At 64.1% G+C, this 57,310-nt stretch carries 51 protein-coding genes and 2 pseudogenes (1 of these 53 cut by a window edge); 35 read left to right on the forward strand and 18 right to left on the reverse strand.

Annotation, left to right across the window (positions count from 1 at the left end):
- Positions 1-58: 58 nt before the first annotated feature.
- From QN397_RS03855 to QN397_RS03875, 5 genes and pseudogenes are all read right to left on the reverse strand, one after another.
- On the reverse strand, positions 59-1,258 hold the full coding sequence (locus QN397_RS03855) for an FAD-binding domain-containing protein (protein WP_323499598.1): 1,200 nt from the start codon (positions 1,256-1,258) through the stop codon (positions 59-61).
- Entirely contained in the window at positions 1,245-2,816 is a 1,572-nt protein-coding gene (locus QN397_RS03860) for a cryptochrome/photolyase family protein (RefSeq protein WP_323499597.1), read from the reverse strand. The genes QN397_RS03855 and QN397_RS03860 overlap by 14 nt, the downstream gene beginning before the upstream one ends.
- A 236-nt stretch (positions 2,817-3,052) precedes the next feature.
- Positions 3,053-3,576 (reverse strand): annotated as a pseudogene (locus QN397_RS03865) (phenylalanine 4-monooxygenase); the annotation flags it as partial.
- Positions 3,577-3,733: 157 nt separating this feature from the next.
- Complete coding sequence (locus QN397_RS03870) at positions 3,734-4,567, reverse strand: transporter substrate-binding domain-containing protein (protein WP_323499596.1); 834 nt, start codon at positions 4,565-4,567, stop codon at positions 3,734-3,736.
- Between the two features lie 29 nt (positions 4,568-4,596).
- A pseudogene (locus QN397_RS03875) lies at positions 4,597-4,983 on the reverse strand (4-hydroxyphenylpyruvate dioxygenase); the annotation flags it as partial.
- A 112-nt stretch (positions 4,984-5,095) separates the two neighbouring features.
- Here QN397_RS03875 and QN397_RS03880 point away from each other — a divergent pair.
- The 3 genes from QN397_RS03880 (at position 5,096) to lnt (ending at position 8,404) form a co-directional block, all read left to right on the forward strand.
- Complete coding sequence (locus tag QN397_RS03880) at positions 5,096-5,824, forward strand: GNAT family N-acetyltransferase (RefSeq protein WP_323495809.1); 729 nt, start codon at positions 5,096-5,098, stop codon at positions 5,822-5,824.
- 86 nt (positions 5,825-5,910) lie between these two features.
- Positions 5,911-6,789, forward strand: a complete 879-nt coding sequence (locus QN397_RS03885; protein WP_187053183.1) for an HlyC/CorC family transporter — start codon at positions 5,911-5,913, stop codon at positions 6,787-6,789.
- A 7-nt stretch (positions 6,790-6,796) separates the two neighbouring features.
- Complete coding sequence (lnt, locus tag QN397_RS03890; protein WP_323495808.1) at positions 6,797-8,404, forward strand: apolipoprotein N-acyltransferase; 1,608 nt, start codon at positions 6,797-6,799, stop codon at positions 8,402-8,404.
- On the opposite strand, the gene QN397_RS03895 is transcribed toward lnt, so the two are convergent.
- From QN397_RS03895 to QN397_RS03930, 8 genes are all read right to left on the reverse strand, one after another.
- Positions 8,383-8,865 carry a RidA family protein gene (locus QN397_RS03895; RefSeq protein WP_323495806.1) on the reverse strand — a complete coding sequence of 161 codons (483 nt, stop codon included), beginning with the start codon at positions 8,863-8,865 and terminating at the stop codon, positions 8,383-8,385. The two genes, lnt and QN397_RS03895, sit on opposite strands and share 22 nt — an antisense overlap.
- Before the next feature lie 5 nt (positions 8,866-8,870).
- On the reverse strand, positions 8,871-10,232 hold the full coding sequence (locus QN397_RS03900) for an FAD-binding oxidoreductase (RefSeq protein WP_323495805.1): 1,362 nt from the start codon (positions 10,230-10,232) through the stop codon (positions 8,871-8,873).
- A 10-nt stretch (positions 10,233-10,242) separates the two neighbouring features.
- Complete coding sequence (locus tag QN397_RS03905; RefSeq protein ID WP_323495823.1) at positions 10,243-11,046, reverse strand: ABC transporter permease; 804 nt, start codon at positions 11,044-11,046, stop codon at positions 10,243-10,245.
- A gap of 113 nt (positions 11,047-11,159) precedes the next feature.
- On the reverse strand, positions 11,160-11,993 hold the full coding sequence (locus QN397_RS03910; RefSeq protein ID WP_323495804.1) for an ABC transporter ATP-binding protein: 834 nt from the start codon (positions 11,991-11,993) through the stop codon (positions 11,160-11,162).
- A gap of 26 nt (positions 11,994-12,019) precedes the next feature.
- Positions 12,020-13,024: an ABC transporter substrate-binding protein gene (locus QN397_RS03915; RefSeq protein WP_323495802.1), complete on the reverse strand. Its 1,005-nt coding sequence runs from the start codon at positions 13,022-13,024 to the stop codon at positions 12,020-12,022.
- Between the two features lie 67 nt (positions 13,025-13,091).
- Positions 13,092-13,988, reverse strand: a complete 897-nt coding sequence (locus QN397_RS03920) for a creatininase family protein (RefSeq protein ID WP_323495801.1) — start codon at positions 13,986-13,988, stop codon at positions 13,092-13,094.
- Between the two features lie 61 nt (positions 13,989-14,049).
- Entirely contained in the window at positions 14,050-14,637 is a 588-nt protein-coding gene (locus QN397_RS03925; protein WP_187053177.1) for an NAD(P)H-dependent oxidoreductase, read from the reverse strand.
- Positions 14,638-14,753: 116 nt separating this feature from the next.
- Positions 14,754-15,392 carry a TetR/AcrR family transcriptional regulator gene (locus QN397_RS03930; protein ID WP_416352149.1) on the reverse strand — a complete coding sequence of 213 codons (639 nt, stop codon included), beginning with the start codon at positions 15,390-15,392 and terminating at the stop codon, positions 14,754-14,756.
- A 220-nt stretch (positions 15,393-15,612) separates the two neighbouring features.
- Here QN397_RS03930 and QN397_RS03935 point away from each other — a divergent pair, with 220 nt between their 5' ends.
- From QN397_RS03935 to QN397_RS03970, 8 genes are all read left to right on the forward strand, one after another.
- Entirely contained in the window at positions 15,613-16,680 is a 1,068-nt protein-coding gene (locus QN397_RS03935) for a type II asparaginase (protein ID WP_323500157.1), read from the forward strand.
- Between the two features lie 226 nt (positions 16,681-16,906).
- A complete protein-coding gene (gene glyQ, locus QN397_RS03940; RefSeq protein WP_323495798.1) occupies positions 16,907-17,818 on the forward strand; it encodes a glycine--tRNA ligase subunit alpha in 912 nt (303 codons plus the stop codon).
- Between the two features lie 3 nt (positions 17,819-17,821).
- The gene (glyS, locus tag QN397_RS03945; RefSeq protein ID WP_323495797.1) at positions 17,822-19,969 is read left to right on the forward strand and encodes a glycine--tRNA ligase subunit beta; all 2,148 of its coding nucleotides are present in this window, start codon (positions 17,822-17,824) and stop codon (positions 19,967-19,969) included.
- 25 nt (positions 19,970-19,994) lie between these two features.
- Positions 19,995-20,327 carry a hypothetical protein gene (locus QN397_RS03950; RefSeq protein ID WP_323495796.1) on the forward strand — a complete coding sequence of 111 codons (333 nt, stop codon included), beginning with the start codon at positions 19,995-19,997 and terminating at the stop codon, positions 20,325-20,327.
- The gene (locus tag QN397_RS03955) at positions 20,324-20,857 is read left to right on the forward strand and encodes a DUF6036 family nucleotidyltransferase (protein WP_323495795.1); all 534 of its coding nucleotides are present in this window, start codon (positions 20,324-20,326) and stop codon (positions 20,855-20,857) included. The genes QN397_RS03950 and QN397_RS03955 overlap by 4 nt, the downstream gene beginning before the upstream one ends.
- Entirely contained in the window at positions 20,854-21,435 is a 582-nt protein-coding gene (gene gmhB, locus QN397_RS03960; protein WP_323495794.1) for a D-glycero-beta-D-manno-heptose 1,7-bisphosphate 7-phosphatase, read from the forward strand. The genes QN397_RS03955 and gmhB overlap by 4 nt, the downstream gene beginning before the upstream one ends.
- The gene (locus QN397_RS03965) at positions 21,435-22,187 is read left to right on the forward strand and encodes a lysophospholipid acyltransferase family protein (RefSeq protein WP_323495793.1); all 753 of its coding nucleotides are present in this window, start codon (positions 21,435-21,437) and stop codon (positions 22,185-22,187) included. Before gmhB ends, QN397_RS03965 begins: the two co-directional genes overlap by 1 nt.
- Before the next feature lie 11 nt (positions 22,188-22,198).
- Positions 22,199-23,167 carry a SprT family zinc-dependent metalloprotease gene (locus tag QN397_RS03970; protein WP_323495792.1) on the forward strand — a complete coding sequence of 323 codons (969 nt, stop codon included), beginning with the start codon at positions 22,199-22,201 and terminating at the stop codon, positions 23,165-23,167.
- Positions 23,168-23,176: 9 nt separating this feature from the next.
- Here the strand turns inward: QN397_RS03970 and QN397_RS03975 are convergent, their stop codons facing one another.
- The 4 genes from QN397_RS03975 to QN397_RS03990 form a co-directional block, all read right to left on the reverse strand.
- Positions 23,177-23,947, reverse strand: coding sequence for an SDR family oxidoreductase (locus QN397_RS03975; RefSeq protein WP_323495791.1), 771 nt, complete (start codon positions 23,945-23,947; stop codon positions 23,177-23,179).
- A gap of 124 nt (positions 23,948-24,071) precedes the next feature.
- A complete protein-coding gene (locus QN397_RS03980) occupies positions 24,072-24,971 on the reverse strand; it encodes a pseudouridine synthase (RefSeq protein ID WP_323495790.1) in 900 nt (299 codons plus the stop codon).
- Positions 24,968-26,314 (reverse strand): leucine-rich repeat-containing protein kinase family protein, encoded by a 1,347-nt coding sequence (locus tag QN397_RS03985; protein WP_323495789.1) that lies wholly within the window; start codon positions 26,312-26,314, stop codon positions 24,968-24,970. The genes QN397_RS03980 and QN397_RS03985 overlap by 4 nt, the downstream gene beginning before the upstream one ends.
- 32 nt (positions 26,315-26,346) lie before the next feature.
- Positions 26,347-27,417 carry an MBL fold metallo-hydrolase gene (locus QN397_RS03990; RefSeq protein WP_323495788.1) on the reverse strand — a complete coding sequence of 357 codons (1,071 nt, stop codon included), beginning with the start codon at positions 27,415-27,417 and terminating at the stop codon, positions 26,347-26,349.
- A gap of 97 nt (positions 27,418-27,514) precedes the next feature.
- On the opposite strand from QN397_RS03990, the gene QN397_RS03995 reads away from it, so the two are divergent.
- The 8 genes from QN397_RS03995 to QN397_RS04030 all read left to right on the forward strand — a co-directional run bounded on the left by QN397_RS03995 (position 27,515) and on the right by QN397_RS04030 (position 33,960).
- Entirely contained in the window at positions 27,515-27,910 is a 396-nt protein-coding gene (locus QN397_RS03995; protein WP_323495787.1) for a MerR family DNA-binding transcriptional regulator, read from the forward strand.
- 39 nt (positions 27,911-27,949) lie between these two features.
- Complete coding sequence (can, locus tag QN397_RS04000; protein ID WP_323495786.1) at positions 27,950-28,660, forward strand: carbonate dehydratase; 711 nt, start codon at positions 27,950-27,952, stop codon at positions 28,658-28,660.
- 120 nt (positions 28,661-28,780) lie between these two features.
- On the forward strand, positions 28,781-29,965 hold the full coding sequence (locus tag QN397_RS04005; protein ID WP_323495785.1) for an acetyl-CoA C-acyltransferase: 1,185 nt from the start codon (positions 28,781-28,783) through the stop codon (positions 29,963-29,965).
- On the forward strand, positions 29,966-31,222 hold the full coding sequence (locus QN397_RS04010; RefSeq protein ID WP_323495784.1) for a glutamate carboxypeptidase: 1,257 nt from the start codon (positions 29,966-29,968) through the stop codon (positions 31,220-31,222). It abuts the gene before it with no gap.
- Between the two features lie 19 nt (positions 31,223-31,241).
- A complete protein-coding gene (locus QN397_RS04015; protein WP_323495783.1) occupies positions 31,242-32,372 on the forward strand; it encodes an acyl-CoA dehydrogenase family protein in 1,131 nt (376 codons plus the stop codon).
- A 67-nt stretch (positions 32,373-32,439) separates the two neighbouring features.
- On the forward strand, positions 32,440-32,859 hold the full coding sequence (locus QN397_RS04020) for a YchJ family protein (protein ID WP_323495782.1): 420 nt from the start codon (positions 32,440-32,442) through the stop codon (positions 32,857-32,859).
- A gap of 14 nt (positions 32,860-32,873) precedes the next feature.
- Positions 32,874-33,572 carry an HAD family phosphatase gene (locus QN397_RS04025; RefSeq protein WP_323495781.1) on the forward strand — a complete coding sequence of 233 codons (699 nt, stop codon included), beginning with the start codon at positions 32,874-32,876 and terminating at the stop codon, positions 33,570-33,572.
- Positions 33,573-33,627: 55 nt separating this feature from the next.
- A complete protein-coding gene (locus QN397_RS04030; RefSeq protein WP_323495780.1) occupies positions 33,628-33,960 on the forward strand; it encodes a thioredoxin family protein in 333 nt (110 codons plus the stop codon).
- Positions 33,961-33,984: 24 nt separating this feature from the next.
- Here the strand turns inward: QN397_RS04030 and QN397_RS04035 are convergent, their stop codons facing one another.
- Entirely contained in the window at positions 33,985-35,049 is a 1,065-nt protein-coding gene (locus QN397_RS04035) for an AraC family transcriptional regulator (RefSeq protein ID WP_323495779.1), read from the reverse strand.
- 96 nt (positions 35,050-35,145) lie between these two features.
- On the opposite strand from QN397_RS04035, the gene QN397_RS04040 reads away from it, so the two are divergent.
- From QN397_RS04040 to QN397_RS04115, 16 genes are all read left to right on the forward strand, one after another.
- Positions 35,146-36,318, forward strand: coding sequence for an isovaleryl-CoA dehydrogenase (locus QN397_RS04040; RefSeq protein WP_323495778.1), 1,173 nt, complete (start codon positions 35,146-35,148; stop codon positions 36,316-36,318).
- Between the two features lie 9 nt (positions 36,319-36,327).
- The gene (locus QN397_RS04045) at positions 36,328-37,992 is read left to right on the forward strand and encodes an AMP-binding protein (RefSeq protein WP_323495777.1); all 1,665 of its coding nucleotides are present in this window, start codon (positions 36,328-36,330) and stop codon (positions 37,990-37,992) included.
- Positions 37,989-39,617 carry a carboxyl transferase domain-containing protein gene (locus QN397_RS04050; RefSeq protein ID WP_323495776.1) on the forward strand — a complete coding sequence of 543 codons (1,629 nt, stop codon included), beginning with the start codon at positions 37,989-37,991 and terminating at the stop codon, positions 39,615-39,617. Before QN397_RS04045 ends, QN397_RS04050 begins: the two co-directional genes overlap by 4 nt.
- 7 nt (positions 39,618-39,624) lie before the next feature.
- Positions 39,625-40,140 carry a DinB family protein gene (locus QN397_RS04055; RefSeq protein WP_323495775.1) on the forward strand — a complete coding sequence of 172 codons (516 nt, stop codon included), beginning with the start codon at positions 39,625-39,627 and terminating at the stop codon, positions 40,138-40,140.
- Positions 40,137-40,934 (forward strand): enoyl-CoA hydratase/isomerase family protein, encoded by a 798-nt coding sequence (locus tag QN397_RS04060; RefSeq protein ID WP_323495774.1) that lies wholly within the window; start codon positions 40,137-40,139, stop codon positions 40,932-40,934. The genes QN397_RS04055 and QN397_RS04060 overlap by 4 nt, the downstream gene beginning before the upstream one ends.
- A 52-nt stretch (positions 40,935-40,986) precedes the next feature.
- Positions 40,987-42,489, forward strand: a complete 1,503-nt coding sequence (locus QN397_RS04065) for an MmgE/PrpD family protein (RefSeq protein ID WP_323495773.1) — start codon at positions 40,987-40,989, stop codon at positions 42,487-42,489.
- A gap of 54 nt (positions 42,490-42,543) precedes the next feature.
- On the forward strand, positions 42,544-43,215 hold the full coding sequence (locus tag QN397_RS04070) for a DUF4126 domain-containing protein (protein WP_323495772.1): 672 nt from the start codon (positions 42,544-42,546) through the stop codon (positions 43,213-43,215).
- Positions 43,208-45,235 carry an acetyl/propionyl/methylcrotonyl-CoA carboxylase subunit alpha gene (locus QN397_RS04075; protein ID WP_323495771.1) on the forward strand — a complete coding sequence of 676 codons (2,028 nt, stop codon included), beginning with the start codon at positions 43,208-43,210 and terminating at the stop codon, positions 45,233-45,235. The genes QN397_RS04070 and QN397_RS04075 overlap by 8 nt, the downstream gene beginning before the upstream one ends.
- Positions 45,236-45,237: 2 nt before the next feature.
- On the forward strand, positions 45,238-46,176 hold the full coding sequence (locus QN397_RS04080; protein WP_323495770.1) for a glyoxylate/hydroxypyruvate reductase A: 939 nt from the start codon (positions 45,238-45,240) through the stop codon (positions 46,174-46,176).
- 17 nt (positions 46,177-46,193) lie between these two features.
- Complete coding sequence (locus QN397_RS04085) at positions 46,194-47,114, forward strand: hydroxymethylglutaryl-CoA lyase (protein ID WP_323495769.1); 921 nt, start codon at positions 46,194-46,196, stop codon at positions 47,112-47,114.
- Positions 47,114-47,641: a YbaK/EbsC family protein gene (locus QN397_RS04090; RefSeq protein ID WP_323495768.1), complete on the forward strand. Its 528-nt coding sequence runs from the start codon at positions 47,114-47,116 to the stop codon at positions 47,639-47,641. Before QN397_RS04085 ends, QN397_RS04090 begins: the two co-directional genes overlap by 1 nt.
- On the forward strand, positions 47,638-47,892 hold the full coding sequence (locus QN397_RS04095) for a DUF1289 domain-containing protein (RefSeq protein ID WP_323495767.1): 255 nt from the start codon (positions 47,638-47,640) through the stop codon (positions 47,890-47,892). The genes QN397_RS04090 and QN397_RS04095 overlap by 4 nt, the downstream gene beginning before the upstream one ends.
- The gene (locus QN397_RS04100; protein ID WP_187053147.1) at positions 47,889-48,527 is read left to right on the forward strand and encodes a 2-hydroxychromene-2-carboxylate isomerase; all 639 of its coding nucleotides are present in this window, start codon (positions 47,889-47,891) and stop codon (positions 48,525-48,527) included. Before QN397_RS04095 ends, QN397_RS04100 begins: the two co-directional genes overlap by 4 nt.
- 180 nt (positions 48,528-48,707) lie before the next feature.
- On the forward strand, positions 48,708-50,384 hold the full coding sequence (locus QN397_RS04105) for an MFS transporter (protein WP_323495766.1): 1,677 nt from the start codon (positions 48,708-48,710) through the stop codon (positions 50,382-50,384).
- A gap of 146 nt (positions 50,385-50,530) precedes the next feature.
- Positions 50,531-56,374, forward strand: coding sequence for an excinuclease ABC subunit UvrA (gene uvrA, locus QN397_RS04110; protein WP_323495765.1), 5,844 nt, complete (start codon positions 50,531-50,533; stop codon positions 56,372-56,374).
- Between the two features lie 362 nt (positions 56,375-56,736).
- On the forward strand, positions 56,737-57,310 hold the 5' portion of the coding sequence (locus QN397_RS04115) for a Fic family protein (protein ID WP_323495764.1). Its footprint extends 500 nt past the window's final position; only the first 574 of its 1,074 coding nucleotides appear in the window; it begins with the start codon at positions 56,737-56,739; the stop codon falls past the right edge of the window.

Genomic DNA, 57,310 nt, shown 5'->3' on the forward strand with positions numbered 1-57,310 from the left:
CCAACCGAAAGGTTGGGCTTTTTTTTGTTCCGCGCTTTAGTCGATTTGAGAATGTCGGCTATCGAAGAGTCTTGAGACTGGTCCGTTTCCACCATTCAGAAAAGCTGCCGCAATAAACATCAACCGGGTCGAATAGGCACAGCGGCTGGTATGAAGAAGGTGGATTTGGCATTGATGCGCAAAGTCGCTCACGAAGACTTTCGAGCGCCGAGTCTGCGTGTGGGTCGCACTGCCAATGCACGGATTTGGCACTTTGCAGGGCGAGCGCCAAGTGTTCAACATCGCCCCACCAGAGATGCGCTGTTTGCTTCTTTAGTCCGCGTGTGACGAAGTCCCAACGCCGCTCGCTCCACGGTGACGCAGCATGAGAAACATAGAAGCCCACACCGATTCGCAGCGCACCCGCGGGCAGAGCGTGTGAGCTAACACCGAGCGACCAGGGATGCTGGAGCCAGACATCGCGTCCAGAGACTGTGGCGTTGTCGGGCGCTGACCAACCGGTGTGAGGTGGTGGTACCACCCGTCGAATTGGCTCAGCCATTCCTACCGTTGGGTTAGACAGCACATCCTCGGCGGAAATCGAGAGGGAGTCGCGGGCAATTTCGTTCAGTGCCTCGTAGCTGGTGTCCAGCACTGTGCCGGCGCTGTGCCAGTCCGCGGGAGCGTACTTCGCTACATTCTCGGCATTGAAAAGATAGGGTTTGCTGCTCCCGGTTCCCGCCACCCATTGCCAGCTGAGGTGGTTGCTGGCCAAGTCACCGTCCAGCAAGTGGCCCAACATCCATTGCGCACCAGTGTGCCAGTGCACTTTGCGGATGTGCACGAGGTAGCTGGACAGCCACATGCGGGCGTGATTGTGCAAGTAGCCCGTCCCGTACAGGGTGCGTACCGCTAGGTCGATCGCGGGGATACCGGTACGCGCCTGCGCCACATCAGCTGGAAAGTCGCGGCTGTAGACGTCATTGGGCAGCAGCCCGCCGTGCAGGGACAGGTGAATACCATCGCCCAGGTGAGCCCACACATGACGGTAATAGGCGCGCCAGCCGAGCTCGAAAACAAACTTGTGCCTGTTGTTCAAGGGGTGGTGCGCATTCACGGCCGCAAATACATCGGCCAAGTTCAGAAAGCCGTGGGTCAGGTAAGGCGAGAGTCGGGTGACCGCGCCCTCCAGTGCGTTGCGTGTGCGCGCGTAGTCGTCAGGCCTCACACCCGCGAGCCGCGTGTGCGCCGCATCCAACGTCGGTTCAAAGCTGGGCATTGCGATGTGCTGTAGCTTGGCTTTCTATGGCTACTCGAGCAGGTAGGTCCAGCCGTGCGAGATTCTTGAGCTGCATCGCCATACGCGGATTCTTTTTCAGTAAGACCTCGTGGCGGATTAGAAAATCCCAGTACAGCGTGGTGTACGGGCAAGCGTTATCGCCAGTCGACTGCGCGGGGTCGTACTTGCACCCCTTGCAGTGGTTGCTCATTCGCTGAATGTATTTGCCGGTGGCCACATAGGGCTTGCTGGCCATCAACCCACCATCAGCAAACTGGCTCATACCCAGCGTGTTCGGTAACTCGACCCATTCCACTGCATCGACATACACGCTCAGGTACCAAGCATGTACCGCCTGTGGCTTAACTCCAAAAAGCAGCGCGTACAGGCCCGTCACCATTAGGCGCTGAATGTGGTGCGAGTAACCGTGTTCCAACGTCTGACCTATGGCGTCTTTCAGGCACGCCATCTCTGTTTCGCCGGTCCAGTACCAGGCTGGCAAGTCGCCTTGGGCATTCAATGCGTTGCGCTCGACGTAGTCGGGCATCTGCGTCCAGTAAACACCACGCACAAACTCACGCCAGCCCAGAATTTGCCGAACGAAACCCTCCACCGCGGCCAACGGTGCGTGACCAGAACGCCAGGCATCTTCGGCCGCTTGCACCACCTCGCGCGCGTTTAAAAGCTTGAGGTTGAGTGCGCTGCTGAGGTGGGAGTGATAAAGCCAGGCCTCGCCGGCCCAGATGGCGTCTTCGTATTGGCCGAACAGCGGAAGCCGCTTCGAAATAAACGTCTGCAGTGCCTGCAGAGCTTGGATTCGCGTGACTGGCCAGCCAAAACTTATGAGCGTACCCGGGTGACTTGCGAACCGGGTGTTGACCAAATCGATCACTTCCTGCGTGGTGATGTCCGGCTCGAAGCGTGTGGGCGGTGGTACGTTTTGCGGCCCCGCCTTTCCGAAAGACTCACGATTGTCCGCATCGAAGTTCCACTGACCACCCACGGGTTTCGAGCCCTCCATCAAGATGCCGTTCTTGTGTCGCAGTTCGCGGTACCAGTACTCGAGTCGCAGCTGCTTTCGATCTTTAGCGTGAGCGGCAAAGTCCCGTACAGTGCTGAAAAAATGCGTGTCGTCACGCAACTCCAGAGGCAACTGGTGTTGGGCTGCAATGGCGCGAATGCTTTGCAGCACCCGCCAGTCCCCCGGGGCAGTCAAGACCAGTCCAGCGGGCCTGACTTGTTTGATCGCTCGATCGATCTCGAGTGTCAGCGTGCCCAAATTGTCAGCGTCGTCGAGGCGGGTGTAGTGCATGGGCAGTCCTTGCCCGCGAAGGTGATCGGCGAAGTGGCGCATCGCGCTCAAAAACACCGTAATACGCTGTTTGGCAGACCAGACATGGGTCGACTCCTCCGCTACCTCGGCCATCCAGATAAGGTCTTGCAATGGATCGAAGCCTTCCAAGGCAGAAGATTCTTGATCTAATTGGTCACCTAACATAATGACGAGATGGCGAATGCTGCCAGTCAGGGACGCCTGGCGCCGTTTGGTCTTAGCCATGGGTCTTTCTTTTCGCTTGTTGGACTTTGCAAGCATCCACGCGCCATGTGAGTCGGGCCGTCTTGCGCGACAAAGCGTAGCCCAAAGGTATCCATGTGAAAGCTGAGCAGGGAGCTTGCCCTTGGAAACCGCAGTCTTTCACCGAGTTTTTAAACAGACTCAGCGGAGTTGGTTTTTACTCGGAAGTAAAGGCATCTCGATGGTCGTAACCGCCCGCAGATCTTCTGGGAAGCCGCTTAGAAAGTCCGGGAGTCAGGGCCGATATTGCTCTTGGCAGGCAGCACACCCGCGTCGATGTCCGACCGGGCCATCAGCGCGGCGCACAGCGGCGTGAAGTCTGGTGCGGTAGGTTCAAACAGTTGCGCAAAGCTGTCGATGACAAAGTAGTTGGCCTGGTAGGTATCGATCTTGCAGCGCGTCCGCGGGGCGCGCACCAGATCGAGTGGTAACCGATAGGGCGCTTGACTGCGTACTTCATGCTTGCGTTCGCCAACGAACTCAGGACGCCCGCGCTGTACGGTCGCAATCCTTCCGGCTGCCCAATAAGCCCGCACTCCACCGTGTACCAATAAAGCCGCGCCAACATCTCGCACGCACCAAGCGAGTGAGCCTTTAGTCCGTCTTCGCCCTAACGCTGAACGTAGTCGGTAAAGGCCGGGTCGGACAGCATTGGCACGTGCCCGAACCAATCGTGGAACACATCGGGCTCGACGATGTAGTCGAGCTCTTCTGGCTTTCGAATCCAGTCGATCACCGGGAACAAGTGACAGCAGTACAGCGATAAAAGGCATCACAAGACTAGCCCGGGGACACGTGTAGCCGCGCACACAGCACCGGCGCGCGCGTAGTCACCCCCCGGGCGGCCGATCCGACGCGCCGTACACCGCGGGCGTCGCAACAAAGGTCGAAATCCCCGTTCATTTGAGCCAGCGGTCCATCACTCGCTGAAACTCGCCGCCGGCTTGCGACAAGTGCAGCCACTGATCGACATACGACTTGAACGCCACATCATCGCGCGGCAGCATCCAGCCCATCTCGCCGTACTGCAACGGCTTGTCTGCATTGACGGCACACAGTCCCGGCTTGAGCTTTTGCTGCGTCAGCGCTTCGGCTGATTCAGTAACGAACACGTCAGCACGATTCGACAGGAGCTCGTCAAAGATCGTGACGTTCTCGCCATGCAAGATCAACTTGGCCTGCTTGAAGTTGGCGCGAGCAAAGCGCTCGTTGCTGCCGCCCGGATTGAAGATCACACGCACCGAGGTTTTGTCAATGTCGGCAACCGTCTGGTACTTGGCGACATCCACGCAACGCGCGATCGGCACCTTGCCATTGACCATGTATGGCGCGCTAAAAAATGCGCGCTTTTGGCGCTCCGTGGTCACAGACACACCGCCGACAGCAATGTCGCACTTGCCCGCCGACAGGTCGGGCAGCAGATTGGCCCACGTCGTCTTGATCCATTCCGGCTTCGCGCCCAGGCTCGCACTGAAGCTCGCCATCAGGTCGACATCGATGCCCTCGTAACTGGCATCTGCCTTCTGGAAGCTGAAAGGCTTGTAGTCTCCCGGCGTGCAAATCCGCAGCGTGGCAGCCTTTTGCACGGCATCCAGATGTGACTGCAAAGAAAATGCAGACGGGGACTGCACCGCTGTGACCGGCACCGGCGTTGTCATACAACCGGCCAACAATACGGCCGCCGCAGTCGATCCCACGATCAATGCCAATCGATTCAAAAACACAGGACGCATGCCGAACCCCAAGAGAGTGAAGAGTGCGTTTATTGTGCTGCGCGCAACACGCCACGGCGCATCTGGACGAGCTCAATGCGCTCAAAAAACGCTTTGAAGTTGCCGTTGCCAAAGCCTTCATCACCCTTGCGCTGAATGAATTCGAAGAAGATCGGACCCAGCTGGTCCTCGCTGAAGATCCGCAGCAACAAAGCGTCTTTCTTGCCGTCGATCAGGATTTTTCGACACTTCAGCTCCACCACGCTTTCGCCATGCTCAGGAATCCGCTTGTCGACCAGCGTCACGCCCTTGCCGCGCAAGGCATCGACGATCTTGTAAAGATCGTCCAAACCCATCGCGATGTGCTGGACGCTTTCACCCCGGTACGTGTCCAGGTACGCCTGAATCTGGTCGGCTTGTTCCCTCCCCTCTTCGCTATGACAACGGTTGGTTGCGTCCGTGCCACGGGCGTTGGTCCTTATCCACTAAATAACGAAGCCGAAAGACCCGTGGGCTTGTCTGCTAAGGGAAAACCCTTAAATTCGGGAAATGATGAACGCCAAGGCCCTATTAAAAGCCTCGCTCGGCGTCGGCTCTTTCTTGAAGGCGCCGATGGTTGAAGCGCAGCCCCGCTCCGTTACGGCGCCCCAGCCTGTACTGGTGCCGATTCGTGCGATTGGTCCCGGCGAGCGCGTGCGCATCGCGACGCATCTGCTTGCCCTCGAGCAGCACGATCGTTACTTGCGCTTTGGTTATTCGGCCTCCGACGAGCAAGTGCAGCGCTACGTCGACGGATTGGACTTCGAGCGCGACGAATTGTTCGGCATCTACAACCGTCGACTCGAACTCATCGCCATGGCCCATGTGGCCTTCGCGCCAGCCGGACAACTGAGCGACTGCGCCGAATTCGGCGTGTCGGTCTCGCGCCATGCACGCAGCCGCGGCTACGGCGCGCGATTGTTCGAGCGCGCGATGGTCACGGCCCGCAACGAAGGCGTCGGCGCACTTTTCATCCATGCGCTCAGCGAAAACGCGGCCATGCTCAAGATCGCGCGCAATGCCGGCGCCACGGTGGTTCGCAGCGGCTCCGAGTCGGAGGCTCACCTGCAGCTGCCGGCTGCTACGTTCGATAGCCGAATGAGCGAGATCGCGCTCGACCACTTTGCCGAAGTCGACTTCCAACTCAAGACGCGCGCCAAGCAGTTTTGGGGATTTCTTGCAGGCGTGCAGGAAATCCGGCGTGGCGTTCGCGACGCGCGTGACCGCACGGCGCAGTGAATCTCTGGTGATCGCGCTGTCACGGCGATACCGGGCGCGCGCTACATCCGGTTATCCTTGTCCTTCCCTAACTCCGCCCCGCCGCAGTGGCCGACCCTCACTCTGAACGCGTCCCCGTCGAACGGGAAGACAAACGCAGTTTTCTGCAAAAGCTCGCCGAGTTCATCCATCCCGGACCGGACTCCCGCGACGAGCTGATCGAAACGCTCGCAGATGCCGAAGACAACGACGTCATAGGCGCAGAGTCGCGCGTGATGCTCGAAGGTGTCCTGCGCATGGCCGACATGACCGCTGGTGACGTGATGGTGGCCGCACCTCGCATGGACCTCGTCAACATCGACGCGCCCTACGACACGCTGTTGCACGTCGTCATCGACACAGCGCACTCGCGTTTTCCGGTGTACGAGGGCGAAAAAGAAAACATCATCGGCATCCTGCTCGCGAAAGATCTGCTCAAGCTGCAGCGTGCGCCGGGTCTCAACATTCGCGCCTTGCTGCGGCCCGCCACCTTCGTGCCCGAGAGCAAGGGCTTGAACGATTTGCTGCGCGAATTTCGCGGTAACCGCAATCATCTGGCGATCACCATCGACGAGTTCGGCCGTGTGGCCGGACTCATCACGATTGAAGACGTGTTGGAGCAAATCGTCGGCGAGATCGAAGACGAATTCGATATCGCCGAAGACGAAGGCGACATCTTCGGTCTGGCAGACCACACCTACCGTGTGAGCGGCGACACGCCCATCGAGCGCGTTGCCGAAGCCTTTGGCATCACCTTCGACGAAGAGCAGCTCAGCGAAGACTTCGACACCATCGGCGGCCTGGTCGCGCACGAGATGGGCCACGTGCCGAAGCGCGGCGAGCATCACGCACTCGGCGGGTTCGACTTCGTGGTGCTGCACACCAAGGGCGGCGCCGTGCGCTGGTTCAAGGTCTCACCGGCGCGTGGCAACGGCGCGTCGGATTGAACCTGCCTTGAAGACGCTCTTGCGAGGGCTGGGCTTCGCCGCCGCCGGGCTCGCTCAGTCGCTGTCGATTGCCGCGCCGTGGAGCGGTCAACCGCTGTGGTCTCTGCAGCTTGTTCCAATGGTTTTTCTGGTGTGGCAGCTCGATGCGATCCGCACCGGCAGCGCATCGAAGTCCGCACATCACGCTTTCGGGTTCGGCTGGCTCTTTGCCACGGCCTGGCTTTGCGGCACGTTCTGGTGGCTTTTCATTTCGCTGCACACCTACGGCGGTCTGGCTGCGCCGCTGGCCGTGAGCGCCGTGTTGGCGCTGGCAGCGGCGCTCGCGCTTTACTACGCGCTGGCATGCGGCCTGTTCGTCCGATTTGCGCCGGTCAATCGGTTCGCAGCGGCTGTGCTTTTCGCCTCGCTCTGGACCGCGGCCGAATTGCTTCGCGGCAGCTGGTTCACCGGGTTCCCGTGGGGAGCCATTGGCTATGCGCATGTCGACGGACCGTTGGCCGTGGCCGCTCCGTGGGTCGGCGTCTATGGCGTCGGGGCGATTGCCGCTGCGCTCGCAGCAGCGGTCGCCTCCGCCATGACCGTCATCACAACCGCTACCGTCGGCACGAAGCCGCTGGGTCGCTTGACCTTTCGACGATTTGCGCCGCTCGTGTCCGCCGTTGCTGTTCTGATCGCCGCCTGGGCGCTGGGCGCCTCACGAGACGCCGTCGACACGCCGGAACTGGCTCGCGGCAAGCTCGATGTCGCGCTGCTCCAGGGGAACATCCCGCAAGACGAGAAGTTCGTCCCGGGCGGTGGCGTCGCGACAGCGCTGCGCTGGTACGGCGAACAGCTCAATGACCCGAAAGCCTCGCTCACCATCACGCCCGAAACGGCAATCCCGTTGTTGCCCTCGCAGTTGCCACCGGGCTACCTCGAATCGATCGCCGCGCGGTACGCCACCGGCACACGGGCAGCCATCGTGGGCCTGCCGATCGGCAACGGCACCACCTACAGCAATGCAGTGCTCGGGTTTCAGCCGGGTGCGTCCGCCACGTATCGCTACGACAAGCATCACCTCGTGCCGTTCGGCGAATTCGTGCCATCGATATTCCGCTGGTTCACCGACCTGATGAACATCCCACTGGGCGATTTCAGGAGTGGCGGGCTCGCGCAGCCGCCGTTCGTCTGGCAAGGCCAGCGCATCGCGCCCAACATTTGCTACGAAGACTTGTTCGGCGACGAGATCGGCGCGAACTTTCGTGACGCCGGCAATGCGCCGACCATCCTGCTCAACGTCAGCAACATCGCGTGGTTCGGCGATTCGGTTGCTATCGACGAACACCTGTCGATTTCGCGGATGCGCGCGCTCGAGTTCCAGCGGCCGATGGTGCGTGCGACCAACACCGGCGCCACGGTGGTCATCGACCACCGTGGCCGCGTTGCGCAATCGCTGCCGCGCCTCACGCGCGGCGTGCTGCTCGCCGAGGTCGAAGGACGTGGCGGCATTACACCCTATGCGTGGTGGGTGTCCCGCTTCGGACTCTGGCCGCTCTGGGGACTGTCGCTGCTGATGGTCGCCTGCACGATCGTGCTGCACCGCCGTCGCGGCAGTCAGCGCGGCAACGGCAAATAGGCGGTCGCCTCGACCTCGATCACCAGCGCGTCTCCCGGCAAGAAGCGCGATACCTCCACAACGGTGCTCACCGGCGGCGCACCCGGATAGAACAGTCCGCGCACGCGGTTGTAGGCGGGGTAGTGGCGAATGTCGCGAAAGTACTGCACCAGCTTCACCACGTCGGCCATCGTGCCGCCATGTTCGATGGCCAGCTGGCGGATGCGCTCGAGCACGAACCAGCTCTGCGCGACGATAGGCGCTTCGTAGACGTCGACCGACATCTGGCCGGTCACATAGCCGAGCGGCCGCAGGGCGTCACGCGCGGCTTCGGGAATGTCGTCGTAAGAGGTGACGGCCTGACGCCGCGCAGGGTCGACCGCAACCACGCCGCTCATAAAGACGAAATCGCCCACGCGCCTGGCCGCGGCGTAATTGGCCATCGGCGCACCCATCGTCGCGCTCGCTGTCGTATCGATCATGACGCTCACCGGGGCACCACTGGCCAGTCGCGCAGTTTGCCCGGATTGAGCAGACCATGCGGGTCGAAGCGGTTTTTCATGGCGATGATCTCAGGCGGCAAAGCGCCCCCTGCCTTGCCGTCTTCGACGATGAAGGTGTGAGGGTTGTTGATGCGTACACCGCGTTCCCGATGTATGCGGATGATTTCGTCCAGCCGCTCTTCGTTGGTGAACCGAACCAGTTGCAGCGCGCTGCAGGCGATCAGCCCGTCCAGGTTGCGCAGAAATTCGACATGCATCAGTACCTCGCCGCCGAGCAGGTGCTCCATCTCTGTGATCTGCTCGACCTGCTTGCCGGGCACGAAACTGCTTTGAATATAGGTCAGCGTCTTGTCGACCTTGAGCGCATGCAGCGTGGTGTGGTTCCAGGTGAACTCCATCAGGGTGCGATTGCTTTTTTGCACTTCGGCCGCGCTCTTGCGATACGTGATCGAGCCGGCGTGCAGGGCGGCAAGTTCGTGCATCGCTTCTTCGCTTGATTCGGCGACGAGCGACAGCACCGCGTGGCAGCCCTTCGGCAAATACTCGGCCAACTGCGTCAGATAGTCGGGTATGGGGCTGGCAAAGAAGGCCACTTCGCGCTTGACGATGCCGGGCGCATGCGCCAGTGCATTGCCAAACGCCAACGCCTTGTCGAAGTCTGAAAAAGTGACCAGCGTTTCGAGCCAGGCGTGTACTGGCGCCAAGCCGACTTCGAGCTCGAGCACCAGGCCGTTGGTGCCCCACAGATGGTGCATTCGCATCGCCTCGGCGCCACGCAGCTCGATGATTTGCGGTTCGGCCTCGATCGTCATCGCCCGCACGCCGAGAACGTTGCCCGGCGCCCCGAAAGGGCCGTAATTGATCGAGCCGATGCCGCCGAAGCCACCGCCGAAGAGACCTCCGAGCGTGGCGCTGCGATAGGTCGACGGGATGCAGCGCAGTTCCTGTCCGGTCGGGCGAGTGTGTTTTTCGAGCTCGCCGAGCCGCATCCCGGCCTGCGCCCGAGCGACGCCCGGCCGCACCCACTGCAGCGCGTTGTAGCTCGTCATGTCGAGCACGACGCCGCCGGCCAGTGGCGTGGTCTGGCCGTAGTTGCCGGTACCGCTCCCGCGAATCGTGATCGGCACGTTGCGTTGCACGCAGGCGCTCACCACGGCGCGCAATTCGTCTTCGGTACGCGGCCGCACCACGGCATCGGCGCGCTTGTCCTTCAGCTGGCGGTTCAGCACCGGGCTGAACCAGGCGAAGTCTTGCGACAGGCGCGCGACGCGGCTCTCGTCGGTGATCCAGTCGAGTTCGGGCAGTGCGAGCAGCAGTTGTTCGACAGCGGAAACAGGAGCGTTCATGGTCGTCATTTCAATCTTGAGAAAGTTCGCTGGCGTGCCATGAGCCCAGCGCCAGCTTGCTGAGCCAGGCCATCAGGGCGAACAGCGCCACGCCAGTCAGCGAGATCAGCAGCAGCGCGGCGAACATGCGCGGAATGTTGAGCTGAAAGCCAGCCTGAAGAATTTGGTAAGCCAGCCCTGCACCCGAGCCGCCGGTGCCTGCGACGAACTCCGCCACCACGGCGCCGATGAGCGCGAGACCGCTGGAGATGCGCAAGCCGCCAAAAAAGTACGGCAGTGCGCTCGGAATGCGTAACCGCACCAGTTGCTGCCAGCGCGTCGCCCGATTCAGCTTGAAGTAGCTCTGCAGATCGGGGTCGATGCTGCGCAAGCCGAGCGTCGTGTTGGCGATGATGGGAAACAGCGCCACGAGGGCCGCGCATACCGTCATCGCCGCGGTCGGGTTCTTGACCCAGATGATGATGAGGGGCGCTACCGCCACGATCGGCGTCACCTGCAGCAACACCGCATACGGGAACAGCGCGGTCTCGATTCGCTTGCTCTGCACAAACAGAAACGAGATCAGAACGCCCGCAATGGTCGCCACGATAAAAGATAGCACCGTGATCTTCAACGTGACCAGCAGCGCCATGCCGAGCGGCACCCAGTCGTGCACCAGCGTCTGCATCATGAGGAACGGCGAGGGCACCAGATAGGCCGGCAGCTCCATCGCCGTCACGAGCCATTGCCAGAGCGCGACCAGCACCACGCCCACCAGCAACGGATAGAACACCCGCTGCACCCGCGGTTGCCGGAGCAGGGGCACGTGCCGCAGCGGCACCGCCTTGCGAGCGGGTGCTGCGGGGCCCGCCCGCAAGGTCGGCGACGCGGCGGCAGCCGGAGCCAGCGTGGTCTTGCCCGCAGTCGAAGACTCGCTGATGACCGCGCTCATGGCGCCAGCTCCTCGTGCGCCTGGCTGGCACGCAGCAAGCTGTCTTGCAGTCGCTTGGCGTGACGGCTGAACTGTGGCGACACCATGAAGTCGGCATTGCGCGGATAGGGCTCGTCGATCTCGAACTGTTCCACTACCCGTCCTGGCCGTGCCGCCATCATGATCACGCGGCTCGACAGAAACACCGCCTCGTGGATCGAGTGCGTGACGAAGATCACCGTGAGCTTTTTCTTGCGCCACAGCTCGAGCAGATCGGCATCGAGGCGGTGCCGCGTGATCTCGTCCAGCGCGCCGAAGGGCTCGTCCATCAGCAGGAGGTCGGGCTGCGTGACCAGGCCGCGCGCGATCGACACGCGCATCTGCATGCCGCCCGAAAGTGCCCTCGGCAACGCGCCGGCAAACTTGTCGAGGCCGACCAGCGCGAGCGCCTCGGTCACCCGGCCGTCTGCTTCCTTGCGCGACACGCCCGCCAGGTCGAGCGGCAGCCGCACATTGGTCTGCACGCTGGCCCAGGGCATGAGCGTCGGCGCCTGAAACACGAAAGCCATCTTGCGGCCGCTCGCATCGATTTGCGCCACCGGCTTACGCCAGACCAGCAAGCGACCGTCACTGGGCTCGAGCATGCCCGCCACCATCTTCAGCAGCGTGCTCTTGCCGCAACCCGACGGTCCGAGCAGGGTCACGAACTCGCCCTCGGCGATCGTCAGGTCGACCGGCAACAACGCTTGCGTGCCGTTCGGATACGTCTTTTCGGCGGACAGGATTTCCACCGCCGGTACCTCAGTCGGTACTGCAGTCGTTACCGCTGCCGCTTCAGCTGTAGAGGACATGTCTTTCATTGCCGCACGCGTCCCGTTCAGGGAAGCACCTTGGCATCCTTGACGAAACTGGTGGTGTACGTCTTCGACAGTTCGACCTTGGTCGGGTCGAGCAACTTGGTGCTGACCAGGAAGTCGTAGCTCGCCTTGGCGCGCACGTCGGTTATCACGCCGATGCCCATCGTGGCTGCATCACCACCGGTGACCATCCCCATTTCCTTGAGCTTGGCCACGCTGTAGGCGAGCTGGTCGTCGGTCATGTTGGGGTTGTCTTTCTTGATGAGCGCATTGGCAGGTGCCGGATCGGCGAGGTAGCTTTTCCACCCTTCGGCGGAGGCCTTGACGAAGGCGGCGACCTGCTTGCTGCGGTCCTTCACCGTCTTTTCCATGCACGACACGGTGGTCGCATAGGCGGGAAATCCGAAGTCGCTGAACATCAGAACGGTGCTCTTCACGCCTGCCTTCTGAATGGCGTACGGCTCGGAGGTCAGGTAACCCTGCTGGGCCGTGTTCTTGTCGGCCACGAAGGGCTGAATGTTGAATGTGTAAGGTCGGGTCTGCTCGTCGGTGAGGCCGAACTTGGTCTTGAGCCACGGCCAGTAGCCGCGGTTGGCCTGCGCGCCGATCAGGAGGGTCTTGCCCTTCAGGTCTTCGAACTTCTTGACGTCCTCGTGCGCGATCAGCACCTGCGGGTCCTTCTGAAAGAAGGCTGCGACATTGACCACCGGCACGCCGCCTTCGCGCGTCTGCATCATCTGGATGTCGCTGGAACCCATGATGCAGTCGGCCTGGCCGGCCGCCATCATCTGCGTGATGTTGACCTGCGGGCCGCCCATCTTGATGGTCACGTCCAGCCCGTACTTCTTGTAGGTGCCTTCCGCCACCGCCTGGTAGAAGCCGCCATGCTCGGCCTGTGCGAACCAGTTGGTCATATAGGTGAACGGTTCGGTGGCCTGCGCCTGCGCGGGATTGGCAAAGCCGCAGACAGCCAGCGCGATGGCGCCGGCGAGCGATGCGGAACGGAAAACAATTTGCTTACGCATGGTGTGAACCTCTCGAGCGTGGAAAAAAAGCGGACTTGAAGCGAATCTGCAATGCAAGGAATGCGCCTCAGAGCGCGTGAGCGAGCGGCGCAGCGGAAGGTGCCATCGACGGAGGCGTCGACTGAATGAAGCCCTGCTCGTGGCCGCGGCCCCAGGTCGCCTCTTCGCGCACCACCCAGCGCAATGCGTACAGCTCGGTGAGCGCCTGCACCCAACTTGCCGCCAGCGTGTCGAGAATCTCTTCACCTTGCTCCCGGGTGGCGCTGGTCGGGTCGCCGATCACGCCGCTCGGGCCGAAGTCGCGCGCGGTCCAGGCGCAGGCCGGACGGCCATCGGGCGACAGGAGCTTGATGGGGAAGGGCGGCGGGTAATTGGCCGCCGCATGTTCCATGTGCACGGTGTCGGGCGCCAACGCCAGCATCAACGCTGTTTCGGAATGACCGGCGTGCATCGACAGCCGCTTTTCCTGGTCGCTGATCTGCTTGCTCGACGCATTGGGCAGGCGTGACACGCCGTGCGGAACCACCACGAAGTCGCCATGGCGCAAGCGCAGTTCGCGCGCTGCCATTTCCAGCACTTGCGGCTGGCCGCCGTGGCCGTTGGCGAACAGCAGCTTGCGAAAACCGGAGCGGTACACCGACTCGCCGATCTCGGTCACCGTGGCGAGCAGCGTCGGGCCCGTCAGCGTCATGGTGCCGGGAAAGTGAAGGTGCTCTTCCGACTTGCCATAGGTGATGGTGGGCAGCGCGAAGGCGCGCACCTCGGCGGGCAGGCGCTCCAGCGCCTTGCCCATCACGCCCGACGAGATCACGCTGTCGACCGAGCAGGGCAGGTGCGGCCCGTGCTGCTCGATGGCGCCGCAAGGCAGCACGATGACCGTGTTCTCGCGGTCCGGCAGCGCATTGATCTGGGTCCAGCTCAGGTAGGGCAGGAAGCGATGGGGAGGGATGTAGCCGTGCAGCATGGTGACTGTCCTGGTGTCGAAAATTTGAAGAAGGGCGTGCGATCTCGGAACGTTGCAAGCCTCAGGCGAAGCGAGCCATAGCGCTGCCGACCCGCGCCATGAAGCGCTTGAGTTGAGGCTCGGTCGCCACGTTCATGTGGTAGTGGGCGTGGTAGTCGATGCGTGCCTGCTGGCCGGTCAGCCGCTTCATGTAGCGCGTGACGATCCTGCGTGGCGGATCGCCCATGTACCATGCGACCCAGCGAGGCCGTCCGTAAGTCACGACGGCCGAAATCCGCTTGATGTGGGTCAGCATCGGCTTCACGTTGGCCGGATCGCTGATGTCGAAGGCCACTCCCGGCATGAAGAGCCGGTCGAAGTAACCCTTCAGCATGGCCGGCAGACCAAAGCACCAGGTCGGGAAACAGAAAACGATGGCCTCGGCCCACTGCAGTCGCTCGACGTAGCGCTTGAGCGGCAATTGGTTGCTCGGCACCTCGTGATAGCCGAGTCGCTCTTCGCGCGACAACACCGGATCGAACCGCTCGGCATACAGATCGCAGTCATCGACTTCGTGCCCGCCTGCGCGCAGATTCTTCAGAACCTCCTGGTGCAGGGCCGCATGAAAGCTGGTTTCGACTGGGTGGCAATAGACGACAAGCACGCGCATGGTGAATTTGACCGATTAATCAGAGCAATCGGTCAGGTTTACGCAAACACCGTGCCAGGATGGGCGCACCGAAGCGGGGCAAGCGCCGGGCTGACGAGCCCCCAAGTCCCGGGGCTTTAAGTCTCGTTCAGGCCGCAACCGTGCAAGACGAACGCCACCAGCTCGCGCGCGATCGGCTCCCGATCGATCGGCGCATCTGGCGGCAGGCCCAGCATCACGCGCGTTTGCAGTGCGTAGTCGGCATAGCTTTGAGTCATCGCCCAGATGTGCATCAGCAGCAGCCGTGCATCGAGTGGGCGCATCTGGCCGCGTGCGATCCAGCCGTTGATGATGTCGACCTTTTTTTGCGTCCAGGCCCGGGCGTTGGGCCAGTAGCGATCGAGATTGCGCCCGCCATCGAGCACCTCGCGCGTGAAGATGCGCGAGATTTCCGGATTGTCGAAGGCGTGGTCGAGCTTCTTGCGGATGTAGTCGCCGAGCACCGGCCCCGGGTCCTTGGCATGGTCCTCGAAAGCGAACACCACCTTCCAGTCGTGCAGCACCTGCATCAACAGCTCTTCGTACAACTCTTCCTTGCCGGCGATGTAGTAATGCAACTGGGGCTTGGTCAGCCCGGCGCGCGCCGCGATGGCTTGCGTCGACGTGCCCTTGAGTCCGTGCAGGCTGAACTCGGCCACCGCCGCTCCGCGAATCGCCGACATGATCCGCTCGCGTCCCGGCCGCGCACGCGACAGCGGGCCTTCGGGCGCAGGCATCTGCTGCGTGCCGACGGCGGTTGAATTGGCAATTTCCGGGTTCATGGGGATGGTGGCTGCGGCCTGACCTCGGCGATGGTAAACCCTCGATCGATCGGTCGGTGCCACGCATGACGGCATGCGACGCCGGCATGGGCCGCGCGCGCCATCGGCACGCTTTCCCTATCGCTTTGGCCGTCAAATCTGCTTCGCAACCCTGCAACGTCCAAGGAGCCAACTCATGTACCTGTCTTCCCGAATTCGTGCCTTCGCGGCCGGCACTGCGCTGCTCGCCGCCAGCGCGCTTGTCCAGGCCCAGGCACTCCCCAACGTCGTGATACTCGCCACCGGCGGCACCATCGCCGGGGCGGGTGCATCGGCCGTCAACAGCGCGACCTACGCGGCGGCCAAGGTCGGCGTCGACAAGCTCATCGCCGGTTTGCCGGAACTGTCGAAGATCGCCAATGTTCGTGGCGAACAGGTCTTCCAGGTGGCTTCCGAAAGCCTCACCAACGAGAACCTGGTCACGCTCGCCAAGCGCGTGTCGGCGCTGTCCAAGCAAGCCGATGTCGATGGCATCGTCATCACGCACGGCACCGACACGGTGGAAGAAACGGCGTACTTCCTGACGCTGACCGTCCACACCAACAAGCCGATCGTGATGGTCGCCTCGATGCGTCCGTGCACCGCGCTGTCGGCCGATGGCGCGCTCAACCTGTACGACGCAGTCAGCGTGGCGGGCAGCAAGGACGCGATGGGCAAGGGCGTGTTGCTGACCATGAACGACAGCATCGAAAGCGGTCGTGACGTCAGCAAGAACTTCAACATCAAGCCGAGCGCTTTCGTCAGCCAATGGGGCTCGCTCGGCATGGTGGTCGAAGGCAAGAACTACTGGTTCCGCGCGCCGGTCAAGCGCCACACGATGAACTCCGAGTTCGACATCGACGCCATCACGACGATCCCCAATGTCGAGATCGCCATGGGTTACGAAGGCGTGTCGCCGACCGCCATCGAGGCGCTCGGGAAGAGCGGAATCAAGGCGCTGATCCACGGCGGTCCGGGCAACGGCTCGGTGGCCGATCGCATCGTGCCGTACCTGCAGAAGGTGCGCTCCGACGGCATCGTCGTGATCCGCTCTTCGCGCGTGCCCGATGGCTTCGTGATCCGCAATGCCGAGCAGCCGGACGACAAGTACGACTGGGTCGTCGCGCACGACCTGCGCCCGCAGAAGGCGCGCATCCTGGCGATGGTGGCAATGACCAAGACCACGGACACCAAGGAATTGCAGCGCATCTTCTGGGAGTATTAGCTCGCCCCCCAGGTTGCTGTGCACTTCGTGTCACAGCGCCCACTCCCCTGACCGGGGGCGACACCAGCAGTCCGGCGAAGCCGGTCCTGCGGTGTCTTTGACAAATGCGGGATGGACGAAGCCGTAGCGCAACTGCGCTGCGGCTTTTTGCTTGGCGGGCGCGGTTTGGCCCGGCCCGTAAAATCTGTGGCTGCTTGCGCAACCGCGCGGGGCGCCTCGGTTCTACATGCTGACCTTCCAACAAATCATTCTCAAACTGCAGTCGTACTGGGCCGACCAGGGCTGTGCGTTGCTTCAGCCGCTCGACATGGAAGTCGGTGCCGGTACCTCGCACACCGCCACGTTTTTGCGGGCGCTCGGGCCGGAGCCATGGAAGGCCGCGTACGTGCAGCCGAGCCGGCGGCCGAAGGACGGTCGATACGGCGAAAACCCGAATCGGCTGCAGCACTATTACCAGTACCAGGTCGTGCTGAAGCCGGCCCCGTCGAACATCCTCGAGCTGTACTTGGGCTCGCTGACCGCTCTCGGCTTCGACCTGAAAAAAAACGACATTCGCTTCGTCGAGGACGATTGGGAAAACCCGACGCTCGGTGCCTGGGGCCTGGGCTGGGAGGTCTGGCTCAACGGCATGGAGGTGACGCAGTTCACCTACTTCCAGCAGGTCGGCGGCATCGACTGCAAGCCGATCACCGGCGAGATCACCTATGGGCTGGAGCGGCTTGCGATGTACCTGCAAGGCGTCGACAACGTCTACAACCTGACATGGACCGATGGCTTGACCTACGGCGATGTTTACAAGCAGAACGAGGTCGAACAGTCGACCTATAACTTCGAGCACAGCGACGCGGACTTTTTGTTCACCGCATTCGACGCGCACGAAAAGCAGGCGAAACATCTGATGACCGAACAGCTCGCGCTGCCGGCTTACGAGCAAGTACTCAAAGCCGCACACAGCTTTAATTTGCTCGACGCGCGCGGCGCCATCAGCGTGACCGAACGCGCGGCCTACATCGGCCGCATTCGCAACCTCGCGCGCAGCGTGGCGCAGAGTTATTACGAGAGTCGCGAGCGTCTCGGTTTTCCGATGGCGCCGCGCGAATGGGTCGCGCAGATGCCCGTCCTGAAGAAGGCGGCCTGAGCAATGAGTGCTGACAACAAACGCAATCTGCTCGTCGAACTGTTCGTCGAGGAGCTGCCGCCGAAAGTATTGAAGAAGCTTGGCGATGCGTTCGCAGGCGTGCTGCGCGATCAACTGGTCTTGCAGGGCTTGGCGGAGGCAGCTTCGACCCTGACGGCTTACGCCTCGCCGCGCCGCCTTGCTGCGCATTTGACGCAGGTGGCCGCGGTGGCCGCCGACAAGGCTGTCTCGCAGAAGCTGATGCCGGTCGCGGTCGGCATCGATGCCGCGGGCAATGCCACACCGGCCCTGCTGAAGCGCCTCGCCGCGTTGGGCGCCGACGCGTCTGCCGTGGCGGGATTGAAGCGCGCGGTCGACGGCAAGGCCGAAGCGCTGTTCTACGAAAGCACCGCCAAAGGTGCGAGCCTGGCCGAAGGTCTGCAAAAGGCACTGGCCGAAGCGATCGCCAAGCTGCCGATCCCCAAGGTCATGAGCTACCAGCTAAAAGAAGGCAGCGCGATGCCCGGCTGGACCAGCGTCAGCTTCGTGCGCCCCGCGCATGGACTGGTGGCGTTGCACGGCGCGGATGTGGTCGCCATAGAAGCGCTCGGCCTCAAGTCCGGTCGCGACACGCATGGCCATCGCTTCGAAGCCTCGGCCGATCCGGTTGTCTTGCGTGATGCCGACAGCTATGCGCAACAGTTGGCCGAAGAAGGCGCGGTCATCGCCGGCTTCGACCAGCGCCGCGCCGAGATCGAGCGACAACTCGCCGCAGCGGCCGTCAAGGTCGGCAGCGACTCGGTGCCGATCGACGACGATGCGCTGCTCGATGAAGTGACGGCCCTGGTCGAGCGGCCGAACGTGCTGGTCTGCAGCTTCGAGCCGGAGTTTCTCGACGTACCGCAAGAGTGCCTCATCCTCACGATGAAGGCCAACCAGAAGTACTTTCCGCTGCTCGATGGCGCCGGCAAGTTGACGAACAAGTTTCTCGTCGTCAGCAACATCAGCCCGGACGACACGAGCGCGGTGGTGCAAGGCAACGAGCGCGTGATTCGCCCGCGCCTGGCCGACGCCAAGTTCTTCTTCGACCAGGATCGCAAGAAATCACTGGCGTCGCGCGTCGAGTCGCTGGGCAAGGTGATCTATCACAACAAGCTCGGGACGCAGGGCGAGCGAGTCGTGCGCGTAATGCAGATCGCGGAGGGCATCGCCCAGCTGCTCGCTGCATCGACCGGCGACGCCACGCTGCCGGCGCGCGCGGTGCAGGCCGCCCAATTGGCCAAGGCCGATCTGGTCACCGACATGGTCGGCGAGTTCCCCGAGTTGCAAGGCACGATGGGGCGCTATTACGCGCTGCACGACGGACTCGACGCATCGGTGGCAGACGCCATCGAAGACCACTACAAGCCGCGCTTCGCCGGCGACACTTTGCCGCGTGGCGATGTGGGCGTGGTGGTCGCGTTGGCGGACAAGCTGGAGACGTTGGTCGGCATGTTCGGGATCGGTAATTTGCCAACGGGTGATCGCGATCCGTTCGCGCTGCGGCGGCATGCGTTGGGTGTCGGACGCATGTTGGTCGAGCGCGCATTGCCGTTGCACTTCTACGAATTGACGCGGCTCGCATTCGCTGCATTCAAGCCCGGCTTGCTCGAGGACCGATCGGTCGAGTTGGACCAATTCATCATCGAACGGCTCAAGGGCTACTTCAGGGATGAAGGCTATACGGCGGTCGAAGTCGACGCCGCGCTGCACGCGCACAAGCTCGGCGAGTGGTCGACCATTCCCGCTCGACTCGCCGCCGTCCGCTCCTTCGCCGCGCTGCCTGAGGCCCCCGCACTTGCCGCCGCCAACAAGCGCATCGGCAACATCCTGAAGAAGGCGCCCGACGCAGACGCGCACGTCAGCGAGTTGTTGCTGCAGGAGCCCGCAGAAAAGGCGCTCTACGCCGCCATGGCAAACGTTGTCCCGGCAGCCAACGCCCAGTTCGATGCAGGCGACTACACCGCGTCATTGCAGACGCTGGCCGCGCTGCGCGCGCCGGTCGATGCCTTCTTCGACGGCGTGATGGTCAACGCCGAGCAAGCCGACCTGCGCCTCAACCGGCTCGGCCTGTTGAAGTCGTTGCACGAGGCAATGAACCGGGTGGCGCAACTGGAACGGCTGGCGGCGTAAGGCCGAGCGCTCGATAATCGTCTCGATGAACCGCCAACTGCAACTCGACCACTTTTCGCTCGCTTTGCACAGGCGGGCCATCGATGCGTTGCGCGCCGATCCGACGTTGAACGCCCGTGTCCGGCAAACTTTGACGCGCTGGCGCTCACAGGCCGGCGAAACACGCTCGGATGCTCTGTGGTCCGAATGGGAACAACTGCTGTCTGACGAGCCGGATGCATTGGCGCGGGCCGCTTTGTCGGAAACCGATCACGGGCAGCTCATGCGAAGTGTTTCTCCGCTGGGCGTGCTTGTAACGCAGCGCGAGCGCACCGCGTTGCTTTCGCAGTCGCGCGGATATGTAGCGCTGTCGCAATGAAGCTGGAAGAACTCCAACATGTCCTCCGGGCTGCGGCCGCTATCACGCAAGAGAACTCACTGGTGGTGGTCGGGAGCCAGGCGATCTTGCTGCTGCTGGACGAGCCGCCGGCGGCCTTGCTGATTTCACGCGAGGTAGACCTTTACCCTGCCATGCATCCGGAGCGTGCCGACCTGATCGACGGCGCGATCGGCATGCATTCGAGCTTTCATGAAACCTTCGGCTATTTCGCCGACGGTGTCGGGCCAGAGACTGCTGTGATGCCTGCGGACTGGATGAAAAGGGCAAGCCTTCATTACATCGGCGAGGTCACCGCGACTTGCCCGGACCTTCACGATCTGGCGCTATCCAAATGCGTCGCCGGTCGCGAGAAGGACGCTGACTTCGTTCGCGAACTTCCGAGAAGCGATTTGCTTTCGGCCGTGATCCTTAAAGAGCGTCTCTCACTGCTCGACAGCGCCAAATATCCTCTTGAACACATCGGCGTCTGGATCAACCGACGCCACAGCGAGGCGAAAGCCAATCCATGAAACTCGTCATCCTCGACCGCAACGGCACCATCAACGTGAACCGCGACGACTTCGTCAAGAGCGACGTCGAATGGACGCCGCTGCCCGGCGCGCTCGAAGCGGTGGCGCGACTCAACCACGCTGGGTGGCATGTGGTGATCGCATCGAACCAGTCGGGCCTGGGGCGCGGTCTGTTCGACGTGGCGTCGCTCAACCTGATGCACGCCAAGATGCACAAGATGCTGGCCAGTGTCGGCGGTCGTGTCGATGCGGTTTTCTATTGCCCGCACAGCCCGGACGAGAACTGCAATTGCCGCAAGCCCAAGGCGGGTCTGTTCCGGCAAATCGGCGACCGCTACGGCGTCGACCTGGCCAACGTGCCGACTTGCGGCGACAGCCTGCGCGATCTGCAAGCCGGCGCGTCGGTCGGCTGCGAACCACACCTGGTGTTGACCGGCATGGGCGCTGCGTGCCGCGGCGTCGAACTGCCGCCGGAGTACCCGGCCAAAACGATGGTGCACGACGATCTCGCCGCCTTCGTAGACTTCCTGCTGGTGCGCGAAGCGAAGAAGCAGGCTGAACTGCAGGTGGCGATCTGATGGCTTTCGTTCGCTCCCTGCTTCATGCCCTCTGGATGCTGGTCACCGTGGTCCCCTGGGGCATCATCATGTGCGTCAGCTCGCTTTGGAAACGCGGCATTCCACTGTACTGGATGGCCGAGCGCTGGCTGCGTTGGGCGATCGGCGGAGCGCGGGTTTTGCTCGGCATTCGCACCCGCGTCACCGGCATGGAAAACCTGCCGACCGATCAGCTTGCCGGCGCCGTGCTGCTGGTCAAGCACCAGTCGACGCTCGAGACGTTTTTGATGCCGACGCTGATGCCGCATCCGCTCGCCTTCGTGTTCAAGAAGGAACTGATCTACGTGCCATTTTTCGGCTGGGCGATGGCGCGGCTCGACATGATCCACATCGATCGGAGCCAGAAGACGCAGGCCTTCAACAAGGTCGTGAGCCAAGGGCGTGTGCTGTTGGCACAAGGCATCTGGATCATCATGTTCCCGGAAGGCACGCGCATTCCGCGAGGCCAGAAGGGTACCTACAAAAACGGCGGTACGCGACTCGCTTGCGAGACTGGCGTTCCAGTCATTCCGGTGGCCGTCACCTCGGCCAGGGTATGGCCGCGCAAGGCCTTCATCAAGCGGCCCGGCATCGTCGATGTGTCGATCGGCCCGGCGATTCCGAGCGTCGGCCGCAAGCCCGACGAGCTGATGCGCGAGGTCGAGGCCTGGATCGAATCCGAGATGCGTCGGCTCGACCCGGAAGCGTACGCCGCAGCCGTAGCCGCCGCCTGACAAGAACCTCCATGCGCGGCCTCCTGCAGTTCACGCTCGATTTGTTCAACGTGCCCGAGGCGGACGTCGATCTGGTTGTCGATGACTTGCCGCCAACCCAAGCGCCGAAGCTGCAGCAGTCCACACCGTTGCTTCCACTGTCGCAGTCGCAGTCGCCGTCGAACTCGGTGCCACACGCACCGGTCGCTCCCTCTGTGCCGCTCAAGGACGTGTTGTCCCACGCCCGTTTCATTCACCCCCGTGCCACGCGCGAAGTGGTAGTCGGCCATGCGCGCGTCGGCTACGAGTTCACCCGTGGCAAGCGCGGCACCATCGGTTTCGTGGTCGGCGCCGAGGGACTGTCGGTGCGCGCCCCGCGCTGGGTCACGCTGCGCGATGTCGATGCGGCTGTGCTGGAAAAAGCCGACTGGATCGTCCGCAAGCTGGCTGAAACGCAAGAGCGTCACGCGCGCGTCGAAGCTTCGCGCATCGAATGGAAAGACGGTGCGACCTTTCCGTTTCTAGGCGAGCCTGTTGTGGTGCAACTCGATCCGCGCCACGGCTTCAAAGGTGTGGGCGCCGTGCTCGATGCGGAACTCGATGCGAACGGCGCGCGAACTTTGCGTCTCGCGGTGGCAAACAACGCCAATCCGGATCAGATCCGCGACGCGGCGCAAGCGTGGCTCACGCGCCAGGCGCGCCGCCTGTTCACCGAGCGCCTCGATGCCTACGCGCCGAAGCTCGGTGTGCGGTGGAAAAAGCTGTCACTGTCGAATGCTGCGACAAGATGGGGCAGCGCCAGCAGCGACGGTTCGATCCGCCTGAACTGGCGCCTCATCCATTTCCGCCTGCCCGTGATCGACTACGTGGTCGCGCACGAGCTGAGTCATCTGCGCGTGATGGACCACAGCCAGCGCTTCTGGGAGACGGTCGAGAGCGTCATGCCCGACTACCAGCAGCTTCGTCGGCACCTCAAAGACGAGACGATCCCTCGTCTTTAGCGCCTATGGCTACCGGGCGTGAGTGACGCCGCCGTCGACGACGAGGGTCGATCCCATCACGTAGTCGCCCGCGCGCGAGGCCAGATAAATCGCAGCGCCCGCCATGTCTTCCGGCGTGCCGATGCGACCGGCCGGGATGCGCCCCTTCACCTCGTCTCCGTGGTCACGCGCATCCTTGTTCATGTCCGATGCAAACGCGCCCGGCGCGATCGCGCTCACCACGATGCGGTCTTGAGCGAGCCGCAATGCCATGCGGCGCGTCAACTGGATCAGGCCGGCTTTGCTCGCCGCATACGAATACGTCTCCTGCGGGTTGACCGAAATGCCGTCGATCGACGCGATGTTGATCACCTTCGCCAAGTGGTCGGTCGCAGCCTTCTTCAGCATCGGTGTCAGGGCCTGCGTCAGAAAGAACGGCGCCTTCAGGTTGAGATCGACCACCTTGTCCCAGCCGCTCTCCGGGAACTCGTCATAAGGCGCGCCCCAGGCAGCGCCGGCGTTGTTGACCAGGATGTCGAGCGAACTTTCATGCTTGGCGTAGGCATCGACCAGCGCCTGCGCGCCGGCCAGCGTCGACACATCGGCGGGCAGCGAAATGCAGGTGCCGAAGGCCGAAAGCTCCTTGGCGGTCTGGTCGCAAGCCGCTGCTTTGCGCGCCGAGATATAGACGCGTGCGCCCTGAGCCAGATAGCCCTCGGCGATCATGCGGCCGATGCCGCGCGAGCCGCCGGTGATGAGCGCGGTGCGCCCTTTGAGCGAAAAGAGGTTGCTGGTGTCCATTGATGTCTCCTGAACTTGTTTGAAAAATTTGCCGGCAAAGCTTAGTGCGCGATGCGGCGCTGGCGCGTCACCTTGGCGCCAGAGCGCTCCCCCGAGACCCCGTTTCGGGCGTCGTTCTCGTCGTTCAAAGCGCCAGCGCGCGCGGGCTTTCGAAGCGTCGGGGCTCGCCAGTCACCGGATCGCGGAAGGCGACGGATTTCGCGAGCAGTTGCAGCGGTTTGTCGAAGTCGTCGCTGTCCGCCGGCATCAGCGTCGGGTAGATCGGGTCGCCGACGATCGGCACGCCCAGCGCCATGCAATGCACCCGTAGCTGGTGCTTGCGGCCGGTGACGGGGGCGAGGTCGAGCAAAGCGCGCTCGCCACGCACTTCGCGCAGTGATAGATGTGTCTCGGAATTCGGCTCGCCTTCGACTTCTTTCACGCGCATGAAGTGGTCGTCGTCGTCCACCAGCTGGCTGCGATACACGCTTGGCACCGATGCGCCTGCGGGCCACGTCACGATTGCCTCGTATCGCTTTTCGACCGCGCGATCGGCGAACAGGCTCGTGTACGCGGCGCGCGTCTGCGGCTGCACAGAGAACAACACCAGCCCCGCCGTGCCGCGGTCGATGCGGTGCAATGGCGCCAGATCGTCGATTCCCAGCTTGCGCTTGAGCCGGACCAGAAGGCTCTCTTGCAGGAACTTGCCGCCCGGCGTGACCGGCAAAAAGGGCGGCTTGTCGGCGACGACAAGGTGTTCGTCATGGAACAGCACCGCCTCGTCGAACGGAATACGGGGCTCTGCATCGAGCGTGCGGTAGTAGTAGACGCGCAGCGGTGCCTGGTAGTGCCGGTCGGCCGTGACTCGCTCTCCGTGCTCGTCGACGACGGTCCCGGCGTTCATTCGCCCGATCCATGTCGCGCGGTCGATGGCCGGAAAACGCTCGACCAGAAAGTCGGTGATGGTCGGCCACGGGCCGGTCGGCAAACCGACACAACTCGGGCCGACGCCGTCGCGCGTGGGCAGCGGTAGTGCGGGCTTCACATGCTCGCCCCGGCGAGTGCTGTTTCCAGTTCGCTGAACGACGGCCGCGCGCCGATGTCGGGCTGCAAGCAACGTGTTGCAAGCGTCTGCAAGCCGTCGGGCAAGGGGCCGGCCGCATCGCATCGTTCCGCCAGCTCTTCGAGCAGGCAGCCGAAGGCGCGCACCTCCAGTCGTTGCAGCGCGAGAGATTGCGCCACACCCAGACTGCCGGTCATGGCCGCTGCGCCGAAGTCGCCGAGCAGCGCCGTGCCATCAGCCTCGAACAGGATGTTGTGCGCGTACAGGTCGCCATGCACGATGCCGTGCGCGTGCAGATGCGCCATCGCCGACGCGATGCCCCGTGCCATCCGGTGCGCGGCCGGCAGCGACCACTTGGCATCTGGTGAATACACATCCCGCGTACAGGAAGCGAAGCTGGGGGGACCAGCGAGGTTGCGATACGCCGGATCTACCAGCGCCATCAGCAACCCGTCGGTGCCATCCGGGTGCCCGGTAATCTGCCCCTGTGCCGAAACGAGATTGGGGTGCGAGCCGGCGGCGAGCGAGGCGGCCATCTCGCTGTGCGGCCAGCCGTCGCTGGTGACTGCGCCCTTGAAGAGCTTGACCGCGACGGGTCGCTTTCGGTCGTTGCCTTCACCGTCGTTGCGCTCACCGTCTTGGCCGCCGAGCGCGGCCTGGTAGATCACGCCCGATGCGCCTTCACCGAGCTTGGCACCCAGCGCCAGGCGGCGCCAGTCGACCTGCGGGATGGCAGTGCTCGCCGCCACGTCATGCTCGGCACGCTCGCAGAATGGATTGCCGCTAACAGCCAGCCACGACAGGCGCGGCAGCGAGAGCAGCCACGACGGCACCGTCTCGAACGCATTGGCCGAGATGCGCAGCAGCTCCAGGTTTTGCAGCGACGCCATCGAATCGGGCAACGCGCTCAATCGGTTGCCCGCCAGCATCAGCTTCTGCATGCGGGCGCAGGCGCCGACCGAAGCGGGCAGTGCCTCGATCGCGTTGTCCGTCAGGATCAGCCAACGCAGCGAGGGGGGTAGCGCATGCGAGGGCACCTTTCGAATGCGGTTCGCCTTGAAGCCGACGATGTCGAGCTGACTGCATTGCCCGATCGATTCCGGCAACGTCGTGAAGCGGTTGTTCGAGCAGAAGAGCACCCGCAGCTTGTGCAGCCGCCCGAGGTCGTCGGGCAGCGAATCGAGCGCATTGCCCGACAGGTCGAGCACTTCGAGCGAATCGGCAAGCGCAAAAATCTCGCGCGGAAACTCGGTGAGTCCGCACGACAAAGCCAGCCGCTGCGCACCTGCCAGCCGGCCCGCGCGCAACTGAGCAAGCATGTCCATGCCGCGAGTTTAGGTGGCTGCGTTGCGCGGACTCAAGTGGTCGGAAGCCCGAAGCGGTAGACGCCGTCGGCACCGCGCGTGCGCTTGAGCTGTCCTTCGAACATCAGCATGTTCAGATGCGCCACCGTCTCGCCCATCGCGAAGGTCATCTGGTGCGAATCGAGCTCGCGCTTGAACATGATGAGCATGCCCTCGGCCGCGCTCAGCGGACGCTCCGCGCACCCCTCCATCAGTTCGGCCAGCCGGTCGCGATGGTGCTCCTGCAACTGCTCCACACGGCGATGAATGCCGGTGAACGGCTTGCCGTGCGAAGGCAGGCCGAGCGCGTCGGCCGGCAGGACGTTGAACTTGACGATGCTGTCGAGAAAGAGCCGCAGCGAGTTGGCTTCCGGCTCGCCCGCATGCACGCTGACGTTGGTCGAGATGCGTGGCAGCATCATGTCGCCGCCGATCAGCAGGTTGAGGTCGGCGCAGTACAGCGCGATGTGTTCGGGCGCGTGGCCGTAACCGCTGATGCAGCGCCATGCGTGCCCGCCGATCATCACGGTGTCGCCGTCCATCATCCGCACGTAGGTGTCCGGCACGGCGGGCACCATGTCGGCGTAGTAGCTGTTGCGACTGCGAATCTCCGCGATGACTTCGGCATTCGTCACGCCATGCATGACGAGAAAGTCAGCCGCCATGTCGCCGCCGGCACCGCTGTCGCTGCTGGTTTTGCTCGTGAGCAAGCGGGCCACGTTGTAGTCGGTGGCGCTGATCCAGAGCGGCGCGTTCCAGCGCTTGCAGATGAAGTCGGCCAGACCGATGTGGTCGGGGTGCATGTGCGTGACGATGACGCGCAGGATCGGCATACCCTGCAACTGCGTCTCGAAGATCTGCTCCCACTGCGCGCGGGACTCGTCCCGAGCGATGCAGCAATCGACCACCGTCCAGCCCTCGACCCCGTCGATGGAATCGCGCAGCAGCCAGAGGTTGATGTGATTGAGCGCGAAGGGCAGCGTCATGCGAATCCAACGCACGCCGGGCGCCACTGCGAGCGCCTCGCCGACTTCGGGGAGGGTGTCGCCCAGGGTGTAATGGAGTTCGCGTTCTAGGAGGTTCATGTAAGATTGACGTTTACGTAAACGTCATGATGTGACGCCACATTGTAGGCAGTGCGCGACCATCCCGCTGTCGCCGCCGGAACGTCCTTTTCTCTTCATGCCGACGCAGACCTTCACCATCAGCGAGCTCGCCAAGGAGTTCGACCTCACGACGCGAGCCATCCGCTTCTACGAGGACCTGGGCCTGCTCGCACCGGGGCGCTCCGGCTTGCAACGCATCTACAGCGCGCGCGACCGGGCCCGGCTCACGCTCACGCTGCGCGCCAAGCGCCTGGGCCTGAGCCTGACGGAGGCCAAAGACATTCTCGACATGTACGACAGCCCGCGCGACACCGAGGCGCAACTCGAAAAGTTCCTGGGTGTGCTCGGCAGCCACCGGGAGCAGCTCGAAGCGCAACTGGGTGAGCTGCAGGCCAACCTCGAAGAAGTGCGTGCCCACGAGAAAAAAGCGCGGGCCACCCTGGCACGTTCCCGCAAAGTTCCTGGCCGCTGAACCTTCCCGTTGAACCCTTACCTTAGCCACAATATCGCCATGCCTGAATCACTCGAAGACCTCTTTGCCCACAACCGGTCCTGGGCTGCACAAATGGAACGCGACCGGCCCGGCTTTTTCACCGGCCTGGTGAAGCAGCAGACGCCACGCTACATGTGGATCGGCTGCTCCGACAGCCGGGTGCCGGCCAACCAGATCACCGGGCTGGAGCCGGGCGAGGTTTTCGTGCACCGCAACGTCGCCAACATCGTCGTCCACTCCGACCTGAACGCGCTGTCGGCGATCCAGTTCGCCGTGGAGCGTCTGAAGGTCGAGCACATCATGGTGGTGGGTCACTACGGTTGCTCGGGCGTACAGGCCGCGCTGGAGGGCGCGCGCATCGGCATTGCCGATAACTGGATCCGCCACATCCAGGACGTGCGCGACCGGCACCGCGTGATGCTCGAAACCTTTCCGCCGGAAGTCCGGGCCGATGCGCTGTGCGAACTCAACGTCGCCGAGCAGGTGGTCAACGTGTCGGTCAGCACCGTGATGGTCGACGCCTGGAGCCGCGGCCAGTCGGTGCGGGTGCATGGCTGGACCTTCGGCGTGCACGACGGCTTGCTGCAAGACCTGGGCTTCGACGTCGACGGCAGCAAGCCACTCGACAATCAGTACCGCGCTGCGGTGCAGCGTATTCGCTACAAGTGGAGCAGGCCGCCGGAGACCAGCACTGCGCCGGCGCCCGACACGGCCAAGGCGACCGGCTGATCCGCCGGCCGACGCACTCGCGCTCTTTCGGCTGACCTCATCCTGCCGATCAGCGCGACGCGGCCTGTTACTCGATCCATAAACCCGCGGCTGGCTGGCCGTTCCTCTAAGGAGATCCTCATGTCCGAATCCATCGTCATCGTCGGCGCCGCCCGCACCCCCATGGGCGCCTTTCAAGGCGACTTTTCTTCACTCGCCGCGCACGATCTTGGTGGTGCCGCCATCAAGGCAGCTGTCGAGCGCGCCGGCATCGACGCCGCCACGGTCGGTGAAGTGCTCTTCGGCAACTGCCTGATGGCTGGCCAAGGCCAGGCACCGGCACGCCAGGCGGCCTACAAGGGCGGCCTGCCCGATAGCGCGGGGGCCGTCACGCTCAGCAAGATGTGCGGCTCGGCCATGAAGGCCGCGATGTTCGCGCACGACATGCTGCTGGCCGGCACGCACGACGTCATGGTCGCGGGCGGCATGGAGAGCATGACCAATGCGCCCTACCTGATGCTCAAGGGTCGTGGCGGCTACCGCATGGGCCACGACCGCATCTTCGACCACATGATGCTCGACGGCCTGGAAGACGCCTACCAGCCGGGTCGCTCGATGGGCACCTTCGGTGAAGACTGCGCAGCCAAGTACAACTTCACCCGAGAGCAGCAGGATGCCTTCGCCACCGCCAGCGTGGAGCGCGCGCGCCACGCCACGGCCGATGGCTTGTTCAAGGCCGAGATCACACCGGTAACGGTCAAGGGCCGCAGCGGTGAAACGATCGTCGCCATCGACGAAGGCCCGGGCAAGGTCAAGCTCGACAAGATCGCCACGCTCAAGCCGGCCTTCAAGAAAGACGGCGGCACCATCACCGCCGCATCCAGCTCTTCGATCAACGACGGCGCTGCGGCGCTGGTCATGATGACCGAGTCACATGCAAAGAAGATCGGCGCCAGGCCGATCGCACGGCTGGTCGGTCACGCGACCCATGCACAGCAACCCGAGTGGTTCTCGACCGCACCAGTCGGTGCTGTCGCCAAGCTTTTCAAGAAGACCGGCTGGGGCGTGAAAGACGTCGATCTGTGGGAAGTGAACGAGGCCTTCGCCGTGGTGCCGATGGCGCTCATGAAAGAGCTCGACGTCGCGCATGACATCGTCAACGTGCACGGCGGCGCCTGCGCGCTGGGCCACCCGATCGGCGCGAGCGGCGCTCGCATCATGGTCACGCTCATCCATGCGCTGCAATCGCGCGGCAAGAAGCGCGGCGTCGCGACGCTGTGCATTGGCGGCGGTGAAGGCACCGCGGTCGCGATCGAACTGATCTGAATGGGTTCGTGCTTGAAGCGAAGCCTGGTCGCCATCCTCGCCATCGTGCTTGCGGGCGTGTTCGTGCAGACAACGGCGTTCGCGCAGAGGCGAGACAACGTACTGTTCGATGCCGCCACGGCAGAGCAGCAGGCTGTGCTCAAGACCTTGCAGCGCCTGGTCAACATCGAGACCGGCACGGGTGATGCCCAGGGCATCGCCGCGGTCGGCAATCTGCTCGAAGGCGAACTGAAAGCGCTGGGTTTCAGCGTGACGCGCAGCAAGGCGGCCGCTGGCGTGGTCGGTGACAACCTCGTCGGCAAGCTGAAAGGCAAGGGCGGCAAGAACCTTCTGCTGCTCTCGCACATGGACACCGTCTACCCGAAAGGCACTTTGGCCAAGTCGCCGTTTCGCCTCGAAGGCGCGCGCGCTTATGGCCCCGGCATCGCCGACGACAAGGGCGGCACCGCTGTCATCCTGCACACGCTCAAACTGCTGAAGGACTATGGCGTGCGCGACTACGGCATCATCACCGTGCTATTCAATACCGACGAAGAAAAAGGCTCCTTCGGGTCGCGCGAGTTGATCGAGCAGGAGGCGCGGCTGGCCGACTACGTGCTGTCGTTCGAGCCGACCAGCGCCGAGGTCGAAAAGATGACGCTCGGCACCTCGGGCATCGCCTATGTGCAGGCCAACATCAAGGGCAAGACCTCGCACGCGGGCGAGGCGCCAGAAGCGGGTGTCAACGCGCTGGTCGAGGCATCGGACCTGGTGCTGCGCACGATGGACATCGACGACAAATCCAAAGGCCTTCGCTTCAACTGGACCATCGCCAAGGCCGGCACCGTCAATAACGTCATCCCCGACAGCGCCACGCTGAATGCCGACGTGCGCTATGCGCGCAACGAAGATTTCGAAGCGGCGATGAAGACGCTCGAAGAGCGGGCGCAGAACAAGAAGGTGTCCGGCTCCGAGGTTGAAATCGTCGTCACCCGCGGCCGCCCGGCGTTCAACGCGGGCGAGGGCGGCAGGAAGCTGGTCGAAAAGGCTGCCGGCTTCTATCGTGAAGCTGGCGGCATGGTCGAAATCGAAGAGCGTACCGGCGGCGGCACCGATGCGGCCTACGCAGCGCTGTCGGGCAAGCCGGTGATCGAGAGCATGGGACTGCCAGGCTCCGGGTATCACAGCGACAAGGCCGAGTACGTGATGATCGACGCCATTCCGCGTCGGCTCTACATGACCGCGCGGATGATCATGGATCTCGGCGCGGGCAAATAACAGATCTCGGAGACACGACATGCTGCTGACCCCCGACCAGGAAGCGATCCGCGACGCGGTACGCGATTTTTCGCAGGCCGAACTGTGGCCGCACGCGCCTGCATGGGACCGCGAGCACGCGTTCCCCAAGGCGGCGCACGCCGGCCTCGCCGCACTCGGCGCCTACGGCATCTGCGTGCCCGAAGAAGACGGCGGCGCCGGGCTCGACTACGTCACGCTGGCATTGGTGCTCGAAGAAATCGCGGCTGGCGATGGCGGCACCAGCACGGCCATCAGCGTGACCAATTGCCCGGTCAACGCCATCCTCATGCGCTACGGCAACGCGCAGCAAAAAAAGAAGTGGCTGCAGCCACTGGCGCAGGGCCACATGCTCGGCGCCTTTTGCCTGACGGAGCCGCAGGCTGGCAGCGACGCGTCGAGCCTGCGCACCACCGCGCGCAAGGATGCCCACGGCTACGTGATCGACGGCGTCAAGCAATTCATCACCAGCGGCAAGAACGGCCAGCTGGCCATCGTCATCGCGGTCACCGACAGGGGTGCCGGCAAGCGCGGCATGAGCGCGTTCATCGTGCCGACCGATGCGCCGGGCTACAACGTCGCGCGGCTCGAAGAAAAGCTCGGCCAGCACTCCAGCGACACGGCGCAGATCAATTTCGACGGCTGCCGCATCCCGGCTGAAAACCTCATCGGGCAAGAAGGCGAGGGCTACAAGATCGCGTTGGGCGGGCTCGAAGGTGGCCGTATCGGCATTGCCGCGCAGAGCGTCGGCATGGCGCGCAGCGCGTTCGACGTGGCGCTGGCCTATGCCAAGGATCGCCAGGCCTTTGGCGGCAGCATCTTCCAACAGCAGGCCGTGGGCTTTCGGCTGGCCGAATGTGCCACGCAGCTCGAAGCCGCGCGCCAGCTCATCTGGCACGCAGCGAGCCTGCGCGACGCCGGCCTGCCGTGCCTGAAAGAAGCCGCGATGGCCAAGCTCTTCGCCAGCGAAATGGCCGAAAAAGTCTGTAGCGCGGCCATCCAGACGCTCGGCGGTTACGGCTATGTGAACGACTTTCCTCTGGAACGCATCTACCGCGACGTGCGCGTTTGCCAGATTTACGAAGGCACCTCGGACATCCAGAAGCTGATCATCCAGCGGGCATTGGCCTGAGCTTTAACGGGTGCCCGACGGGGTGGCTGGCGAGCAGGGTGCGCGGGGTGTTCCAATGGAGGACCTCATGAGCGCCACCACGCCCCCTCCCGCCCCCTGTCCTTGCGGCCGTCGCGACCGCCGCGAGAAGCCGTTTACCTACGCCCTGTGCTGCGGGCGCTACCTCGACGACTTCGACATCACGCCCGCGCCCGACGCCGAATCGCTCATGCGCTCGCGCTACACCGCCTTCGTCAACGAACGCGCCGACTACCTGCTCGCCACGTGGGCGCAGGGCCACCGGCCGTCGCAAGTCACCTTCGAGCCCGGCGTCAAATGGCTCGGACTCGACGTGCGCTCGCGCTCCGTGCTCGACGCTGACCATGCCGAAGTCGAGTTCGTGGCGCGCCAGCGCGACGCTGCCGGCGTCGCCACCCGTTTGCACGAGCGCAGCCGCTTCGTTCGCGAGGAAGAGCGCTGGTACTACGTCGACGGCACGCGGTACTGATCGGTCATCGCTCCATGAGTGACCTCCCCTTCGATGCGGTGCTGTTCGACTGCGACGGCGTGCTGGTCGACTCCGAGCCCATCACCAATCGCGTGCTCGCCGAAATGCTGGGCGAGCTGGGCTGGAAGCTCAGCACCGAAGAATCGATGCGGACTTTCACTGGCAAGGCCGTCAGGGATGAAGCCGCGCTGATCGAGGCGCGCACCGGTTTCGCCATCACACCTGAATGGCTCTCCGGCTTTCGCGAGCGCCGCAACATCGCGCTGCATGCCGATCTGCTCGCCATCCCCGGCGCGGTCGATGCTGTGCGACGGGTGCATGCGCTGGCGGGCGGGCGTATCGCCTGCGCTTCAGGGGCCGATCTGCACAAGGTCGAGTTCCAGCTGGTCAAGGTCGGTCTGCACGACTTCTTTGCCGGCCGCGTCTTCAGCGGCCACGACACGCCGCGCAGCAAGCCGTTTCCGGATGTCTACCTGGCGGCGGCCGCCGCGCTGGGCGCCGACTCGGTCCGCTGCGCCGTCGTCGAAGACACCGTCACCGGCGTGACCGCGGGCGTAGCGGCCGGTGCCACGGTGTTCGGCTACAGCCCGCCCGGCATGGCGGGGCTCGGCCACAGCGACCCCGACGCGATGCGCGCCGTCGGCGCCAGCGTGGTGTTCACCGACATGTCGCAATTACCCGATGTGCTGGCCGCCTGGCGGGCGCCCCGCTGACGTGCGGAGCCCCCGCCTTTCTGGTGCAATGAGTTCGTTGCCAGAAAGGAACGTCATGACCACCCCCTCCGCCTACCAGACCCAACAACCCGAGCGCACCGCCATCGATGCGCTGAAGGGCGCTGCGGTCGTCGAGTTCGGCACCAACTGGTGCGGCATCTGCAAGGCGGCGCAGCCCGTCATCGTCGAAGCGTTCGCCGGCCATCCGCATGTCGAACACATCAAGGTCGAAGACGGCAGCGGCCGGCCTCTCGGCCGCTCGTTCAACGTCCGGCTTTGGCCGACGCTGATCTTTCTGCAGGACGGACGCGAAGTGGCGCGACTGGTGCGGCCGACCGAGGCGCAACCGATCGCCGACGCGCTCGCCGGCATCGACCCGATCGCCTGAAGACATCAGGACGGAGTAATCCGACTATTCGGCGGGTCGCCGAAACGCTCCCGGTGTCATGCCGGTCCAGTCGCGGAACGCGCGCGCGAAGCTTTTCTCGTTGCGAAAGCCCACTGCCAGCGCGATCTGCTTGATCGGCTTTGTCGTGCGGCGCAATTGCCGTTGCGCCTCGTCGCGACGCACCTCGTTCTTGATCGACTGCAGCGACGTGCCTTCGTCCTTCAACTGGCGATGCAAGGTGCGGGCCGATACGTTGAGCGCAGATGCCAGCGCGTCGGCGGTGTTCGATGCAGCACGCGGCGCCGTAGCGTGCGATCCCGCTTCACTATCGGCCGGCCCGCGCATCAGCTCGCGCACGCGCTGTCCCAGCAGGCGGTCGCGCCGGTACTGCAGCACCGTCAGCGGGAGCGCACGCTTGAGCATGGTGCGCAGCGCGCGCTCGTCGCGTTGCAGGGGCAACGCAAGGTAGCGCTCGTCGAAGCTGTAGCTGGCACGGGCCGCATCGAACCGCACGTCGCCAGCGAACATCAACGCGTAGGCGTCGCGGTGGGATGGCGCTGCGAAAGGGAAGGTCGCGTGGCGCAGCGAGATGCGCGAGTCGATCGCCCAGCAAGCGTAGCCATGCAGGAAGCGCAGGCTCGACACCAGGCAGAACTCGCGGAACGCCTTGTCGAGCGGCCGCTGTTCGGTGATCGACAAGGTCGCCACGCCGCCCGTTACCTGCAGGTCGAGCGCGATGTCGTCGGTCAACAGCCGATGGTGACGGCACCAGCGCTTGATGGCCAGGCCCAAGTCGGGCGAGCCCAGCGAGGCACGGCACAGCATGCCGTAGCTACCCCAGGGCAGCTTGCGGGTGAACCATCCCAGCGCTTCGTCGTCGAGCTCCTGCATCGCGTGCGCGTTGAGCGTTTCGAACTGCACTGCCGTGACGCGGGCACCTGGTCTGGCGACATCGCGCGGCGCGATCTGTGCCGCGCGCAGGGCGCCCGCCGAGTCGACGCCATAGCGCTCGTAGCCTCGTACGATCGCTCGCACGAAAGCCATCGGCGTGGCGGCGCGGGCGGGGCTCAGGAACGAAGGGGAGGACATGGTATGGATGCCTTCATGTGGCACGATTTGCAACCATTGTGGCGCCAATTGAGGATCGTGCGGGCGTAAGCTGCGGTGTCACAGGAGACAAACCCCATGCACGATCCCGGCCTCAATTTCGACCTGGGCGACACCATCGATTCGCTGCGCGACGCCATCCAGACGTTCGCCGCCGCAGAAATCGCGCCGCGCGCCGCGGCCATCGACAGCGAGAACCTTTTTCCACACGACCTGTGGCAAAAGCTCGGCGCTCTCGGCCTGCACGGCATGACGGTCAAAGAGCAATACGGCGGCACCGAACTCGGCTACCTCGCGCACATCGTTGCGATGGAGGAAGTCTCGCGCGCGTCGGCGTCCGTTGGCCTCTCTTATGGCGCGCACTCCAACCTGTGCGTGAACCAGATCCACCGCAACGGGACCGACTTTCAAAAGAACAAGTACCTGCCCAAGCTGGTGAGCGGCGAGCACGTCGGCGCGCTGGCGATGAGCGAGCCCAACGCTGGCTCCGACGTCATCAGCATGAAGCTCAGGGCCGAGAAGAAGGACGGCTACTACGTGCTCAACGGCGGCAAGATGTGGATCACCAACGGCGGCGACGCCGACACGCTGGTTATCTACGGCAAGACCGAGCCCGAGATGGGCGCCCGCGGCATGACGGCCTTCATCGTCGAGAAGAACTTCAAGGGGTTCAGCGCCGGCACCAAGCTCGACAAGCTGGGCATGCGCGGCAGCAACACCTACCCGCTGTTCTTCGACAACTGCGAAGTGCCCGCCGAGAACGTGCTGGGCGGCGAAGGCATGGGCGCCAAGGTGCTGATGAGCGGCCTCGACTACGAGCGTGCGGTGCTGTCCGGCGGCCCACTCGGCATCATGGCTGCGTGCATGGACGCGGTGCTGCCCTTCATCCACGACCGCAAGCAGTTCGGCCAGAGCATCGGCGAGTTCCAGTTGATGCAGGGCAAGCTGGCCGACATGTACTCGACCTGGCAGGCCACGCGCGCCTACGTCTATGCGGTCGGCAAGGCCTGCGACCGCAACGAGCACGCGCGCACCTTTCGCAAGGATGCGGCCGGCGCGATTCTGTATTCGGCCGAGAAGGCGACGTGGATGGCCGGCGAGGCGATCCAGGCGCTGGGCGGCGTGGGGTACACGAAGGACTTTCCGGTGGAGCGGTTGTGGCGCGACGCGAAGCTGTATGAGATCGGCGCGGGGACGAGTGAAGTGCGGCGAATGCTGATTGGGCGCGAGTTGTTCGCAGAGACCTCCTGAGGGCGGGCCATGACATCGAACCTGAGTTATGCAAAAGGCGCGACCGATGTCCCGCTGATCGAGCAGCCCATCGGCGCGTTCCTCGACAACATGGTCGCTTCGCAACCCGACCACGAAGCCCTGGTCAGCCGTCACGAAGCCCGGCGCTTCAGCTACCGCGAACTGCAGACCGAATCGAACCGCCTCGCCAGCGCGCTGCTGAACCTCGGCCTGGTGCCGGGCGACCGCATCGGCATCTGGTCGCACAACAACGTGCCGTGGGTGCTGATGCAGATCGCGACTGCCAAGGTCGGGCTCATCCTGGTCAACATCAACCCGGCGTACCGCACGTCGGAGTTGGAATACGCGCTCAACAAGGTCGGCGTGAAGGCGCTGGTCACGATGGCGCAATTCAAGACCAGCGACTACCTCGGCATGCTGCGCGAACTTGGGTCAGCCAGGCTGCCATTGCTGAAGCACACCGTGTGGATCGACAAGTCAAGCGATGCCGATCAACCCGGCATGCAGCGCTTCTCAGCCCTGCTCGCCAGCGGTAACCCCGACGACCCGCGCATCGCGCAGATCGCCGAGACGTTGAAGGCTACGGATCCGATCAACGTTCAGTTCACCAGCGGTACCACCGGCTTCCCCAAGGGCGCGACGCTCACGCACCGCAACATCCTGAACAACGGCTTCTTCATCGGCGAGTGCATGAAGCTCAGTCCGCACGACCGGCTGTGCATTCCGGTTCCGCTGTACCACTGCTTCGGCATGGTGCTGGGCAACCTGGCGGCGCTGACTCACGGCTCGACGATCGTCTATCCGAACGACGGCTTCGATCCGCTCACGGTGCTTGAAACCGTTCAGGCTGAAAAGTGCACCGGCCTGCACGGCGTGCCGACGATGTTCATCGCCGAGCTCGACCATCCGCGCTTCGCCGAGTTCGACCTGTCGACCTTGCGCACCGGCATCATGGCCGGCTCGCCGTGCCCGACCGAAGTCATGAAGCGCGTGGTCGACCAGATGCACCTGGGCGAAATCACCATCGCCTACGGCATGACCGAAACCAGCCCGGTGAGTTGCCAGAGCAGCACCGACACGCCGCAAGACAAGCGCGTTTCGACTGTGGGCACGGTGCAGCCGCACATCGAAGTCAAGATCATCGATCCGGAGACCGGCGCGACGGTACCGCGCGGCATGTCAGGTGAGTTCCTGACACGCGGCTATTCGGTGATGCACAGCTATTGGGAAGACGAACCCCGCACCCGCGAAGCCGTCGACGCCGAACACTGGATGCATACCGGTGATCTGGCCGTGATGGACGACGAGGGCTACGTCAACATCGTCGGTCGCATCAAGGACCTGGTGATCCGCGGCGGCGAGAACATCTACCCGCGCGAGATCGAAGAGTTTCTGTACCGGCACCCGAAGGTGCAGGACGTGCAGGTCGTCGGCCTGCCCGACAAGCGCTACGGCGAAGAGCTGTGCGCGTGGGTCATCGTGAAGCCGAACCAGAGCGCGACCGAAGACGAGATCCGCGACTTCTGCAAAGGCCAGATCGCGCACTACAAGGTGCCCAAGTACATCCAGTTCGTCACCGAGTTCCCGATGACCGTCACCGGCAAGATCCAGAAGTTCAAGATCCGCGATGAGATGAAAGAGCGCCTCGGCCTCAACGAAGAGAAGACCGCATGAGCAAGCTAGAAACCAAACTCAACGCCCGTTCCGCCGACTTTCAGGCCAACGCCGTCGCGATGCGCGCATTGGTCGACGACCTGCACGCACAGTTCGCCAAAGTCGAGGCCGGCGGTGGAGAAGCCGCTCGCGCCAAGCACGTCGCGCGCGGCAAGTTGCTGCCACGCGATCGCGTCGCTGAACTGCTCGATCCCGGCACGCCGTTCCTGGAGATCGCACCGCTTGCCGCGTACGGCATGTACCTCGACGCCAAGGGCAACGAGTCCGCCCCCGGCGCAGGCCTCATCGCCGGCATCGGCCGCGTCGCCGGCATCGACTGCATGGTGGTTTGCAACGACGCGACAGTGAAGGGCGGCACCTACTATCCGCTGACGGTGAAGAAGCATCTGCGCGCGCAGGAGATCGCCGAGCAAAACCACTTGCCGTGCATCTACCTGGTCGATTCCGGCGGCGCCAACCTGCCGAACCAGGACGAGGTGTTCCCCGATCGCGATCACTTCGGCCGCATCTTCTACAACCAGGCGCAGATGAGCGCGCAGGGCATTCCGCAGATCGCCGTGGTCATGGGTTCGTGCACCGCGGGCGGCGCCTACGTGCCGGCAATGAGCGACGAATCCATCATCGTGAAGAACCAGGGCACGATCTTTCTGGGTGGCCCGCCGCTGGTGAAGGCCGCGACCGGCGAGGTCGTGACGGCCGAAGACCTGGGCGGTGGTGATGTGCACACGCGGCTGTCGGGCGTGGTCGATCATCTGGCGCAGAACGACCTGCATGCGCTGGCGCTGGCGCGGTCGGCGGTGGCTAATTTGAATGCCAAAGCGGCGCGGCCTGCAATGCCCGAACCGGCCACGCCGCGTGCGCCCGACTTCCCGCGAGAAGAGCTTTACGGTGTCATCCCGACCGACACGCGCAAGCCTTTCGACGTGCGCGAGATCATCGCGCGCGTGGTCGACGGCAGCGAGTTCCACGAGTTCAAGCAGCGCTTCGGCGCGACGTTGGTCTGCGGCTTCGCCGAGATCGAAGGGATGCCCGTCGGCATCATCGCCAACAACGGCATCCTGTTCAGCGAGTCGGCGCAGAAGGGTGCGCACTTCATCGAGCTGTGCTGCCACCGCAAGACGCCGATCGTCTTCCTGCAGAACATCACCGGCTTCATGGTCGGCCGCAAGTACGAGAACGAAGGCATCGCGCGCCACGGCGCCAAGATGGTCACGGCCGTTGCAACGGCCAACGTGCCCAAGTTCACCATCATCATCGGCGGCAGTTTCGGCGCGGGAAACTACGGCATGTGCGGCCGCGCCTACTCGCCACGCTTCCTGTGGATGTGGCCGAACGCGCGCATCAGCGTGATGGGCGGCGAGCAAGCCGCGAGCGTGCTGGCGACCGTCAAGCGCGACGGCATCGAAGCCAAAGGCGGCACATGGAGCGCCGACGAAGAAGAAGCCTTCAAGGCACCGCTGCGCCAGCAATACGAAGTGCAGGGCCATCCCTACTATGCGACGGCGCGCATCTGGGACGACGGGATCATCGATCCGGCGGATACGCGGCGTGTGCTTGCCCTCGGGCTGGCGGCGTCGCGCAATGCGCCGATACCGGAACCGAAGTTCGGCATCTTCCGGATGTAGTCTCGCAATGCGGCTCCCGGACTACTTCATCCAGCTCGCGCGCTACCACGCGTGGGCCGCCCACAAGCTGTTGGCGGACGACCTCGCGCGACTGAGCGATGACGAGTGGCATCGCGACTTGCGCCTGTTCTTCGGCTCTGTGCACCGCACCGTGAACCACCTGCTGGTGGCCGACACGATCTGGTACGCGCGCTTCGCAGAAAGCACAGCGCTGCGCATCGCGCTCGATGCCGAATTGCACACCGAGCGAGCCGAGCTCTGCGCCGCGCTGGCGGCTGCGGTGGACCGTTGGGCGCCATGGGCGGAGACGATGGATGCCACGCGTCTGGACGGTGATCTCGTGTACACCCGTACCGACGGCGAGGCTGTGTGCATTCCTTACGCGCCGGCCCTTGGTCACGTTTTCAACCACGCAACCCACCACCGCGGCCAGCTCACTGCGGGCGTGACGGCGATGGGTCATCCCGGCCCGTCGCTCGACTGGGCCCATCTTCTGCAAATCGAGGCGAAACAGCGCAGATGAACGATTTCACCAAACTGACCCTCACGACGGACGGCCCCATCGCCCGCATCTGGCTCGACCAGCCCGACACGCGCAACGCTTTCGACGACACCGTGATCGCCGAGCTGACGCAAGCTTTCGCCGAAGCCGGCGCGATGGCGAACGTCAAGGCCATCGTCCTCGGCGCCAACGGACCGGCGTTTTGCGCCGGCGCCAACCTGAACTGGATGCGCCGCATGGCCGACTACTCGCGCGATGAAAACGTCACCGATGCCGGCAAGTTGGCCGAGATGTTGCGCGTGATCGCCGAGTGCCCCAAGCCGACCATCGCGCGGGTGCAGGGCGATGTGTACGCCGGCGGCATGGGGCTGGTCGCGGCTTGCGACATGGCGGTGAGCGTGGACACGGCTTGGTACTGCCTGAGCGAAGTGAAGATCGGCCTGATCCCCGCGACCATCAGCCCCTACGTGATTCGCGCCATGGGGACGCGCGCGGCGCAGCGTTACTTCTTGACGGCCGAGCGCTTCACGGCCGCCGAGGCGCATCGCATCGGCTTCGTGCACGAGGTGGTGGCGGCCGATGCGCTCGACGCCAAGGTCGACGAGTTGCTCAAGGCCTTGCTCAGCGCCAGCCCGGCCGCCGTGCGCGCCGGCAAGCAACTGATCGCCGACGTGGCGGGTCGTGACATCGACGCTGCGCTGATCGCCAAAACCGTCGAGTGCATCGCCGATATTCGCGCCAGCGAAGAGGGGCGCGAGGGCGTGCAGGCTTTTCTGCAAAAGCGCAAACCGTCGTGGCTCGAAGCCAAAGCCTGATGCAAGTGAGCATCGCCCACTCGATGACATCAAACGCCCTAGGGAACATCGCATGATCTTGAAAGACCGACGCCAGTTGCTGCTTGCATCCGGTACCGCATTGCTCACCGGCTTGGCCGCTTCGACATCGCGCGCCCAGCCGGCCGCAGCGTCGACGGGCGTCCCGGCGCCAGCCCCCGCGCCGACATTGAGCGCGGCGCCCAAGGGTCCGGCGGCATCGCCGGTGACGCACATCCTGGCGCGCTACGCCGCAACAGCCACGGTCGACCAGATACCGGCAGCGGTGCGCAAGGAGGCGACTCGGACGCTGCTGAACTGGGTCGGTTGCGCGGTCGGCGGCTCGCAGCAGAATGCGCCCACGCATGCAGCGGCGGCGCTCAAGCCGTTCTCCGGTCCGCCGCAGGCCAGCCTGTTCGGTCGAACAGAACGTCTGGACGCGATGCAGGCCGCACTGGTCAACGGCATCAGCTCGCACGTGCTCGACTACGACGACACGCACCTGAAAACCATCATCCATCCGGCCGGTCCGGTCGCTTCGGCGTTGACGGCCTTTGCCGAATACCGGCCGGTTTCCGGCGCCGACTTCATGAACGCGCTGGTGCTGGGCTGCGAGATCGAATGCCGCATGGGCAACGCTGTCTATCCCGAACACTATGCGATGGGCTGGCACATCACCGGCACCACCGGCGTGTTCGGCGCTGCTGCCGCCATCGGGCGCCTGCTCAAGCTCGACGAAAAACGCATGGCTTGGGCGCTCGGCAACGCCGCGTCGCAACCGGTCGGTCTCAAGGTGCAGTTCGGTTCCGACACCAAGAGTTTTCATCCTGGCAAGGCGGCGCAGAACGGGATGCTGTCGGCACTGCTGGCAGAACAAGGCTTCACCGCCTCTGAAGTCGCCATCGAGGGTTTCGATGGCTGGGGCCAAGCCATGAGCACGCGCCATGACTGGACCCAGGTCACCGGGGGATTGGGCGAGCGTTACGAGCTGGCGCTCAACACTTACAAGCCCTTCGCGTGCGGCATCGTGGCGCATCCCGCCATCGATGCGGCGATCCAGTTGCGCGCGGCCCATGCGCTCAAGCCCGAGCAGATCGCGTCGGTGGAACTGAAGGCGCATCCGCTGGTGCTCAACCTGATGGGCAAGACGGAACCGCGCACCGGCCTCGAAGGCAAGTTCAGCGTCTATCACGCTGTCGCCGTGGCACTGGTGACGGGGCGGGGCGGCGACCAGGCGTTCAGGGACTCGGCCGTCAACGATCCGACGGTGCTGGCGGTGCGCAACAAAGTGGCGGTGAGCGTCGACAACGCGATCAAGCCGGACCAGGTCGATATGACCGTGACGCTCACCGACGGCCGTAAGTTGCACCAGTTCATCGAGCACGCCGTGGGCAGTCAGGACCATCCTATGTCCGATGCCCAGCTGGAGGACAAGTTCACCGGTTTGACCGACGGCATCCTGGCCCCGGAACGCAGCCGCCAACTGATGGCGTTGTGCTGGAAAGCCTGGGACTTGGCCGATGCCGGCGACATTGGGCGCGCCGCTGCGGCAGCGTGACGGGCGTGCCGACCTTTCTGCAATCACAACAACCGCATGGGATGACCCGCTGACATGAGCGCGCTCGACATGCCGCAACTGCTGGCGTTGGCCGCCGCCATCGGCTGGGCCAGCGGCATCCGGCTGTATCTGGTGGTGTTGCTGACCGGGCTCGTTGGCTACTTCGGCTGGTTTGCCTTGCCCGGCGGGTTGCAGCTGCTGGCGCATCCGGCGGTGCTGATCGCCAGCGGCTTCATGGTCTTTGTCGAGTTCTTCGCCGACAAGATTCCGGGCCTCGATTCGCTCTGGGACATGGTGCACACCGTCATCCGCATCCCGGCCGGCGCGGCCTTGGCGGCCAGTGTGTTTGGCGGCGACCATGCGGCGCTGGCGCTGGTCGCGGCCCTGCTCGGCGGTGGCTTCGCGGCCACCGCGCATGCCGCCAAGGCGACCACGCGCGCCGCCATCAACACTTCGCCCGAGCCGTTCAGCAATGTCGGCGCGTCGTTGGTTGAAGACGCTGCGGTGCCGACCGGTCTGTGGCTCGCCGTCGCGCATCCGCTGGTGTTCGGCGTGCTGTTCGTCATCGTGCTCATCGGCAGCGTGTGGCTCATTCGCAAGAGCTGGCGCTTTCTCAGGTCGCTCTTCGGCCGCGTTGCGCGCATCTTCAGCGGCAAGTCCGACCCGGGCGTGACCTCCGCTTTCCAGTTCAACAAGAAACCTTCGGAAGACAGCCCTCATGTTTAAAAAGATCCTGATCGCGAACAGAGGTGAGATCGCTTGCCGTGTCGCCGCGACGGCGCGCCGCATGGCGATTCGCACCGTCGCCGTCTACTCCGATGCCGACGCGCATGCCAACCATGTACGCGCTTGCGACGAGTCGGTTTACCTCGGCGGCAGCGCGCCCAAAGACAGCTATCTGCGCTGGGAAAAGATTCTCGAAGCAGCCAAGGCCACGGGTGCTGAAGCGGTGCATCCGGGCTACGGCTTCCTGAGCGAGAACGAAGAATTCGCACAGGCCTGCGCTGATGCGGGCCTCGTCTTCATCGGGCCGCCGCCCTCGGCCATCAAGGCGATGGGTCTCAAAGCTGCATCGAAGCAGTTGATGGAAAAGGCCGGCGTGCCGCTGGTTCCTGGCTACCACGGCCACGACCAGAACCCGGCGCTGCTGCAGCGCGAAGCCGATCGCATCGGCTACCCGGTGCTCATCAAGGCCAGCGCAGGCGGCGGCGGCAAGGGCATGCGGGTGGTCGACAAGAGCGAAGACTTTGCAACTGCGCTGGCGTCGTGCCAGCGCGAGGCGATCAACAGCTTCGGCGACGACGCGGTATTGATCGAAAAATACGTGCAGCGTCCGCGCCACATCGAGATCCAGGTGTTCGGCGATACGCAAGGCGATTGCGTCTATCTTTTCGAGCGCGACTGCTCGGTGCAGCGGCGCCATCAGAAGGTGCTCGAGGAAGCGCCGGCACCCGGCATGACCGAGGCGATGCGCAAGGAAATGGGTGCGGCGGCGGTCGCTGCTGCCAAGGCGGTGAAGTACGTCGGGGCGGGGACAGTCGAGTTCATCGTCGAGCAGAGAGACGGTGGCGAAATGAACTTCTTCTTCATGGAGATGAACACGCGACTGCAAGTCGAGCATCCCGTGACCGAAGCCATCACCGGCCTCGACCTGGTCGAGTGGCAACTGCGCGTGGCGTCGGGCGAGCCGTTGCCGTTGAAGCAGAGCGAACTCAAGATCCATGGCCATGCCATCGAAGCGCGCATTTGCGCTGAGAACCCGGACAACAATTTCCTGCCCGCGACCGGCAAGCTGCTGGTCTATCGCAAGCCGCAGGCGACGGCATTCGAGAGAACGAAGCTGAGCGACCCGCGTGTCGCGGTCCGCATCGACGACGGCGTGCGCGAAGGCGGCGAGATCTCGCCGTTCTACGACTCGATGATCGCCAAACTCATCGTTCATGGCGCGGACCGTGCCGAAGCACTGGCGCGTCTCGATGCAGCGCTGGCGCAGGTGCACATCGTCGGCGTGGCGACCAACGTGCAGTTCCTGCGCGGTGTGCTGGCGACCGATTCGTTCGCCAACGCCAAGCTCGATACCGCATTGATCGAGCGCGAACGCGCTGTGCTGTTCGACTGTGAACCGCTCGGCCTGCCGCTGGCGGCCGCTGCGGCCATCACACGCACGTTGATCGGCGAATGGCCGTCGAAGATGCCCGACCCGTTTGCGCGTCGCGATGGCTGGCGTGCGCTGGGCGAATACACGCGTCACTTCGATTTCGAATTTCGGGGTGAAGACGCGTCGGCCTTCGTGACATACAAGCGCGACGGCAGTCTCTGGCTGAAAGTCGGCGACGTCGAAGGCGCGCTGGTCATCGGCCAGTTTCCAACCGGCGAGTTCGAAGTCGAATTCAACGGCGGGCGCCACACGCTGAATGTCTACGAGAGCCAGGGCACTGCACACGTTTTCGCGCAGCAGGGCGCGAGCAAGATCACCACCATCGACCGATTGGCGCATGCGGGCGAAACGCAAGCCGAAGGCGGCCGGCTGACCGCGCCGATGCCGGGCAAGGTGGTGTCGTTCGCCGTGAAGGCTGGCGACAAGGTGACCAAGGGGCAGCCGTTGGCCGTGATGGAAGCGATGAAGATGGAGCACACCATCGCGGCACCGGCCGATGGCACGGTCGAAGAGCTGCTGTATGCGCCGGGCGATCAGGTGACTGAAGGGTCGGAGCTGCTGCGCATCGCCACTCCAGAGGCTTCCTGATCATGCACATCACCGTCTGCCTTACCGATCTCAAACCCGACGCCTGGGTCTCGGGCCTGCAACACGAATTTCCAGAGGCTCACGTTTCCGTCTGGCAATCCGGCGCCCCGCCGGCGGACCATGCCGTGGTCTGGTCACCGCCGCAGCGCATGCTCGACGAGCAGCCCGGCTTGCGGGGCCTCTTCAACATCGGGGCCGGCGTCGATGCACTGCTCAAACTCAGGATGCCGCCGCACACGCGCATCGTGCGAGTCGAAGATGCAGGCATGGCGGTGCAGATGGCGGAGTACGTTTGCCACGCGCTGATTCGTCACTTTCGGGAGTTCGATGCCTACGAGGTCGATGCACGGCAAGGCCGCTGGGGCTATCGGGCGCCGCGTCTGCGCTCGCAATTTTCGGTCGGCGTCATGGGGCTCGGCGTGCTGGGCGAGCGGGTCGCCAAGGCCGTGGCGCAATTCGACTTTCCGGTCAACGGCTGGAGCCGCTCGCCCAAGGACATCGCCGGCGTCCGCAGTTTCGCGGGGCACCAAAGTCTGGATGCATTTCTGGCGGAGAGCCGGGTGCTGGTGTGCCTGCTGCCGGTCACGCCCGACACCCGCGGCATCCTGCGGCGCGAGACGTTGACCAAGCTGAACGGCGGCGCGCCGGGCGGCTACGTCATCAACGTGGCACGCGGCGCGCATCTGGTCGAATCCGACCTGATCCCGCTGCTGGACGCAGGGCAGCTCGACGGCGCGACGCTCGACGTGTTCGAGACCGAACCGCTGCCGCCCGACCATCCGTTCTGGCGGCATCCGAAGATCACCGTGACGCCCCATGCGTCGGCGCGCACGTTGCGCGAAGAATCTATCGCGCAGATCGTCTCGAAAATCCGTGCCGTCGAAGGGGGTGCGGGTTTTGACGGGATGGCGGGCGTGGTCGACCTCGAACGCGGATACTGACTTTTCCAGGAGACCCCATGAAGCTTCCCCTCAAAGTAAAAATCGTCGATGTCGGCCCGCGCGACGGCTTGCAGAACGAAAAAAGCCCGGTGTCGGCCGAGGTCAAGATCGGCCTCGTGCACCGCCTGCAAGACGCCGGCGTGCGCGAGATCGAGGTCACCAGTTTCGTCAGCCCGAAGTGGGTGCCGCAGATGGCCGACAACGCCGAGGTGATGCACGGCATCCAGCGCAAGGCCGGCGTGCGCTACTCGGTGCTCACGCCCAACATGAAAGGCTTCGAGGCCGCCATCGCGGCGCCGCGCAACGAGTGGCCCGACGAGATCGTGGTGTTCGGCGCCGCCAGCGAAGCCTTCAGCCAGAAGAACATCAACTGCTCGATTGCCGAAAGCATCGAGCGCTTTGCGCCGGTGGTCGCGGCCGCCCGCGAGCACGGCATCTATGTGCGCGGCGCGATGTCGTGCACCGTCGGCTGTCCTTATGAAGGCGAGGTCGCGCCCGAAGCGGTGGGCCGCCTGGCCGGGCTGATGCGTGGCATCGGCGTGCAGCACCTCGGCGTGGCCGACACCATCGGCGTGGGCACGCCGGTGAAGGTGCAGCGCGCCATCGAAGCGACGCTGCAGCACTACGGCATCGACGACATCTCCGGGCACTTTCACGATACCTATGGACAGGCACTCGGCAACACGCTGGCCAGTCTGGAGATGGGCGTGTGGCAGTTCGACACTTCGTCGGCCGGACTCGGCGGTTGCCCGTATGCCAAGGGCGCCACCGGCAATGTCGCGACCGAAGACGTGGTCTACATGCTGCAGGGCATGGGCATCGATACCGGCATCGATCTGGACAAGCTCATCGATGCCGGCGTGTACATCAGCCAGGCGCTGGGGCGAGAGCCGAATTCGCGGGCGTCCAAGGCGATCCGGACAAAGCGGGAAGCGTGATGTGCGGCTCTGAACTGCACGCGCTGCCCGAGTCGGTACAGCGCGTCGCGCGGGTGCTGCAGGACGCCGGTCACGCGCACGCGCCACAGATGCTCGACGACGCTGCACGCACCGCGCAACAGGCGGCCGATGCACTCGGCATCGCGGTCGGACAGATCGCGAAGAGCATCATCTTCCGGCGCAAAAGCGACGGTGCAGCAGTGCTGATCATCACCTCGGGCGATCGCCGGGTGGACGAGAAAAAGGTCGATGCCATCGTCGGCAAGACCGGGCGTGCCGATGCCGATTTCGTGAAGGCGAAGACCGGCTTCTCGATTGGCGGCGTGTCGCCTTTCGCGCATGCCACGCCGTCCGTGACGTTGATCGATCGCGAACTGTTTCGCTTCGACGAAGTGTGGGCGGCCGCGGGCCATCCGCATTCGGTGGTGCGACTGGCACCGCAAGACATCGAGCGCTTCACCGGTGCACCAGTGGCCGACGTGACGGTGCAGGTGACGGCGGTGGATGTCGCGGCGCCTGCGCAATGAAAGTACGCGAAGTGCTGCCTGAGCCGGTCGTGCCTTCGCCCTGCGTTTCGGTCTGTCGCATGGTGACCGAAACGGCCCTCTGCGAAGGATGTTTTCGGACCCTTCCCGAGATCGCTGGGTGGCGGCACATGAGCGACGTCGAGAAGTGCGCCGTGTGGGGACTCATCGATCAACGCTCCTCGGGAACGAGAACGCAAGCAGAAGCAGAAGTGAAAGCAAAAGAGAACGAGAAGGACAAGACATCGACATGAAGCACATCACTTTCTATCTCGACTTTATTTCGCCCTATGCCTATCTGGCGTTCGAGCGACTGCCCGACGCGCTCGAAGGGCTCAGCTACAGCGTCAGCTACAAGCCGCTGCTGCTCGGCGCGCTGTTCATGCACCACGGTCATGTGGCGCCTGCCGACGTTCCGTCCAAGCGCGCCTGGGTCTATCGGCAGGCACTGTGGCTCGGCCGCGCGAACGGCATTCCCATCGACATGCCGGCCAGCCATCCGTACAACCCGCTGCCGCACCTGCGGCTCGCGCTGGCAACGACGCACACGGGCGAGATCAGCCGCTATGTGGCAGAGACGATTTTTCATGACGTGTGGCGCGGTGGTGGCGATGCGGCGGACCCGGTACGCCTGGCCTCATTGGCATCGCGGCTGACGCTGGTGCGAGACAGCAGAGGCGAGGAGGCCAAGGTTCAGTTGCGTGCCAATACCGAAGAGGCGGCGACTGCCGGTGTGTTCGGCGTGCCCGCGTACTCGGTCGAGGGTCAGGCGGTGTGGGGCTTCGACAGCTTGCCGATGCTGCGCGCGATGGTCGAGGGCGACCCCTGGTTCGACAGCGCGGCATGGCGCGATGCGGCCGACCGGCCCGGGATCGTCCGCGCGAAATAAAAGCGTGAAGGACGCCGCCGAGGCGGGTTTTCTTGCATCCTGAAACCGACCCCGCGGGTTTCCCCTCGAACTGTCAGCGTCGGTTCAGTTTGGTGAAAGTCTCGGGTCAGTCGTCGCTTCAAGAATGCGGTGCGGTCTCGTGACGAGGCCGCATCCGAATTTCAAACAGGAGACGACGCAATGGCAGCCACACTGGATTCGAAGGGGGTTCCGCATCCGGCCCCCCGGCCCATGACTCCCGAGGAACGCAAGGTGATCTTCGCCTCGTCCCTTGGCACGGTGTTCGAGTGGTACGACTTTTATCTGTACGGAACATTGGCCGCCATCATCGGTCGCCAGTTCTTCTCGAATCTCGACCCCAACTCGCAAGTCATCTTCTCGCTGCTTGCCTTTGCAGCCGGTTTCCTGGTGCGTCCGTTCGGCGCCATCGTGTTCGGCCGGCTGGGCGACATGATCGGCCGCAAGTACACCTTCCTGATCACCATTTTGATCATGGGCCTGTCGACTTTCGTCGTCGGCCTGCTGCCCAGCTACGGCACCATCGGCGTTGCCGCGCCGATCATCCTGATCGCGCTTCGCATGCTGCAGGGCCTTGCGCTCGGCGGTGAGTACGGCGGTGCTGCGACGTATGTGGCCGAACACGCGCCGCACGGCAAGCGGGGTGCCTACACATCGTGGATTCAAACCACGGCCACGCTGGGACTGTTCCTGTCGCTGCTGGTCATCCTGGGCGTGCGTACCCTGCTCGGCGAGCCCGAATTCGCTGCCTGGGGCTGGCGCATTCCGTTCCTGGTGTCGGTGCTTCTGTTGGCGGTGTCGGTGTGGATTCGCCTGTCGCTGTCCGAATCGCCGGCGTTCCAGAAGATGAAGGCCGAGGGCAAGACCTCGAAGGCGCCTCTGTCGGAATCGTTCGGCGAATGGAAGAACCTGAAGATCGTCATCCTGGCGCTCGTCGGTCTGACCATGGGCCAGGCGGTCGTCTGGTACACCGGCCAGTTCTACACGCAGTTCTTTTTGACCGGCTCGCTGCAGGTCGACGGTGCGACGACCAACGTGCTGGTGGCACTGTCCCTCTTGATCGGCACGCCTTTCTTCCTGATCTTCGGTTCGTTGTCCGACCGGATCGGCCGCAAGCCCATCATCATGGCCGGCCTGCTGATCGCTGCGGTGACGTACTTCCCGATCTTCCGCATGCTGACCGAAGCGGCCAACCCGGATCTGGCGAAGGCGCAAGCCGCATCGAAGGTTGTCGTGACCGCGGACCCGAGCGAATGCTCGTTCCAGTTCAACCCGACCGGTACGGCCAAGTTCACCAGTTCGTGCGACATCGCCAAGCAGGTGCTGGCCACGCGCTCGGTGAGCTACGACACGGCTGAGGGCACCGGCACGGCCAAGATCTCGATCGGCGACAAGGTCATCGAGTCTTACGCCAGCAAGGGCCTGCCGGCCGACGAAGCCAAGAAGAAGGACGCCGACTTCAAGGCCGCCATCGGCGCTGCATTGAAGGAGCATGGCTACCCGACCAAGGCCGACCCCGAAAAGATGAACAAGCCGATGATCGTGCTGCTGCTCACCATCCTGGTGATCTACGTGACGATGGTTTACGGCCCGATCGCTGCCATGCTGGTGGAGATGTTCCCGACCCGCATCCGCTACACCTCGATGAGCCTGCCGTACCACATCGGCAACGGCTGGTTCGGCGGCCTGCTGCCGGCTACCGCGCTGGCCATCGTGGCGCAGACCGGCAACATGTACAACGGGCTCTGGTATCCCATCGTGATCGCGCTTGTGACGCTGGTCATCGGCGTGATCTTCGTCCGCGAGACGAAAGACGTCGACATTTACGCGAACGACTAACTCGTCGCAACCCAAAAAGCCCCGCGAGCCACAAGGCCGCGGGGCTTTTTTCATGGCGTGGCGGCTGACAGGGGTGCGCGCAAGACCCTGCCACGGCGCTGCCACGGCACGCTGCCCATAATGTTTGCCCCACCTCCAGGCAAGCAATGACACAGGGCTCCATTCGCATCCGCGGCGCACGCCAGCACAATCTCCAGAACATCGACATCGACATCCACACGGGTGAGATGACGGTGGTCACCGGCCCCAGCGGTTCGGGCAAGTCGAGCCTGGTGTTCGACACGCTCTATGCAGAAGGGCAGCGCCGCTACGTCGAGACCTTCTCTGCCTACGCGCGCCAGTTCCTCGACCGCATGGACAAGCCGGCGGTCGACAAGGTGGAGGGCGTGCCGCCCGCCATCGCCATCGACCAGACCAACCCGGTGCGGTCGTCGCGCTCGACGGTCGGCACCATGACCGAGCTGAACGATCACCTGAAGCTGCTCTACGCGCGCGCGTCGCAGTTGTTCGACCGCGAGACCTCGTTGCCGGTGCGGCACGATTCGCCCGACTCCATCTACACCGCGTTGGCCGTGCGCGCGGCCGCCGCTGGAGACCCGCGCGTGGTGCTGACGTTCCCGGTCGAACTGCCGGCGGCGACCAGTACCGAAGAAGTGACGCAATGGCTCTCGGCCAGCGGGTTCACCCGCGTGCAGGCCGAGCGTGAAGTGGCGACGCCGACCGGCCCGCGCAAGGTGCTCGACGTGGTGGCCGACCGCTTTCGCATCGCCGGTGCCGAACGGGCACGCGTGCTGGAAGCCATCGAGACTGCGCTCAAACGCGGTGCTGGGCGGCTGACGGTTTATGCATCGCTGCCCGCGCCCGTCCTCGCGGCAGAGGGCGTCGTCGACGGCGCTGTCGTTCCCGAGCCGGCGCAAGAGATCTGGAAGTTCTCCACCGGCCTGCATTGCCCCGAGAGCGACATTCGTTACACCGACCCGATCCCGTCGATGTTCTCGTTCAACTCTGCGGTGGGCGCCTGCGAAACCTGCCGCGGGTTCGGCCGAGTGATCGGCGTCGACCTCGGGCTGGTCATTCCGAACGACCGGCTGACGCTGCGCGCGGGTGCGATCAAGACTATCCAGACGCCCGCGTGGAAGGAGGCTCAGGACGATCTGATGCGCCACGCCGAAGCCGCCGGCATTCCGCGCGACACGCCGTGGAACAAACTGACCGACGAGCAGAAGCAATGGGTCATCGAAGGCTCGCCCAACTGGAAGGGCAAGTGGAACCAGCAGTGGTTCGGCGTCAAGCGTTTCTTCGCCTATCTGGAAAGCAAGGCCTACAAGATGCACATCCGCGTCTTGTTGTCGAAGTACCGCAGCTACACGCAATGCCCGACGTGCGCCGGCGCCCGGCTGAAGCTCGACAGCCTGTTGTGGCGCATCGGTAGCAAGGCCGATGCCGATGCCGAGCTGCCGCCCGAAAAGCGCTTCATGCCGAGGGGCGTGAAGTGGTCGCGCGCGCAGCTCGAGTCGCTGCCGGGGCTGTGCCTGCACGATCTGATGATGCTGTCGATCGAGCGGCTGCGGCGGTTTTTCGATGGGCAGCAGCCCTCGGCCGAACGCCCCCTCGCCAACCTTCCCCCAGAGGGTGAAGGAGCAAGCCACGGTGATGCCCAGGCCCTCAAACTCCTCTTCGAAGAAATCACCACCCGCCTGCGCTACCTGCACGACGTCGGCATCGGTTACCTCACGCTCGATCGACAGAGCCGCACGCTGAGCGGCGGCGAGGTGCAGCGCATCAACCTCACGACGGCGCTCGGCACCTCGCTGGTCAATACGCTGTTCGTGCTCGACGAGCCCAGCATCGGCCTGCACCCGCGCGACATGAACCGCATCACCGAAGCCATGCTGCGGCTGCGCGACGCGGGCAACACGCTGGTGGTGGTCGAGCACGATCCGGCCGTCATGCTCGCGGCCGATCGCGTGATCGACATGGGGCCCGGCCCTGGCATCCGCGGCGGGCAGATCGTGTTCGACGGCACCACCGACCAGCTGCGTGATGCCGACACGCTGACCGGCAACTACCTCGGCGGTCGCAAGAAGATCGGCATGGGCTTCAAGCGACTGGTGAGCGAGAACACGCACCGGCTCATCCTTGAAGGTGTGCGCGAGCACAACCTGCAGAGCATCACAGTCGAGCTGCCGTTGCAGCGGCTGGTGTGCATCACCGGCGTCAGCGGTTCGGGCAAATCGACGCTGGTGCAGGACGTGCTGGCGCCCGCGTTGATGCGGTACTTCGGCAAGACGACCGAATCGCCGGGGGCGTTCGACCGCATGCTCGGTGCGGACTACCTGAGCGACGCGGTCTTCGTCGATCAATCGCCCATCGGCAAGACCGCGCGCTCCAACCCTGCGAGCTATGTCGGCGCGTGGGATGCCATCCGCGAGATCTTCGCGACGGCGGCGTTGTCGCGCCAGCGTGGCTACACGGCCAGCAAGTTCAGCTCCAACTCAGGCGACGGGCGCTGCCCGACCTGCGGCGGCTCGGGCTTCGAGCACGTCGAGATGCAGTTCCTGTCGGACGTGTACCTGCGTTGCCCGGACTGCGATGGCAAGCGTTACCGACCCGAGATCCTTGAGGTGACCATCGAGCGCGGCGGCAAGAACTACAACGTCGCCGACGTGCTCGACCTGACCGTCGCCGAGGCGGCCACCGTGTTCGCAGTCGACCGCGAAGTGCTGCGCGTGCTGCAACCCATCATCGACGTGGGGCTCGACTACGTGAAGCTCGGCCAACCGGTGCCGACCTTGTCGGGCGGCGAAGCGCAGCGGCTCAAGCTCGCCGGCTTCCTGGCCGAAGCTGCCAAGAGCGCGACGTCGAGCAAGCAGGCGGTCGCGCGCAAGGGAACGCTGTTTTTGTTCGACGAGCCGACCACCGGCCTGCACTTCGACGACATCGCGCGGCTGATGCGAGCCTTGCGCAAGCTGCTCGACGCCGGCCATTCGCTGGTCGTGATCGAGCACAACCTGGACGTGATCCGCGCCAGCGACTGGTTGATCGACCTCGGCCCCGAAGGCGGCGAGGGCGGTGGGCAAGTGGTCGCGACCGGCACGCCCGAGGCCTTGCGCGAAGACCGCGCATCGCTCACCGGCGCAGCATTGGCCGACTATGAACTGGCGATCGGTCCCGACGCCTACAAGGTGGCCGAGCGCAATGCGCGCCGCTATTCGGGCAAGACGAAAGCCAAGGCGCCGGGCAGCAACGCGATCCAGATCGTGAATGCGCGCGAGCACAACCTGAAGAATCTTTCCGTCGACATTCCGCGCGGCAAGTTCAGCGTGGTCACCGGCGTCAGCGGCTCTGGCAAGTCAACGCTTGCTTTCGACATTCTCTTCAACGAAGGGCAGCGCCGTTACCTCGAATCGCTCAACGCGTATGCGCGCAGCATCGTGCAACCGGCCGGTCGGCCCGAGGTCGACGCGGTATATGGCATTCCACCCACGGTGGCGATCGAGCAGCGCCTGTCGCGTGGCGGCCGCAAGAGCACGGTCGGTACCACCACCGAGGTATGGCACTTTTTGCGGCTGCTGTACGTCAAGCTCGGTATCCAGCACTGCGTCAACGACGGTGCAGCCGTGCAGCCGCAAACGCCCGACAGCATCGCGGCGCAACTGCTCAAGAACTTTCGCGGCCAGCACATCGGCCTGCTCGCGCCGCTGGTGAGCAACCGCAAGGGCGTGTACACAGAACTGGCCGATTGGGCCCGGCCGCGCGGCTTCACGCACCTGCGTGTCGACGGTGGGTTCTTGCCGACGACCGGTTTCCCGCGGATCGACCGTTTCAAGGAGCACAGCATCGAACTGCCGGTGGCGAGTCTCGATGTGCTGCCGGAGAACGAAGCCGAGTTGCGCGACGCGCTGCGCCGCGCGCTGGAGCACGGCAAGGGCGTGGTGCATGTGTTGAGCGAACTCACCGGCCTGCGCGCCGCGATGATGGCCAACGCGCCGACCCATGGCATCGGCCACGTGCATGTGTTCTCTACGTTGCGGGCCTGCCCGATCTGCAGCACCAGCTACACCGAACTCGATCCGCGGCTCTTCTCGTACAACAGCAAGCACGGCTGGTGCCCCGATTGCGTCGGCACCGGTGTCAAGCTGAACAAGGACCAGCGCAAGGTGTTCGACGACTCGGTGCTCGGCGCCGACCAGAAGGGCCGCGAGCAAACCTTTGCGGAGCCGGAGGCCGAAGACGTCGGTGACGTGGCCTGCCCGACCTGCGAAGGCACACGTCTGAATGCGATCGCGCGCGCCGTGCTGTTCGGAGCCGCGCCCGACGCACCGGCCACAGGCGCCGTGAACCCGTTCGGCATCGGTGGGATCGGCATCACGCAACTCGCGCGCATGAGCGTGATCGAAGTGCGCGAGTGGTTCGAAACACTGCAGCTGGTGGGGCGCGAAGCGGAGATCGCGCGTGACCTGGTGCCGGAGATCAAGAGCCGCCTCGAGTTCCTCAAGGAAGTCGGACTCGGCTACCTCACGCTCGACCGTGGCGCGCCCACATTGAGCGGCGGCGAGGCACAGCGCATTCGCCTGGCGGCGCAACTTGGCAGCAACCTGCAGGGCGTCTGCTATGTACTCGATGAGCCGACCATCGGCCTGCATGCACGCGACAACCAGATCCTTCTCGACGCGCTGCACAAGCTCGGCGAAAAAGGCAACACGCTGGTGGTGGTCGAGCACGACGAAGACACCATCCGGCGCGCCGACCACATCATCGACATCGGCCCGAGCGCGGGCAAGCGCGGTGGGCGATTGGTTGCCGAGGGCTCGGTCGCCGACATCGAGGCCGCGGCTGATTCGCAGACTGGCCGCTATCTGCGCAATGCCATCAAGCATCCGCTGCAGGAGCGCCGTCCGGTGCCGGCGCCCGAAGTGGGTGCCCCCGGCTGGTTGACGGTGCGCGGTGCCAATCTGCACAACCTGCAGGAGGTGACGGCGTCGCTGCCGTTGCATCGATTGGTGGCGGTCACCGGCGTCAGCGGCTCGGGCAAGTCGACGCTGGCGCGCGACGTGCTGCTGGCCAACGTGTATGCGATCGTGGTGCAGCGAATGACCAAGGCCGGCCGCGATAACGATGCCGCAGGCAAGCGCGCCAGATGGGCCGGCTGCAGCGCGGTCGAGGGCTACGAAACCATCGACCGCGTGCTCGAAGTCGATCAGACGCCGATCGGCAAAACGCCGCGCAGCTGCCCTGCCACCTACATCGGTTTCTGGGACACCATCCGGAAGCTGTTCGCCGACACGCTGGAAGCCAAGGCCCGCGGCTACGGTCCGGCGCGCTTCAGCTTCAACACCGGCGAAGGCCGCTGCGCTGGATGCGACGGTGCTGGTGTGCGCACCATCGAGATGAGCTTTTTGCCCGACGTGAAGGTGCCGTGCGAGGTGTGTCACGGCGCCCGCTTCAATCCCGAGACGCTTGCGGTGAGCTGGCGCGGCAAGAGCATCGGCGAAGTGCTGCAGATGGAGGTCGACGATGCCGTCGAATTCTTCGCGGCCATGCCGAACATCAGCCATCCAATGCAGTTGCTGAAAGACGTGGGGCTCGGCTACCTGACGTTGGGCCAGCCGTCTCCGACGCTGAGCGGCGGCGAGGCGCAGCGCATCAAGCTGGTGACCGAGCTGAGCAAGGTGCGCGACGACATCACGCGGCGCGGTCAGAAGGCGCCGCACACGTTGTACGTGCTGGACGAGCCGACCGTCGGGCTGCACATGGCCGATGTCGAGAAGCTGATCCATGTGCTGCACCGGCTGGTGAACGGCGGGCATAGCGTGGTGGTGATCGAGCACGATCTGGATGTCGTCGCCGAGGCCGACTGGGTGATCGACCTTGGGCCTGAAGGTGGTAACGCTGGTGGTCGCGTCGTGGCGGCGGCACCGCCGGAAGAAGTGGTGCGTTTGGGCACGCACACCGGCGTGGCGCTGGCGCCTGTGCTGGCGCGGGCATAGGCGCGTTGGGTGGCGCTGCGCTGGAGGGGTTTGCGCCGGCGGCGTACCTGCCGCTGCGCATCAGGGTGCGCACGTCGCGGGCGGGACTTCCCGATTGCTGGCCGGAAGCTGGCTCGGTCCAATTTGGGCCCAGTCAAGGAGTCTCCCTCATGTCCTCGGCCCGGTACACCCAATTTGCGCAGGACACGATGGCGCGGGAGAAGGTCTTGATCGAGAAACTGGGGCTGGCGAAGGGGCAGTAGGGGGGGCGTTACGTGCATAACTTTAGCCGTTCTTTAAACACGTCGGCGCCAACGTGTATAGAAATTCAAGTTTTCTATGCATGTTGGAGATAACATGCAAGAAAACTTTAATCCAGTCTGATGCACAGCCTCCCGCCCCTTGAGCAGCTCGATGCCGGGCGTTTTGACACGCCGGCAATCCTGAAAAAGCTCGCCAGCGCGAGCCGGCAACTGGCCGAACTCAAAGGCATCGCGGCGGCGATCCCGAATCAAGATATTCTGATCAACACGCTGGGCCTGCAGGAAGCCAAAGCCAGTTCCGAGATCGAGAACATCATCACGACGCACGATGAACTGTTCAAGGACGATGTGCTGCCCGAGGCCTTTGCCAACCCGGCCGCCAAGGAAGTGCTGCGCTATCGCCAGGCGCTACGAATCGGCTTCGATCTGGTGCGCAGCAGCGGGTTGATCACCTCCAATCAGATCGTCGAGATCCAATCGGAACTGGAGCGCAACAACGCCGGTTTTCGCAAGCTGCCGGGCACGGCCCTGAGAGATGGCGCCGGCCGCACCGTCTACACGCCGCCGCAAGACCCGGCCGAGATCGTCGCGCTGATGCGTGGGTTGGAGCGCTTCATCAACGAGCCCGACTTGTTTGCTGTCGATCCCCTGATCAAGATGGCGCTGATCCATCATCAGTTCGAGAGCATTCACC

Origin of the sequence: Variovorax sp. RTB1 (assembly GCF_035018765.1) — a bacterium.
In the GTDB taxonomy this organism is placed as follows: Bacteria; Pseudomonadota; Gammaproteobacteria; order Burkholderiales; family Burkholderiaceae_C; genus Variovorax.

What these genes read in the sequence shown, in the direction of transcription:
- QN397_RS03855 (WP_323499598.1), bottom strand. Translation starts at nt 1,258, where the DNA reads ATGCCCAGCTTTGAACCGACGTTGGATGCGGCGCACACGCGGCTCGCG.
- QN397_RS03860 (WP_323499597.1), bottom strand. Translation starts at nt 2,816, where the DNA reads ATGGCTAAGACCAAACGGCGCCAGGCGTCCCTGACTGGCAGCATTCGC.
- QN397_RS03870 (WP_323499596.1), bottom strand. Translation starts at nt 4,567, where the DNA reads ATGCGTCCTGTGTTTTTGAATCGATTGGCATTGATCGTGGGATCGACT.
- QN397_RS03880 (WP_323495809.1), top strand. Translation starts at nt 5,096, where the DNA reads ATGATGAACGCCAAGGCCCTATTAAAAGCCTCGCTCGGCGTCGGCTCT.
- QN397_RS03895 (WP_323495806.1), bottom strand. Translation starts at nt 8,865, where the DNA reads ATGATCGATACGACAGCGAGCGCGACGATGGGTGCGCCGATGGCCAAT.
- QN397_RS03900 (WP_323495805.1), bottom strand. Translation starts at nt 10,232, where the DNA reads ATGAACGCTCCTGTTTCCGCTGTCGAACAACTGCTGCTCGCACTGCCC.
- QN397_RS03910 (WP_323495804.1), bottom strand. Translation starts at nt 11,993, where the DNA reads ATGTCCTCTACAGCTGAAGCGGCAGCGGTAACGACTGCAGTACCGACT.
- QN397_RS03915 (WP_323495802.1), bottom strand. Translation starts at nt 13,024, where the DNA reads ATGCGTAAGCAAATTGTTTTCCGTTCCGCATCGCTCGCCGGCGCCATC.
- QN397_RS03920 (WP_323495801.1), bottom strand. Translation starts at nt 13,988, where the DNA reads ATGCTGCACGGCTACATCCCTCCCCATCGCTTCCTGCCCTACCTGAGC.
- QN397_RS03925 (WP_187053177.1), bottom strand. Translation starts at nt 14,637, where the DNA reads ATGCGCGTGCTTGTCGTCTATTGCCACCCAGTCGAAACCAGCTTTCAT.
- QN397_RS03930 (WP_416352149.1), bottom strand. Translation starts at nt 15,392, where the DNA reads ATGCCTGCGCCCGAAGGCCCGCTGTCGCGTGCGCGGCCGGGACGCGAG.
- QN397_RS03935 (WP_323500157.1), top strand. Translation starts at nt 15,613, where the DNA reads ATGTACCTGTCTTCCCGAATTCGTGCCTTCGCGGCCGGCACTGCGCTG.
- glyQ (WP_323495798.1), top strand. Translation starts at nt 16,907, where the DNA reads ATGCTGACCTTCCAACAAATCATTCTCAAACTGCAGTCGTACTGGGCC.
- glyS (WP_323495797.1), top strand. Translation starts at nt 17,822, where the DNA reads ATGAGTGCTGACAACAAACGCAATCTGCTCGTCGAACTGTTCGTCGAG.
- QN397_RS03950 (WP_323495796.1), top strand. Translation starts at nt 19,995, where the DNA reads ATGAACCGCCAACTGCAACTCGACCACTTTTCGCTCGCTTTGCACAGG.
- QN397_RS03955 (WP_323495795.1), top strand. Translation starts at nt 20,324, where the DNA reads ATGAAGCTGGAAGAACTCCAACATGTCCTCCGGGCTGCGGCCGCTATC.
- gmhB (WP_323495794.1), top strand. Translation starts at nt 20,854, where the DNA reads ATGAAACTCGTCATCCTCGACCGCAACGGCACCATCAACGTGAACCGC.
- QN397_RS03965 (WP_323495793.1), top strand. Translation starts at nt 21,435, where the DNA reads ATGGCTTTCGTTCGCTCCCTGCTTCATGCCCTCTGGATGCTGGTCACC.
- QN397_RS03970 (WP_323495792.1), top strand. Translation starts at nt 22,199, where the DNA reads ATGCGCGGCCTCCTGCAGTTCACGCTCGATTTGTTCAACGTGCCCGAG.
- QN397_RS03975 (WP_323495791.1), bottom strand. Translation starts at nt 23,947, where the DNA reads ATGGACACCAGCAACCTCTTTTCGCTCAAAGGGCGCACCGCGCTCATC.
- QN397_RS03985 (WP_323495789.1), bottom strand. Translation starts at nt 26,314, where the DNA reads ATGGACATGCTTGCTCAGTTGCGCGCGGGCCGGCTGGCAGGTGCGCAG.
- QN397_RS03990 (WP_323495788.1), bottom strand. Translation starts at nt 27,417, where the DNA reads ATGAACCTCCTAGAACGCGAACTCCATTACACCCTGGGCGACACCCTC.
- QN397_RS03995 (WP_323495787.1), top strand. Translation starts at nt 27,515, where the DNA reads ATGCCGACGCAGACCTTCACCATCAGCGAGCTCGCCAAGGAGTTCGAC.
- can (WP_323495786.1), top strand. Translation starts at nt 27,950, where the DNA reads ATGCCTGAATCACTCGAAGACCTCTTTGCCCACAACCGGTCCTGGGCT.
- QN397_RS04005 (WP_323495785.1), top strand. Translation starts at nt 28,781, where the DNA reads ATGTCCGAATCCATCGTCATCGTCGGCGCCGCCCGCACCCCCATGGGC.
- QN397_RS04010 (WP_323495784.1), top strand. Translation starts at nt 29,966, where the DNA reads ATGGGTTCGTGCTTGAAGCGAAGCCTGGTCGCCATCCTCGCCATCGTG.
- QN397_RS04015 (WP_323495783.1), top strand. Translation starts at nt 31,242, where the DNA reads ATGCTGCTGACCCCCGACCAGGAAGCGATCCGCGACGCGGTACGCGAT.
- QN397_RS04020 (WP_323495782.1), top strand. Translation starts at nt 32,440, where the DNA reads ATGAGCGCCACCACGCCCCCTCCCGCCCCCTGTCCTTGCGGCCGTCGC.
- QN397_RS04025 (WP_323495781.1), top strand. Translation starts at nt 32,874, where the DNA reads ATGAGTGACCTCCCCTTCGATGCGGTGCTGTTCGACTGCGACGGCGTG.
- QN397_RS04030 (WP_323495780.1), top strand. Translation starts at nt 33,628, where the DNA reads ATGACCACCCCCTCCGCCTACCAGACCCAACAACCCGAGCGCACCGCC.
- QN397_RS04035 (WP_323495779.1), bottom strand. Translation starts at nt 35,049, where the DNA reads ATGTCCTCCCCTTCGTTCCTGAGCCCCGCCCGCGCCGCCACGCCGATG.
- QN397_RS04040 (WP_323495778.1), top strand. Translation starts at nt 35,146, where the DNA reads ATGCACGATCCCGGCCTCAATTTCGACCTGGGCGACACCATCGATTCG.
- QN397_RS04045 (WP_323495777.1), top strand. Translation starts at nt 36,328, where the DNA reads ATGACATCGAACCTGAGTTATGCAAAAGGCGCGACCGATGTCCCGCTG.
- QN397_RS04050 (WP_323495776.1), top strand. Translation starts at nt 37,989, where the DNA reads ATGAGCAAGCTAGAAACCAAACTCAACGCCCGTTCCGCCGACTTTCAG.
- QN397_RS04055 (WP_323495775.1), top strand. Translation starts at nt 39,625, where the DNA reads ATGCGGCTCCCGGACTACTTCATCCAGCTCGCGCGCTACCACGCGTGG.
- QN397_RS04060 (WP_323495774.1), top strand. Translation starts at nt 40,137, where the DNA reads ATGAACGATTTCACCAAACTGACCCTCACGACGGACGGCCCCATCGCC.
- QN397_RS04065 (WP_323495773.1), top strand. Translation starts at nt 40,987, where the DNA reads ATGATCTTGAAAGACCGACGCCAGTTGCTGCTTGCATCCGGTACCGCA.
- QN397_RS04070 (WP_323495772.1), top strand. Translation starts at nt 42,544, where the DNA reads ATGAGCGCGCTCGACATGCCGCAACTGCTGGCGTTGGCCGCCGCCATC.
- QN397_RS04075 (WP_323495771.1), top strand. Translation starts at nt 43,208, where the DNA reads ATGTTTAAAAAGATCCTGATCGCGAACAGAGGTGAGATCGCTTGCCGT.
- QN397_RS04080 (WP_323495770.1), top strand. Translation starts at nt 45,238, where the DNA reads ATGCACATCACCGTCTGCCTTACCGATCTCAAACCCGACGCCTGGGTC.
- QN397_RS04085 (WP_323495769.1), top strand. Translation starts at nt 46,194, where the DNA reads ATGAAGCTTCCCCTCAAAGTAAAAATCGTCGATGTCGGCCCGCGCGAC.
- QN397_RS04090 (WP_323495768.1), top strand. Translation starts at nt 47,114, where the DNA reads ATGTGCGGCTCTGAACTGCACGCGCTGCCCGAGTCGGTACAGCGCGTC.
- QN397_RS04095 (WP_323495767.1), top strand. Translation starts at nt 47,638, where the DNA reads ATGAAAGTACGCGAAGTGCTGCCTGAGCCGGTCGTGCCTTCGCCCTGC.
- QN397_RS04100 (WP_187053147.1), top strand. Translation starts at nt 47,889, where the DNA reads ATGAAGCACATCACTTTCTATCTCGACTTTATTTCGCCCTATGCCTAT.
- QN397_RS04105 (WP_323495766.1), top strand. Translation starts at nt 48,708, where the DNA reads ATGGCAGCCACACTGGATTCGAAGGGGGTTCCGCATCCGGCCCCCCGG.
- uvrA (WP_323495765.1), top strand. Translation starts at nt 50,531, where the DNA reads ATGACACAGGGCTCCATTCGCATCCGCGGCGCACGCCAGCACAATCTC.